This is a genomic window from Paenibacillus sp. HWE-109 (assembly GCF_022163125.1).
Lineage (GTDB): Bacteria > Bacillota > Bacilli > Paenibacillales > NBRC-103111 > Paenibacillus_E.
This window is the reverse complement of the sequence record NZ_CP091881.1, coordinates 5,821,471-5,879,141: the sequence shown is the minus strand read 5'-3', so window position 1 is coordinate 5,879,141 and position 57,671 is coordinate 5,821,471. Positions and strand designations below refer to the sequence as shown.

The window sequence follows — 57,671 nt, the reverse complement described above, 5'->3', positions numbered from 1 at the left end:
AAGTTTGGGGCTTGTTGTCAGCGTTTTTTTGTAAGCCTGAAAAACCCAAGGAGCAAGGGTCGGATGAAGGAAGGAGCCCAACTCCAGTACAAGCGTCTCGATTGTTGGGCAACGCTTCTCCAGGCTGACGGCGAGCGCGTAGGCCGCTTGCGTATGGCCGGCTCCGAATCCTTCCGAGAGGATGAGCACTCTTTTTTTAGTGTGCAGCGTCGTCATAATTGGTTACCCCCACATGGCTACAGTCACTAGCGAAGCTGTCGAGCCGATTAAACAGCCAACGATACAATCTGAAGGATAATGCAGCCCAAGATAAATACGGGAAAGGCTGACGGTAAGTGCGAGCGGAATAAGGACAAGACCAAGTGCCGGCATAGCTGCGACAAAAGGAAAGATAATGGAAAAAATAGCTGTTGTATGGCCGGAAGGAAAGGAATGATCCGTCAGTGGATTTTTACCTATAATGGTTTGGGGATGAACGAGATAAGGACGCAGTCGCGGATATTTCTTCTTAATGATAGCGACCGGAATATGGCTGACCGTTAAAGCGATTAAAGCCTGAAGTCCTGCAACTCGTAGGGCGCCATGACCGAACAAGGCACAACACAAGGAGATAACAATTGTAGCTGTGGCTCCGCCAAGATGTGTTATTTTTGAAAAGAAATGATCAAGAAAGAAGTGTTGGATACGTTGATTCACAAAGTGGAACGCGCGTGTTTCATGATGCTGAAGCCAGTTCACGACTCTGCTCATGAGTAGTAGCCTCCTTCGTAACTTGAGATACCTGCTTATGTATATTGTAGAGAACGTTTATTAAAAGAAGATTAACTCCATAATAAATTTTAAGAAACACGATTTTACGTTCCTATGATCTTTCACTAACAATCCCATGCTAGCATGAAGCGAATAAGGAATTTCATGTTAAAAGGTAAAGGGGCTGATTAGAATGAGAGTTGCCTTGTTTACAGACACTTTCTTGCCGGATATCAATGGGGTTGCGAAGACGCTTGGCAGATGGACACGGTTTTTGGAGTCAAAGGGAATCGCTTGTCAGGTGTTTGCGCCTACCAGTGTGACAGAAGACGACAGCGATATTTTTCGTGTGGAACGGTTTTACAGTATTCCCTTTTTATTGTACCCCGAATGTCGCTTAGCTATCCCGAACCCTGTGCAGCTTCGCAAGTCGCTCCATGCCTTTCAGCCTACCCTCATTCACTGTGCAACCCCTTTCAATTTGGGACTTTTCGGCCTTCATCATGCCCGCAAACATAGGACTCCGCTAGTCGCCTCCTACCATACTCATTTTGACCAATACTTGAATCATTATAAAATCCCTTGGGTGGAGCCTACGCTGTGGAAATACATGCAGTGGTTTCATCAAAGCTGTCAGAGGGTTTATGTGCCCTCACAGTCAACTTTAGATCATTTGCACGCCAAAGGGTTGCGTCAGTTAGAAATTTGGAGCCGCGGTGTCGATACAGAACGATTTCAGCCGATTGTCGATCGGAAGTCAGTACTTGAGGCTTATGGCGTCGATCCGGCCAAATTCGTTATGCTGTATGTCGGACGAATAGCCCCGGAAAAAAGTATTGAAGTCGCGCTGGACAGTTACATGGCGCTTCCGCAAGCGATTCAAGAGGACACTCATCTGATTATCGCCGGTGACGGACCCTCTGCCGGAATGCTGCGCGAATGCTATGAAGGTAATCCGGGAGTTACGTTTACGGGTTTCGTTCAGGGAGCAAATCTCGCTGAGCTTTATGCGGCTGCGGACGTGTTTCTTTTTCCCTCGGCAACCGAAACGTTCGGTAATGTTGTACTTGAAGCTATGGCCTGTGGGACAACTGTGATTGGAGCAGCGGCAGGCGGGGTAATGGATAATATTCAGCACGACGTAACGGGACTGCTGTGTCCGCCCGGTGACGTTGCTGCTTTTATGCAAGCCGTCATCAGGTTGCATGCATCACACGAGACGCGCTGCAGGCTGGCCTTGGCAGGCAGGGAGTATGCTTTGCGGCAGTCCTGGGATCAGATATTTCATAAGCTGCTTGCCAGCTATGAAGAAATTAGTGATGCCAACGCGGCGAATGCGCTGCTCAGTTCTGAAGCCCGAATGATTCGTTAATGGCGATCAACAGCAAAAGTTGTCAGGCATACTTCAGGTGAATTATAATAAACCCCGTACCATACAAGTGGGGTGCTTCGTCTAAATGGTGAACTTTTTGTACACAATAAAATGAAAAACGATGAAAACAGGACATTAACGATCTGATTTCAAGCACATCCTATAAAGTTTGTGTGCGTTCCCCTTAAAACTCAAGGAACTGGCGTAATTTCGGTTATTGCAGACTTTGACAAACAGGGGGAAAGAGAGGAAAATCAAGAACGGTTAATTCACCTGTACATAAACTGCGCATACGCGTATAAAAAGATAGCTTGTGTGCATAAACAAAAAAGGGGGACTTTGCTTCATGCTTGACAATATTATGCTTACCTTTCAAATTGGCTTGGCTTTGGTTGGTGCGTATCAGTTGTTTTTAACTTTTTTCGGATGGTATCGTCCGAGGAACAAACAGACTTTTGCTCCACAGAAATCGTTTGCTGTCTTAGTGGCCGCTCATAATGAGGAGCAGGTTGTAGGTGCATTGATCGAGAATCTCAAAACGCTCGACTATCCCAAAGAGCTGTATGATATCTTCGTGATTTGTGACAACTGCACAGACAACACAGCGGATATCGCGCGCAGTCACGGTGTGTACGCCATGGAACGCCATAATCCAAATCTGCGAGGAAAAGGGTATGCGATCGAATGGATGCTCAAGGAGCTTTGGAAGCGTGAGCGTCAGTATGATGCTGTTGTGATGTTCGATGCCGACAACCTTTCCAGTTCGGATTACCTGATTCACATGAATAATGATCTTTGCTCGGGTTCCCGCGTTATTCAAGCTTACCTGGACAGCAAGAATCCGAATGATTCTTGGGTTACAGGTTCCTATGCGATCTCCTACTATTTCGCTAACCGCTTCTGGCAAATGCCCCGCACGAACTTAGGGCTTGCTAATTACCTGGGCGGCACTGGCATGTGTTTCGAGTCCAAACTGTTGAAACAGATTGGTTGGGGCGCTACGAGCCTTGTAGAAGATCTGGAGTTCTCGATGCGTTGTATCAAGCTGGGCATTCGCCCAACGTATAACTACGAAGCCATCGTTTATGATGAGAAGCCGCTCACGTTTAAAGTATCCGCCAAACAGCGCTTGCGCTGGATGCAAGGACACTTTGATGTGGCCAAGCGCTATTTCTTCCCATTGTTATGGCAAGGGATCAAAGAGGGCAGCTGGACCAAAATTGATGCGGCTATTTATTCCGCTAACGTATACAACTTCTTTTTCGGCGCGATTATCACTGTGCTGCTATGGATTAAATCCGTGACGCCAGGTTGGTCAGAAACACCGATGCTTGCTGATGTCAATCCTGTATTCTTCAATTCGGTAAGCTTAGCGATATATGTGCTGCTGCCAATTTCCATGTATATTGAGAAAGCTCCAGGGAAAGTTTATAAATACTTAATTTTATATCCTGTGTTTATGCTTTCTTGGTGGCCAATTACGTTCTATGCGTTCTTCACGCAAAACAACAAACAATGGAGCCATACCGAGCATACACGCGTCATTCGTCTGGATGAAATGAAAAGTAAACAAGTGAGTTGACTTTCCTTGAACGAAATGATATTATATTTCAAGTAAAAGCAGAAGCGCCCGCTTCTCACCTGACCGACACTGTTGGCTGGTTTGAATGAATCATCATGTATGTTAAATAGGTCATGAACCTGTTATTGATGAAGATGTGGGCCCATGCGCCCGCATCTTTTTATTTTATGGATAGAGCGCTACATACTTTATGGAGGTGGAACACTATTAGCAAAGACCATATGATTAATGATGAGATTCGTGTGAAGGAAGTACGCCTGATCGGGGCGGACGGAGAACAACTCGGTATTACACCGATTCGCGAAGCTCTTCAAATTGCACTGGACGCGAACCTTGACTTGGTAAATGTGGCACCGACGGCTAAGCCGCCTGTCTGCCGCATTATGGATTACGGTAAATTCCGTTATGAAACGCAGAAGAAAGAAAAAGAAGCTCGTAAGAACCAGAAGATCGTGGATATCAAAGAAATTCGCCTAAGCGCGACAATCGATGAGCATGACTTCCAAACGAAGCTTCGCAATGCGGTTAAGTTTCTTGGCGAAGGCGATAAAGTAAAAGCTAGCGTTCGATTCCGTGGTCGCGAAATTGCCCACTCGGAAATCGGTCGCAGAGTGCTTGAGCGTCTTGCTACAGAAACTGCTGATATCTCCTCGCAGGAGCGCGCTCCAAAGCTTGAAGGAAGAAGCATGATCATGATTTTAACGCCGAAAGTTACGACCTAGGCGGTATACTAAATTAGGAGGAACAACACCATGCCGAAAATGAAAACACACAGCAGCCTGAAAGGCCGTTTCAAAATCACTGGCACAGGCAAAGTGATGAGATACAAACAAGGTAAGAACCACTTGCTTTCCGGTAAATCTTCACGTCAAAAACGCGTTTTGTCTACGAACCCAACCATGGCTCCTGGCGATGTACGTCGTTTGCAACAACAGCTGTCCCTTATCAAAGGTTAATTTTACTAGCTAAAATTCGAACATTATTTATATATCCCAGGAGGTAATCAACCATGGCAAGAGTCAAGGGCGGATTTATTCGCGCTCACCGTCGCAAAAAGATTTTGAAATTAGCAAAAGGTTATTTCGGTTCCAAACATCGCTTATTTAAAACAGCTAAAGAACAAGTAATGAAGTCTTTAGTGTATGCATACCGTGACCGTCGTCAAACGAAACGTAACTTCCGCAGACTGTGGATTACACGTATCAATGCTGGCGCTCGTCAAAACGGCCTTAGCTACAGCAAATTGATGCACGGCCTGAAATTGGCTGGTATCGAAGTAAACCGCAAAATCTTGGCTGATTTGGCTGTGAATGATTCCAAAGCGTTCAACGATTTGGCAACAGCTGCAAAAGCAAAAGTAAACGCGTAAGCATCGCTTCGCGTCCAAGAAGCTTGTCCTCCTCGGAGGGCAGGCTTCTTTTTTTTGAATGAACTGCTGGCATGCGCGATAAAAACTTTTCTAAAAGGTAATTTACAATTCGAATAAACGATGCTATTATGATGAAAGATTCAAAATACAAAATAAAGTATATTCAGAAATCAGCAGCGCAGCAGCATGTTTTTGAAAAGAATCCTGTAGTGGTTTCATTTTTTTTGATTCAATATACATTTTAATGTACATTGAATCATTGCTTGAAGGGCAGAATTTGTTTTGAGTGCCCAGGAGGTACCCACCTGCCTCGCGCGGGAGAAGGGGACGTGGAGTTAAGTAACTACAAGCCGCTATTTCAGCCACAAGTGTCAGTATTGAGGTTGAGGAAACCTCAAGCCAGTTATTCCAGCCAGAAGCATCAGTTTGCATGACTTAAGGGAACTACAGTTCGCTATTCTAGTCAAAAGTGCCATTATCGCAAGTTTGAGGGAACTACAGTACGCTATTTTGCTGTTTGAACACAAATTCAGTGCTTTTCGTGGAAATAAGGCCCTGTAGTTCCGCTATGACCCTCGCGTCCCTGCTAATTGCCTAAATAGCGCCCTGTAGTTCCCTAAACAGGAGTTTTCGCTTTGAAGAGGCTAGCCTCTTAGGGGGTGAGAGCGCTTTACAACAGGAATGGGCAAGCTGCAAGGAAAGGAATCGAAGCAAAATCAGTTTTCATACTATGATCAATGGGGAGTTGTTAGGTAGATGAAAAAGCAAGCATTGTTAGCCACGGTAGCATTGGTAGCATTGGCAGGATGTACAGGGAAGAATGCAGAGAGTACGGCTTCAAGTCCATCAAATCCATCAAGTCCTGCTGTGTCGCCTAAGAATGAAGCCGAAAAAGTTGCGAAAGCGGAGTCTTTTACAATGGTGCTGCGCCATATTAACATTCGCGAAACGGCTAAGCCAACTTTGAAGCTGCTTGAGGAAGTTGTGAAGAAGACTGAACAAGATGTGCCGGGCTTGAAGTTCACTTTGGATGGTGTCGAAGATACCGTCAACCGGAATGTGAAGTTGAAAGCTGAGATGGCGAGTGGCTCGCAGCCGCCGATATTCAATTTGTTTGGCGGTGCGGATACTCAGAACTATGCGAAAGCGGGCCGTTTGTTGGCACTGAATGATATTATGGCTGAAGTCGGAATCAAGGATTCCTTCTTCGATCTCCGTGAATTTACAGTTGATGGGAAAATTTACGGATTACCTGAAACCGGATACATAGAAGGATTTTTTTATAACAAAAAGTTGTTTGAGGAAACCGGTATCCAAGTTCCCAAAACATGGGATGATTTGATGACGGCCATGGAAAAGCTGAGAGCCAAAGGCATCACACCTCTGGCAATGGGAGCAGGAGCAGGTGATGCTTGGGTTGCTAATATGCTCGTTAACAGTATGTTTGTAGCTCTTGGCGGCCCTGAATTGCAGGATGGCTTTGCGAAAGGAACGACCAAATGGACAGATCCAGCGGTAGTGGAAACGTTCAAACGTATTGATGATATGAAGAAGAAAAAGTATATTGATCCGAATGTATTGGGGTTAGGATTTGCCGAGGGTCAGGCGAACTTCTACACAGGAAAAGCGGCTATGTTGTTTGATGGCAGCTGGGCCGTAAACGCGATTGTTGGCGAGAAGTCCACAGTCAAGGATTCAACTGGATTTTTCCGATTCCCGGATACAGGCGGCAAAGGTGACGGCTATCTGAATGGTGGCTGGTCGAACGGTTACGGTTTCTCAGCTGCGTTGAAGGATAATGAGAAGAAAGCCGTTAAGACGTTCATCAAAAACTTCTATAGCTTGGATAACCAAAAACGGACATTGGTTGAAACGAACCAAATTCCAGCTATGAAGGGTGTCAAAGATGTTCAGGGCGCTAATGAACTTATTAAATCTATCGGTGAACAGCAAGGTTCGGCCAAAGGAGCATATCCCGCTTTTGACGCACTAGTGCAGCCCAATGTGAAGATCACGCTGGAGACAACCATTCAAGAACTTTTAGGCGGACAAATCAAACCGGAAGCAGCGGCAGAGCGTATGCAAAAAACGCAAGAAAGTGCTAATGCGGCTGGGAAATAAAACAGTTCTGAACCTGACGCAGGAGTGGTAGAAATGATCAAAATATACAGAAATTTCACAGCATATTTCATCTTTGTGATTCCGGCGCTGCTGTTGTACATCACCTTTTATTTAACGCCGTTGTTTAATTCGCTGCATTATTCCGTAACAAGCTGGAACGGTATTAATGAGCCAGTTTTTAATGGATTCGACAACTTTGCGAAGGCGTTGACGGATGAGAAGTTTTGGGTGGCTTTTAAAAACAATCTTTACTTTGTGGCCTTCTCCGTGTTCGTACAGATCCCATTAATTATTGTGATATCCATTATGGTGAGCAGCGTGAAACGCTTCTTGGGCTTTTACAAGCTCACCGTTTTTTTACCAAGCATTTTATCGACGGCTTCGGTGGCGATTATCTGGAAATTCATTTTTGCTCCGGAAGCCGGCTTGCTGAATCAATTGCTCAAGGGAATCGGTCTTGAATCCTGGACGCATATTTGGTTGGGGGACAAATCAGTGGCTTTCTTGGCTGTTCTCGTCACGAATGCCTGGCAATGGACAGGATTTTATATTGTACTCGTGCTTGCTGGCATTTTCGCGATACCCAAAGAAATCATGGAAGCTGGAGAAATTGACGGCGCTGTGGGTTGGCGCAAAGCATGGTCGCTCACGATACCGCTCATTCGACCCGTTATCGGCGTAACGCTGTTGCTGTCGGTAACAGGAGCGATGAAAGCGCTGGATACGGTTCTCATTATGACGAAAGGCGGTCCGTTCGGCTCCACGGAGCTGATGGCAACCTACATGTATAAGCAAGCGTACAGCTTGAGCGATTTCGGATATGCAAACGCGATTTCAATTGTGATTACGATATTTACAGCACTACTGTCCCTGTTCCTAACCTTCTTCAACAATAAGTCGAAGGAGGTATCCTACTGATGCCCACAAAGACCAAACCGAAACGTCGTATTCTGTCTCATGTCGTGCTTGGTGTATATGTCTTAACGGTCCTGTATCCTCTGTGGTTTGTTCTTGTTGCTTCAATGAAAAACAATACGGAGCTGTTCAATGATCCATGGGGGCTGCCGCATCAGCTGGATTTCACAAACTATATTCACGTGCTGTCCAACTCGCCTATATGGAAGAATTTCATGAATAGCGCCATAGTGGGACTGGTTGCTACGTTCAGTACCATTCTGCTGTCAACAGCAATCGCTTATGCGGTGACGAGAATGAAGTTTAAGGTATTAAATAAGCTGGTGTATGGCTTGCTTCTTATATCTTTGCTAATTCCCCCTGCTTCGCTGCTGATTCCGCTCTATATCATGATCAAGGACTTCGGCTTGTACAATTCGCACTTGGCACTCATTCTTCCGTATACTTCTTTCGGCATACCGCTTTCTGTTTTTATTATCAGTGCTTTTCTGAAATCGATCCCGCTGGAGCTGGAGGAAGCCGGAGTGATGGATGGGCTGAGTACGTATGGCATTCTGGGGAGAATTATCATCCCGCTTACGATGCCTACATTGGTTACCGTCTTTATTCTGAATTTTATTAACAATTGGAATGAATACATTTTGGCCAGCTTGTTTTTATCCAGTCAAGAGCTCCGCACCATGCCAGTGGCAATCGTCGCTTTTGCTGACAAGTATAATTTTAATTATGGGGCGATGACGGCTTCTATTGTGCTTAGCGTTGTTCCGGTTATGATCATGTATGCTTTTTTCCAAAGAAGTATTATCGAAGGCGTCACAGCAGGAAGCGTGAAGGGCTAAGCGGCAATCCTTGCAATAGTCCTTTACACCGTTATTTGCGCTCTTGTATAATAAATTCACTGTCCAATATACAAAATTATGTACTTTATGATTGGGCAAGAATTGGAGCTAGATAACGAATGAAAGATAAATTATATCAGAAAAGCGGCATGGTCATCATGCATTTGGCCCGAGTGTTCATGACGAAGAAGAAAGGCGACCGTATCGAAACGGTGTCTGAATATGAGAAAGAGCTCGGTTTTGCCAGAGGAACCATTCAGAATGCGCTATCCGTACTGAAAACGGAGGGTGCTGTAACGTTGGAAAGCAGAGGGCATATCGGTACCTATGTGGTGGATATCGATTACAAAATGGTGTGGATGTTCACAGGCATCGACTTCATTATGGGCGCTATGCCGCTGCCATATTCCAAATTGTATGAAGGATTTGCCACCGGCTTATACAAATCTGCTGAAAGTCATAGCGTAGATTTGAACATGGCTTATGTTAGAGGAGCAACAGTGCGGATTCAAATGCTGCTGAAAGGCGCCTATGATTTCGTCGTGGTGTCCCGATTGGCTGCCAAACAAGCGATTGCAGATGGGCTTGAACTGGAGATTGGACTTCAATTTGCCGAGAGGACGTATTTGTCTGAGCATGTTATTTTGTTCGCTGACAGCACGAAGACGAAGATCGAGGACGGCATGACAATTGGGCTGGATCCCAAATCGATCGATCAGTCTGTCATTACGAAGGCGCTGTGCGAAGGCAAGCAAGTGAAGCTAGTGGAGATGCCTTACAACCAGATTGTTCACAGCATTCAATCACAAACCATCGACGCGGGTGTATGGAACCTTGATGAAATTAAGGAAAAGGAATACAACATTCCCTTTCAGCGGATCACGGATAATGCGGCTTTCACTGAGGCGTCAGCCGCCGTTATTTTGACTTCCAAAAATAACAAAGGGATCAACAATATCCTGAAAGAAATGATCCAATCCGACATTGTACTCGATTACCAGCGCAAAGTCGTTAGCTATGAGATTGACCCGAGCTATTGATATTAAGAAGAGGGGGAACAGGCAAGATGCTGAATGAGCGGATTGAATTGATTTATGCTTCGAAACAAGTGGACCTTGATACCTATGAGCAAACGCCGGGTTTGCTGCGCAAGGTCGAAGCCTTTCTGGATATCCAACTTGATGAGGAGAACGCAGGATCGTTCACCTCTCATCTGATGAAAGCTATTGATCGGATTAAGAGGAACGGAGCTGTTCAGGAGTGCTCGCCGGCTCTTCTGCAGCAAGCTGCCGCGAAGACGCCTATTTACGACTTCTCACTTGAGTTGCTGTCACCGTTTAATGTGCATGGGACCTCCCTGGATGCTGAGGCTGCGTTTATTGCGTCCTATTTGCTGGCGATGACCGAAGAGGAGGAAATGTGAATGTTGCGAATTGTTATTGCGGGATTACAAAAAGATCGGATTGAAAGATGCGTGAAAGAAGCAGGCGCAGAGCAGGTAGAAGTGGCGATTATGACAGATATGGAAGCGGCCAAAAAAGTGAAAAATGGCCAAGCTGACTATTATATTGGCGCATGCAATTCAGGCGGAGGGGCAGCTCTCTCCATTGCCATCGGCTTGCTGGGATTCAGTCGGTGCGCTACGGTTGCCAAAAGCGGAGGCAAGCCTGATCCGCAGAAGATCGAAGCGCTCGTTCATCAGGGCACAGTGGCTTTCGGCATCGCTGAGGAAAGCATTGAAACGGCTGTTCCTCTAATCATCGGCAGCTTGTTGAAGAAGCATGGATAAGGTTGACTGGAGCAGCTTGGATTTCTTGCAGCGTTTATCCATCACGCAGATGGTAGTTGTTATTTGTTTAACCTCACTTACGGCGCTGGCTGCACATCTAGGCAAGGCCGTATTTCATGACGGCATCCGTCCCATCCTTCCAGAAGTTCAAGAAGGACGAATGAACCGGCGTGAACTGGCTTCTATCGCGTATGGGTTGAGTTTTGGATTTATGGTTTCCGTTGGCCTTTCATTCGCCTTCTCCTTCCAGATGCTGAATCCGTGGTTGTTATTCCTGCCTACGGATATTCTGGGAGTGCTCGCAGCGCGATGGTGGATCGCTCTTGGCTTGGGAGCTGTATGGGGCGGAATTGCCTTGTTTGGGCTTGCGGGTATATTGTCGCTTCTCTCCATGCTGCCCGTAGATATCCTGGGGCCGCTTGGTGAGCTGAATGCGCCATTCATGGTCGCCGTCGCTGCTTTTCCGCTTCTTGCTATCCTGTATCAGTTCGGATGGAGACGCGCATTGCTTAGCGCAGGTGTCGTAATTCTTATACGGCAGACACTTCTTCTCTATACCAATAGTGGGATTTTCGTGCAGGTTTCCGTTTCAACGATCGTATCTGTCCTTTTTCTTATAGGTTTTGCCGTTTATAAAGAAATCGCCGCCAGAAGGTCTGGGCGGCAAGATATGTCTGTGCTCGCAGATGAGATATCCGACAAAGCAGCATCCGAGGAACAAGCCAGCTTCAACCAACAGGTGAAACGAATATCCAGAGGGTTGCCCCTGCTCATGGCTATCGGCTGTTGTATAGCGATTGCCTGCAATATGGGGGTGTTTACCGGCTCGGATGCAGCTATCCCTTATTTGCAAAGCGCTTGGAAAGATGAGGGAGCCACGCGCATGGGTTTGCTGCAAAGCGCAGCTGTTGTGGATGTGAGTCGATTGCTTAGCTTCATGCCTATGGTCGTGACCACAGCATTGGCAACTGGCGTTTATGGAGTTGCAGGGTTGATGCTGGTGTTCCCAGTCGGATATTTATCCCCCAATCCACTGATTGCCGGTTTGCTGGGCGCATTGACGATTTATTTGGAAATTCTGGCCCTGCGCAAGGTTAGTTCGTGGCTGCATCGGCATCCAGGGGTGCGCGAAACTTCCGATTATTTCCGCTCTGCGATGAATACGATGATGGAAATCGGGCTGTTGATCGGAGGGGGCATGGCTGTAATCCGAATGGGTTCCAGTGCTCCCGGCCTCGGATTGACGCTGTATATATTAGTGTATGTGGCAAATGAAAGCTTAGGGCGCCCAGTCATGCGACTTGCAATTGGGCCGGTAGCGGCGATCGTGAGCGGGCTGCTCTTGAATGTCCTCTACGCTGTCCACTTGCTCTGAGAGATCAAACAACTAAGGAGGATTACCATTGAAGCTGCATACGGTTAGGGGGCTTATGGATGCTTCAGCGATAGGCAGCACCATGATTCACGAGCATCTCGTGTTCGATTTAACGGGTGTAAGGCAGGATACGGATTCGAGGCTGCAAAGCACGGATGTGATAGAAGAAATAGCGGAACTTAAGGCTGCGGGGTGCAGCCTGGTTGTGGAAGTATCCAATATTGGCATGGGGCGCAATCCCCTTGAGATGCTTGAGATTGCAGAGCGAACGGGGATCGCGATTGTGGCTTCTACCGGGTTCTATAAGGAGTGTTTTTATCCTCCTTTTGTATTTGAAAGCAGCTCAGAAAGCTTGGCCGAGATCTTCGTTCAGGATATCGAAGAGGGGATGGACGGCACGTCGATCAAGGCTGGGCTGATAGCTGAGATTGGAAGCAGCTTGAATGAAATTACAGCAGCGGAGGAGAAGGTATTCCGGGCTGCTATTCTCGCTCACCGGACGACAGGGGCATCGATCAGCACGCATTGCGAAATCGGTACGATGGGCAAGCAGCAGTTGGCGTTGTTCGATCAGTACGGAGCAGATTTGAGCAGAATCTCTTTTGGACATCAGGACTTAAATTTGGATATGGATGAGCAGATGATGCTCGTCAAGAGCGGGGCGTTCATACAATTCGATACCGTGGGCAAGCTCAGTTACCGCTCGGATGAGGATCGCGCTGTGAATTTGGTGCGGCTGCTGGAAGCGGGCTTCGAAGACAAGCTGATGCTATCATGCGATATTACGAGGAAATCGCATTTGCGCCATTATGGCGGGCATGGCTATCATCATTTGTTTGAGAGTTTCCTTCCTTTGCTAGAAAAATATGGAGTTACCGATCCTATGCTGTTTAAGATGCTCGTTGAGAATCCGCGTAAATTTTTAGCATTTTAGGCTGACGGTACTCCGATGTCAACGACATAAGGAGATCGCTATGTTCTTGGAAAAAACGGTGGAGAGAAACGCCGCATTGATTCAATTTGCGATCGAGCTGCATCAATCAGGGAGTATTATGCCGGATACATATGTCATTGACTTGGATGCAGTATCGAGCAATGCGAGCGTGATGCTGAAGGAAGCGAATCAGCATCAAATCAAGCTTTTTTTTATGACGAAACAGATTGGAAGAAATCCCATTGTCTCTAAGGAACTTGTTCGCCTTGGCTTCGAAGGAGCCGTCGCTGTTGACTTCAGGGAAGCGGAGACGCTGCATGACTACGGGATACCGCTTGCTCATGTGGGGCATTTGGTGCAGACGCCATCACGCATGATTGAGCGTGTTGTCCGCATGAAACCGTCCTGGATGACGGTCTACTCCGTGGAGAAAGCGAGAGAGATTGACGAGGCTTGCCGCCGGATAGGCTGCACGCAGAATGTCTTGCTGCGGGTTATCGACCGCAATGATGTTCTATATCCCGGGCAGTATGGCGGAATTTGGTTGGAAGATTTGCCGCGCAGCATGGAACAATTACTGGAATTGCGCAATATCCGCGTAAGCGGTTTAACGTCATTTCCTTGCTTCCTGTTCGACGCGAAAGCGGGAGATTTTATGCCAACAGTGAATGTGCAAACGATGCAAGCAGCCAAACAGCTGCTTCTGGATCGTTACGGCTTGAAGCTGGAGCAAATGAATATGCCTTCTGCGACTTGTACGCATAGTATTGAGAAGATCGGCGCTCATGGCGGAACTCACGGGGAGCCAGGTCATGGGCTGCTTGGTACAACGCCGATGCATGCTGTCGCCAACCTGGCCGAATACCCGGCCATCGTCTATGTGAGTGAAATCTCTCATCAATTGGATGATAAAAGCTACTGTTATGGGGGCGGGTACTACCAACGAACAATGATCAAGGAAGCGATTGTTGCGGACGCATCCGGGAATTTGCAGCGGGGGGCCGTGCATCCTCCTTCGCTGGATTCGATCGACTACCATTTTGAACTGGATGGAAATTATGATATCGGACAGTCCGTCGTCATGGCTTTTCGCACGCAGATTTTTGTAACAAGAAGCGTTGTGGCTGTTGTAGAAGGGCTGTCGAAGAACCGTCCGAGATTAATTGGTTTGTACGATAGCCAAGGCAGGCCTTTCAAGAGGTTAGGCTAATGGGGAGATTTGTCGTTGTTGTATTGGACAGTTTCGGGATAGGCGCGATGGCGGATGTCGAAGCAGTGCGGCCGCAAGACATAGGCGCGAACACCTGCAAGCATATTATAAAGGCCGTTCCTGACTTGCATCTGCCTAATCTTGCCCAGCTAGGTTTAATGAATGCGCTTGGTGAAGAGGTCGGCGCGATGGGGTACTCCGCAGATGCCGTATTTGGGACAGCTGATTTAATGCATATGGGGGCGGATTCTTTCTATGGGCATCAGGAGCTCATGGGGACGAGGCCGCAACAACCGCTTCTTCAGCCGTTCGCGGAAGTCATAGAGCGCGTGTACGCTGCTTTGTCCAAGGCAGGCTATGCCGTGAGGTACGCTGGTGATAAAGCGCGAATATTAATTGTGAACGATAGTGTGGCCGTTGGCGATAATCTCGAGACAGACCCAGGTCAAGTTTACAACGTATCCGGTTGCCTGGATGTCGTTCCTTTCGAGGATGTCGTGGCGATTGGGCAAGTCGTCCGCAGTGTTGTTCAAGTGGCTCGGGTTATTGCCTTGGGAGGCGAAGCCGTTAGTTTCGAGCAGTTGATGGAGGCTCACGTGGCCAAACTCGACGGCGTACACGCGGGCATAGATACCCCAAAATCAGGATTATATGCTCGCGGCTATCGGGTCATCCATCTGGGATACGGAGTCGATGCTTCGGTACAAATACCGAATATACTAGGGCGTGAGGGCATTGAGGTATCCTTGATTGGCAAAGTCGGAGATATTGTGGATAACCGCTACGGCAGCATCTTTCCCGGTGTGGAAACAGCTTATTTGTTCATCAGGCTGCTTGATGAAGTGGAGAGGATTCAACACGGGTTTATTTGCCTCAACATTCAGGAGACAGACTTAGCCGGACATGCCCAGCATACACAGGGTTATGCGGATTGCTTGCGCGTGTGCGACGCCTATATTGGCGAATTGATGGAACGAATGAAAGATGATGATATCTTGATTGTGACGGCTGATCACGGCAATGATCCGACCATTGGCCACAGCCAGCATACGCGTGAACAAGTTCCCGTCCTTGCCTACCGGCAAGGGGTTCGGGGAATTAAGCTGGGCCATATGCCTACGCTGTCTGATATAGGCGCGACGGTTGCTGATTATTTTAGCGCAGAGCCGCCAGAAAACGGTCAATCGTTTCTATCCAAACTTAAAAAACTAAAAAGCGTATCTTCATAGGGAGTGCTAGCCGATATGGAAAAACAGTTTACAGTGATGAATCACGCAGGCATACATGCGAGACCGGCTAACGCCATCATGGAGAAAGCCGTCTCCTATACATGTCGGATAACGATTCAGAAGGACGCCAAGATAGCGAATGCCAAAAGCATGGTGAGCCTCTTGAAGCTGGGCGCCAAAATGGGAGATACAGTAACGGTCATTACGGAGGGCGAGGATGAAATCGAAGCTATGTCTGCTATTGGAGAAATCGTGCAAAGCCATGTTGATTAGCGGCGATAGCTCGCCAGTACAAGGAGGAAGCCGATGAGCGAGTGGAAAGGCATCGCCGCCTCCGCGGGGTATGCGCTTGGACCAGCCTACGTGCTGCCGCAGAACGAGTATGAGGTAAGCCGGCGCCAATTGGCAGCGAATGAAATTGCAGAGGAAACGCTGAGGTTTGAGGGGAAAGTCGAACAGGCAATTCGTGAGATTGGCGGTTTGCAAGCGAAGGCTGCCTCTGAGACCAAGCAAGAGCAAGCCGCAATCTTCGCGACCCATCTCTCCCTTCTGCGAGATCCGGAATTCGTCGGAGAGATTATTCGGCGGATTGGCTTTGAAGCGATCAATGCCGAGGCTGCTTTGAGCGACGTAACGGATGAATTGATCACTGTGTTCGGATCGATGGATAACGAGTATTTGAAAGAACGCTGCTCGGATGTAAGGGATGTAAGCGCAAGATTAGAGTCTTACCTGCAAGGAGCCGAACATGGCCTTCTGATGGCATTCTCAGAGCCGGTCATTATGATCGGGAATGATTTGGTTCCTTCGCTGACCGCCAAGCTAGACCCCAGTCAAGTCATAGGGTTTGCGATAGAAACAGGAGGGAAAACCTCGCATTCCGCGATCATTGCCCGTTCACTCGGCATTCCGGCGGTGGTTGGTTTAAGTGGAATCGCTACTTCGATCCAGACAGGCGACTATATCATTATAGATGGTCATCAGGGGATCGTCCTTGTGAATCCGCCGGAAGAGTCGCTGTATATGTACCGAAAGTTGATGCAAGCTGAGGCAGTTGGACGATCAAGATATGATGCCTACCTGGGACTAGCGACCGTTACAGCAGACGGACATTTCCTTGAACTTGCGATAAATATAGCCCATCCGCGTGATGCTGCAGCAGCGAAGAAAGCAGGTGCCGAGGGGATTGGGCTGTATCGAACTGAGTTCTTGTTCATGGACAGGAAGGAGATGCCGGATGAAGAGGAGCAGTATCATGCCTACAAGTCGGCCGTCCTGGCGGTAGGCGAACAATATCCGGTCGTTATTCGAACGCTTGATGTCGGCGGGGACAAAGAGATTTCTTATTTGCAGCAAGCAAAAGAAGCCAATCCGTTCCTTGGCTATCGCGCGATTCGTCTGTGTCTCGGCAATGGCAACACGGAGATGTTTAAAATTCAGCTGCGCGCCATTCTGCGGGCCAGCGCTTATGGCAATGTCAAGCTGATGTATCCGATGATCGCTACTCTTCAGGAGCTTCGCGCAGCCAATAGGCTGCTCGCTGAAGCAAAAGAGGAACTCGATCACAGAGGCGAGCGTTATGACACAGACATCCAAGTGGGGATGATGATTGAAGTGCCGGCAGCGGCAATAATTGCCGATCAATTGGCCAAAGAGGCGGATTTTTTCAGCATCGGCACGAATGATCTTGTGCAGTATACGATGGCTGCGGATCGGATGAACGAGCAGGTGGCCCACTTGACGCAGCCCTTTCATCCAGCCGTTCTCCGTTTGATCGACCAGGTCATTCGCGCAGCTCATAGCCAAGGCAAATGGGTTGGCATGTGCGGGGAAATGGCAGGTCAACTTGCCGCTATACCAATCTTGATCGGCATGGGACTTGACGAATTCAGCATGGGTCCTGCCGATGTGCTGCCAGCAAGGGAATTGATCGCGAGATTAAACCGGGGTGAGATGGCGCAGCTGGCGCAGCAGGTGCTGCAGATGGAATCTGCGGAGGAAATCGAGTGCTATGTGAAGGAATGCGTGGGACTCGGAAATATTTCTTGAGCAGTTTCTTCATCAGACTATTGACTATTGCTCGGGGGATGCATATAATAATCTCTAAATCATATTACTTATGACTAACGAATCGGCTATGAAGAGGAAGAAGTAATAAGGGCACTTATGCGCAGAGAGCGTTGGACTTGCTGAAACCATCGCCTTAATCCCTTACGTACGAAGTCACCTCGGAGCTGTTTTCCTGAAACCTGCAGAAACCTGCACGTATTAGGGAGAATCGGAAGAGCACACGTTATCGTGCTGAGGGTAGTGTTCATTCATGAACATACCTGCTAAGGCTATGGACTGTGAAGTGCGTAGCAAATTTGGGTGGTACCACGGAAGCTTGAACCCCTTTCGTCCCGTTAACACGTTTACTGCGTGTACGGGATGAACAGGGGTTTTTCTTATTTTCAAGAAGCTTGATGATTGACAAGAACTGACTTTTCGAGAGGAGGATCACAATGAATGTTCAAACTGAACCAAAACGCTCAAAAGAAGAACTGATTGAAAAGCTGACGCAACCAGACCTGATTACAGGTTCTGAGATTTTGCTGAGAAGCTTATTGCTGGAGGGTGTGGACTGCGTCTTTGGATATCCTGGCGGCGCTGTATTGTACATCTATGATGCTATGCACGGTTTTGACGATTTTAATCACTTGTTGACGAGGCATGAACAAGGCGCCATTCACGCAGCCGATGGATATGCTCGTTCCACTGGCAAAGTTGGCGTATGTATCGCAACTTCCGGACCGGGGGCAACGAACCTAGTCACAGGAATTGCTACAGCATATATGGATTCCGTTCCGTTAGTCGTTATTACAGGGAACGTTGCTACAAATTTCATTGGTACGGATGCTTTCCAAGAGGCGGATATTACCGGGATTACAATGCCGATCACCAAACACAGCTACTTGGTTAGAGATGTCAATGACCTGCCGCGTATCATTCACGAAGCGTTCCATATTGCCAACTCAGGTCGTAAGGGTCCGGTTCTCATTGACATACCAAAGGATGTCTCCGCTCATAAAACGATATTTAAACCAGTGACGGATGTTAGCATCCGCGGCTATAACCCTACGGTACAGCCGAATAAATTGCAAGTAGACAAACTGATCAAGGCTATTGAAGAGGCAGAACGTCCAGTGATTATCGCTGGCGGCGGTGTTGTTTACTCCGATGCTTCCAAGGAATTGATCGAGTTCGTCAACAAAACGCGTATTCCCGTTGCGACTACATTGCTTGGATTGAGCGGCTTCCCTAGCGCGCACGAGCTATGGCTCGGCATGCCAGGCATGCACGGAACGTATACAGCGAATACGGCGATTCAAAATGCGGATCTGCTCATTTCCATCGGTTCCCGGTTTGATGATCGGGTAACGATGAATTTAAACGGGTTTGCGCCAAAAGTAAAAGTGATCGCCCATATCGATGTGGATCCGGCGGAAATCGGCAAGAACGTGAAAACGGACATCCCTTGTGTTGGCGACGTTAAGGCAGTTCTAGCCTACGCGAATACCAAAGCAAGGCCTGCTAAGAACGAAGCTTGGATCGCTGAACTTCAGGATAACAAAGTGAAGTTCCCGCTCAAATACGGCGATACCGAAACGGAATTGAAACCGCAATTCGTTGTCGAAATGATTAGTGAGACAACAAACGGAGAAGCGATCATCACGACAGACGTTGGACAGCACCAAATGTGGGCTGCACAATTCTATCGCTTCAAGAATCCGCGCTCCTTGGTTACTTCCGGCGGACTTGGCACGATGGGCTTCGGATTCCCGTCCGCGATCGGTGCCCAGATGGGGAACCCGGACAAACTCGTTGTCTCCATTAACGGCGACGGCGGCGTGCAGATGTGTGCGCAAGAGCTTGCGATCTGTGCGATTAACAACATTCCGGTGAAGGTTGTTATTATTAACAACCAAGTGCTGGGCATGGTTCGTCAATGGCAAGAAATCATCTACGAGAACCGTTACAGCCATATTGATCTGGCTGGCAGCCCGGATTTCGTGAAGCTGGCAGAAGCTTACGGCGTAAAAGGCTTGCGGGCCACGACGAAAGAAGAAGCGAGAAGAGCATGGCAGGAGGCACTCGATACACCGGGTCCTGTCGTTATTGATTTCGTCGTACCAAAAGGAGAGAACGTGTTCCCAATGGTTAAAGCGGGCGATACAATTAGTGACATGCTAATGGGGGATTCGGAATGACGACAACTAAACATACAGTTTCCGTACTCGTAAACAATCAGCCAGGTGTTCTGCAGCGTGTATCCGGTTTGTTCGGACGCCGTGGCTTTAATATCGAAAGCATCACCGTAGGGGAGTCCGAAGAACTCGGACTTTCCCGGATGGTGATCGTAACAACGGGGGATGACAATACGCTGGAGCAAATCTCCAAGCAATTGTACAAGCTGATTGACGTCATTAAAGTCGTTGATCTGAGCGCGAACCCGATGGTAGCCAGAGAACTCGCACTTATCAAAGTAAATGCAGAGCCAATTATGCGTCCGGAAATCCTCGGAATCGTAGAAACGTTCCGCGCGGCGGTTGTCGATATTGGACCAGCTTCAATTATCGTGCAAGTTGTCGGAGATTCAGATAAAATAGATGCTATGGTTGAATTGCTTCGTCCATACGGCATTCGTGAGCTTTCCCGTACAGGGGCTACAGCCATGATACGCGGTTCAGTAAGATAATAGATTCATACAACGTTGAAAAGTAGGTTAGCCTCCTTGAGTGGGGCTTTCAGCGGCGTACTCTTTAGCGCTTTAAAAGGATGATCGCTGGCGATGTCGGCGCTCGCATGCTTCAGAGGGTAAATCGTTGAAACACCCACTCAAGGGGTAGACAATTACGGATTCATCATATCAAAGGAGGATTTATTCGAATGGCAGTTACTACTTATTATGAAAAAGATGCAGACTTAGCGGTACTTAAAGGCAAAACGATTGCAGTGGTTGGTTATGGTTCCCAAGGGCACGCACAAGCACAAAACTTGCGTGACAGTGGATTGAACGTTATTATCGGACTTCGTGAAGGCCGTTCTTGGAACGCTGCGAAAAACGATGGTTTTGAAGTTGTTTCTGTTGAAGAAGCAGCACGTCGCGCTGACGTGATCCAAATCTTGATGCCGGATGAGACGCAAGCCCGCGTATACCGTGAGTCCATTCAACCGAACATGAAACAAGGCGCAGCGATCATGTTCTCCCACGGTTTCAACATCCATTTCGGACAAATCGTAGCTCCTGAAGGTACAGATGTATTCCTGGTAGCTCCGAAATCCCCAGGTCACATGGTACGTCGTACGTACGTTGAAGGCTTTGGCGTTCCTGGCTTGATCGCAATCGAAAAAGACGCTACTGGCAACGCAAAAGCAATCGGTCTTGCTTATGCCAAAGGTATCGGCTGTACACGCGCAGGGGTTATCGAAACTTCCTTCCGTGAAGAAACAGAAACTGATTTGTTCGGTGAGCAAGCCGTTCTTTGCGGTGGTGCTTCTGAACTGGTTAAAGCAGGTTTCGAAACATTGGTTGAAGCTGGTTATGCACCAGAAATGGCTTACTTCGAGTGTCTGCACGAACTGAAATTGATCGTTGACATGATGTATGAAGGCGGACTTGCTTCCATGCGCAGCTCTATCTCCAACACAGCTGAGTACGGTGACTATGTAACTGGACCTCGCATCATCACAGCTGAAACGAAAAAAGCGATGAAAGCTGTTCTTACAGATATTCAACAAGGTAAATTCGCTCGCGACTTCATCTTGGAAAACCAATCCAACTTTGCGTTCATGAACGCAACTCGCCGCAATGAAGCAGAGCACCCAATCGAAGTGGTTGGTAAAGAACTGCGCGAAATGATGCACTGGATCAAAAAATAATTCGTCATTCTGACGAATGCCATAGCTTTACCATTCCACAGGGAGTGATTGAGGAGAATTTCCCAATCACTCCCTGTGAATACTATACAGACGAGTAAACAACCATCTTTAGGAGGTGACTATGGGTGCGCAAAATCTACATCTTTGATACAACGCTCAGAGACGGAGAGCAATCGCCAGGTGTGAACCTGAATACGCAGGAGAAGGTCGAAATCGCGCTGCAGCTGGAGAAGCTGGGCGTCGATCGTATGGAAGCGGGCTTCCCGGCGGCATCGCCTGGTGACTTGGCCGGTGTAAATGCCGTAGCCAGAGCCATCAAGAATGCTTCTGTCATCGGTTTGTCCCGTTCGAGGGAGAATGATATCGAGGCTGTTCGCGAAGCGCTGAAGGGCGCTGTGGACCCTTGTATTCATCTATTCCTGGCGACGTCGCCGATTCACCGCCAGCATAAGCTGCGGATGGAGAAGCACCAAGTGTTGGAAGCCGCGGAAGCTGCCATCAAATATGCGAAGAAATATTTCAGCAAAATTGAGTTTTCCCTTGAGGATGCAGGTCGTACAGAACTTGATTTCATCGTTGAAGTGACGGCGATGGCTGTGAAGGCCGGAGCGTCCGTCGTTAATATTCCGGATACCGTTGGCTTTATGACGCCATATGATTACGGGAACATCTTCAAAGTCGTCAAGGAGCAAGTGCCTGGCGTCGAGAAGATTCAGCTCAGCGCGCACTGCCATGACGATCTCGGCATGGCTACAGCCAACGCGCTGGCAGCGGTTCTGAACGGTGCCGATCAAATCGAAGGCACCATCAACGGCATCGGCGAGCGCGCAGGCAACACCTCGATCGAGGAAGTTGTTATGGCGCTCGAAACGCGCCAAGATTTCTACCAAGCGAAAACCTCGCTTGTGTTGAAAGAGATTTACCGCACCAGCCGCTTGGTCAGCAAGCTGACCGGCATGGTGGTGCCAGGCAACAAGGCGATCGTCGGCGCTAACGCGTTCGCGCATGAGTCCGGCATCCACCAGGATGGGATGCTCAAAGAGAAAACGACCTACGAGATTATTTCCCCAGAGACCATCGGTGTCAAGGAAAGCAAGCTCGTGATGGGCAAACACTCCGGACGCCACGCGTTCCGCGAGAAGTTGATCGACCTCGGCTACGAGCTCGGAGACGAGCAAGTGAACGCGGCCTTCGCCAAATTCAAGGATTTGGCGGATCGCAAGAAGCAAGTCGAAGACGAGGACATTCGCGCGTTGATCGAAGAGAAGCTGATCGAGACGCCGGAAGTATTCGCACTAGGCACGCTTCAAGTGGCGTATGGCAATCAAATGACGCCAACGGCAACCGTTCACGTGCGCTTGGAAGATGGCAGTGAAGTCGCAGAAAGCGCAGTCGGCAACGGCTCGGTAGATGCGATTTACAATGCGATTGACAAAGCGACGAAGGAAGAGGTGGAACTGGACGACTACTCCATCAAATCCGTTTCCCACGGGAAAGATGCGCTCGGCGAAGTTCACGTTGTTTTGAAACAAAACGATGTGTCCGTTCAAGGCCGCGGCATCTCGACAGATATCCTCGAAGCCAGCGCCAAAGCTTATTTGGACGCTGTGAACAGGCTGATCGAGAAACGTAAAACCCCAACCAGCAACAGAAGCAACGTTACGTTGATATAATCAACAGGATAAGCACCTCGCCTCCATGCAAGAGGAGGGGTGCTTTCTACAAATGTGAAAGGATGCGTCCAGATATGAAATATCGATTTTCGAAATCGTTGGAAGGCTTCTCATCCTCAGCGGTCAGAGAAATTCTCAAGCTGACACAAGGCAGTTCGATTATTTCTTTTGCCGGCGGATTGCCTGCTGAAGAGTTTTTTCCCTTGGATGCCGTTAGCGATGCGTTCAAACGCGTCATTAAGGGTGGCAAATCGGCGCTGCAATATGGCTTGACCGAAGGTTACAAACCGCTGCGTGAATCCTTATGCAAGCGGATGGCAGCCAAAAATATGCACGTGACGCCGGATGAAATGCTGCTTACAACAGGCTCGCAGCAAGCCATTGATTTGCTTACTCGCGTGTATATTGATGAAGGCGATATCATTTTGGTCGAAAGACCGACGTATTTGGCTGCGATTCAAGTATTTCAGGCCAAAGGGGCTAAGATTTATTCCGTAGACAGCGACAATGACGGGATGATTCTCGAAGATCTCGCGGCAAAAATTGCTGAGCATAACCCGAAACTGGTCTATGTCATTCCGACGTTCTCCAACCCGGCTGGCCGTGCATGGAGTCTGGAACGCCGTCAAGGCTTGCTGGATATTTGCCGCGGCGCGGATGTGCTGATTCTGGAAGATGATCCCTACGGCGAAATTCAGTTTGATGAAACGCAAAACTATCCAACGATTTTCTCGCTAGGCGGCAAAGCTGAAGGCGGGAATGTCGTGTATACGAGCACTTTCTCCAAAACGGTGGCGCCTGCTTTCCGCTCAGGATGGGTGATCGGGGACGAGAACATCATTCGCCAAATTGCCCGCTTTAAGCAATCGGCTGATCTTCATTCCAGCACGATCGATCAGCAGACGCTGTACCATTTGCTTGAGCATTTCGATCTTGACGCTCATATCTCCCTTATACGCGAGCAGTATTATGATCGGATGAAATTCATGAGCGGCTTGCTGGCCGAGCTGAATTTGCCTGGTCTGAAATGGGAAGAACCGAAAGGCGGCATGTTCATCTGGGTGGAACTTCCAACAAACATGCGCGCGGAGGAGCTGCTCAAAATCGCGGTCAAGGAAGGCGTAGCCTTTGTTCCGGGTGCTACCTTCTTTGCTGAAAATCCGCAGCACAACACCTTGCGCTTGAACTACACGCATACGGATCGGGAAACAACGATCCTCGGCATGCAGAAGTTAGCGAAAGCGATGGAGTCTTTTCTGCAGAATGCCTAAGCCATCCTTTCATGAGGCTCACTTCGGGAAATAAGGCAGCGGAAAGTGCTTGTTTCTCCGGAGTAGGCCTATCTCACACGCCCTCCCCCTATTGTGCAAATAAGAGTCTTCAACAGCTCCTATTTGCACAAAAAGAGGGTTTTTTTCATGTATAGGAGTCCTTAAGGACTCTTATCTCCGGTGAAACACGCAGAAACTCCCTAACACGATGCAGTAAGAGTCTCAAACAGCTCTTATTTGCGCGAAAAGTGGCATTCATACACGAATAGAAGTCCTTGGAGGCTCTTATCGGGAGGAAAAGCCTAGAAGGCAAAACCAACCGTTCGATCAAGGTGTGAAAACAGGATAGGCTCCTGTTAATGCTTATAGGCGATACCTATAAAAGCAATAGCTTTTATATCTAATGAAGAAGGTTATCTTATGTTACAATGAGAGCATCATATGCGATAGTAGATGCGTACTAACAGTTTTACTAAATTAAGGAGTGAATAACAGTCATGGCAGATGTAAAAAAAATTGCGATCATTGCTGGAGACGGTATTGGTCCTGAAGTTGTAGCAGAAGCAGAAAAAGTGTTGAAACGTACCGAAGCATTATTCGGTTATCAATTTGAAACCGAACATGCTTTGTTCGGTGGTATTGCAATCGATGAGAAAGGCACACCGCTTCCGCAAGAAACATTGGAAGTGTGTCAATCCGCAGACGCTGTTCTGCTTGGAGCTGTTGGTGGTCCGAAATGGGACAACAACTCCAAAGAGCTTCGTCCCGAAACAGGCCTTCTCGGCATTCGCAAAGCGCTTGGCTTGTTCTCCAACATTCGTCCGGCATTCATTTTCGATTGCTTGAAAGAAGCGTCCACGTTGAAACCAGAAGTGCTGGAAGGCACTGACTTGATCGTTGTGCGTGAGTTGACAGGCGGGATCTACTTCGGTGAGAAATTCCGTCGTGAGACAGCTAACGGTCAAGAAGCGGTTGATACTTGTGCTTATAATGTAACTGAAATTGAGCGTATCGCGCGTCAAGCGTTTGAAATTGCTCAAACGCGTCGTAAGAAGCTTGCTTCCGTAGACAAAGCGAACGTTCTGGAAACTTCCCGTCTATGGCGCGAAACGGTTAACCGGATTGCGGTTGACTATCCGGATGTTGAACTTGAGCACGTGCTTGTAGACAACTGTGCGATGCAATTGCTGCGTCGTCCGTCCAGCTTCGATGTTATCGTAACGGAAAACATGTTTGGCGACATCCTAAGCGATGAAGCTGCTATGTTGACTGGTTCCATCGGGATGTTGGCTTCCGCTTCGCTTGGCGAAGGCAGTTTCGGCTTGTACGAGCCGGTACATGGCTCTGCGCCTGATATTGCTGGTCAAGGGATCTCCAACCCAATTGCAACAATCTTGTCGGTCGCTCTGATGTTCCGTTTGACATTTGGTTACCATGAAGCAGCGGATTCCATTGAGCGCGCAGTGAAAGAAGTGCTGGATGCGGGTCACCGTACAGGCGATATCGCTGTTGATAAGAGCACGGCTATCGGTACATTGGCAATGGGCCAATTGATCGTTGACGCTATGCGTAAATAGTAAAATAAGCTTGCTTGCCGAGGCATCTGATGCTTCGGAGAGCGAGCTTTTTTTTGTGGAAGTTTGACAGATACATCGCCGCTTGGCCGCCCACAGCCTTGTAAAACAACTTACTACTATTAATGACATGTATTGTTATATATTACCTCGAATCACGCGGCCACAAACAAGATTTAAGGCAGAAAATGGCTGCCTTAGCGGCGCTCTAATTCAAACAACTGCGTAATCCCCCTGCCAATCCAAACCGGTGGGGGGGATTATTTGTGTGCAGCCGATCGAATGATTATTCCAATTTTTATCAGTAATGCAAATAAAACCATTCGAATAGGCTCTATCCGATACAAGCAAAGGCTTGTATAATGATGATGACATCATGCGAAAAAAGCCTATTGCAATCTATAAAAGGGTTTTGATGTGTCATTACTTTGCATCCTTGTCTGTGGCAGGATTCCTGACACTAATCGAAACTCATTTTAAGCAAAGAATGGGGTGAACATCATATATCGAATCATAATCGTGGACGATGAAATTGAGGTAAGAGAAGGGATCAAAGAGAGCATCGAGTGGGAACGGCACGGTTTTGAATGTATCGGAGACTATAGGAATGGCAAAGAAGCTTTGGAAGCGATTGCAGACCTTAGGCCGGATTTGGTTTTGTCGGATATTTGCATGCCGTTCATGGATGGGATGGAGCTAACCAGGCAAATTCAATTGAAATATCCGTATATCAAGGTGATTATTCTCACGGGCCATGATGAGTTTGACTACGCCCAGCAAGCGCTGCGTTTGAAAGTTCACGATTTTGTTATCAAACCGATTACGGCAAATGAAATTCGCAGTCTGCTGGATAGAGTGAAGGCAGAAATGGACAAGGAAGCGGAAAGCCGCGAAAACCTCTCCCATTTGAAAATGCAGCTGCATCAAAGCCTGCCTTTGTTGAGAGAACGATTTTTGGAACAGCTGATGAGCGGTACCCTAAGTGAAAGAAAGATTCTGGAGCGGTTTCACTATTTCGGGCTTCCGTTAATCGAACCGCCTTATCTTGTTGTCGCCATTGACATTGATAATTTGGACGAAATCAAGAAGGAAAGATGGCAGAACGATCCGGAGCTTTTCCGATCTGCTGCCTACAATATTGTGCAGGAAGTAGTGGAAAGCAAAGAAGCCATTGTTTTCCGCACGAGGGAAGAGAGAATGGTCGTTCTCTTCTATGGAGAATCAGGAAACGAACTCGATGAAGCTGCGCTCAACTTGTCTGAGGTCATGCGCTTCTGCATGGAGAAATATTTGAAATGTACGGTTACGGTTGGCGTCGGCACGATGTGCAGAACTTTGCACGAGCTCCCACTCTCTTACAAAGGGGCGATCTCGGCGCTGGATTACAGGTTCATGCTCGGCAACAACAGAGTCATCTCTATTCAGGATATGGAGGGCGGCAACAGGCCTGTTCAGCAACTGGATATGGAATGGAACCGAAAGTTCTCTACCGTGATCAAGACGGGAACGTTCGGGGAAACGCAAGCGTTGATCGAACAATTAATCAGTTGTCTTAAGGCTTCTTTAATGCCCATGGGCGGCTGTTATTTACAAATTCAATCGATCATTATTTCCATAATGAACACGATTCATGAGTTCGAAGGCAATCACAGCAAGCATTTCAAAGGATATGACATCGCTCAAAAAGAGATCAATCAGTTCAAAACGTTGGAGGAAATTGAGGAGTGGCTCAAAACGATTTGTAAAGAAGCGATTTTATTTGTGGCGGAGCAGCGAAACGATCAAACGAAAATGCAAGTTCTGAGTGTGATCGATTACATCGAAAAGCATTATGTGAACGAGAACCTTTCCGTCGATGAACTTTGCCGCCATGTCCATTTGAGCAAAAGCTACTTTAGTTCTGTGTTTAAGCAGAATAAGGAACAAACGATTATGGAGTACGTAACGCGCGTGCGGATCGATAAAGCCAAAGATTTGCTAAATCAGACGTCTTTGAAATCCTATGAAGTGGCGTTAAAAGTTGGCTACAGCGACCCTCAATATTTCAGTGTGTTATTTAAAAAGCATACGGGAACGACACCTACGGAATACCGAGATAAGTTGTTGAAGGAGAAATAAAGATGAGAAAAGGACGGAATGTCGGATCATTTCTATTCAAATTCAGAAGCATTCAATCCAGTATTTCTGTCGTCTTCTCGTGTCTGATTCTGTTTCTGATCGTGATTACAAGTTACATCTCTTATCGTTTGTCCGCTGATGCGGTAGAAATGAATTCCAAACATTATATCTCTGAAATCGTCAAACAAGTGAATATTAATCTTCAATCCTATATCACCAATATGGAAGATATTTCTCTGCTCGCATCCACGAACAAGGACGTGAAATATTATATTACGGGTACGAGCTTTATTAGCGATGAAGAGCGCAGGCCGTATGAGAAACGTATATCCGATTTATTTCAATCTATTTTGATTACCCGCAAAGATATTGCCTCGATCATGGTATTTGGCTACAACAAAAGATTTGTCTCAGACCGTAGAATTACAAGCCTGAACTTGAACGCCAACTTCGAAGAACAGCCTTGGTACAGAAACGCGAAGGCGGAGGGAGGAAGATCCGTCATTTCCGCTCCGCACGTCCAGAACATGATTCAGAACGAGTACCGGTGGGTTGTTTCACTAAGCCGTGAGCTGAAAAGCGCAGACGGCATTACGGGAGATGGTATTTTCCTCGTTGATCTAAATCTGAGTGTTATAAACCAAATTTGCAATCAGATTAACCTCGGCAAAAGAGGCTATGTTTTCATCGTCGATAAGGATGGCAGCATCGTGTATCATCCGCAGCAGAAGCTGATCAACAGTAATCTGAAAACGGAGATGATCGATCAGGTCAAACAATCCGGGAGCGGCAGTTTCACGACAGGGGAAGGCAACAAAAAAAGGATGTATACAATCCAGGAGACGCATTTCGGCTGGAAAATCGTCGGGGTCGCCTATGCCAATGAACTCATTGCCAACCAATATCAGATTAATGTCTCTTATTTCTTGTGGACCATCTTAGCTCTAGTCATCGCGTTATGCCTCTCATTTATTCTTTCTCGTCACCTTTCACAACCGATCAAACTGCTGCAAAGAAACATGAAACAAGTGGAAAAAGGAGATTTCACGATTCGTTCGGACTTTCAAAGCAAGAATGAAATCGGGCAATTAAGCCACACGTTCACGATTATGGTTGGCCGCATTCGAGATTTGATGAATCAAATTATTCAAAATGAAGAAAGCAAGCGCAAGAGCGAGATGAAGCTGCTGGAAGCGCAAATCAATCCTCATTTTTTGTATAACACGCTCGATTCCATCATCTGGATGGCGGAGCGTAAAAAGCATGATGAGGTTGTGCTGATGACCTCCTCTCTGGCCAAGCTGTTTCGTGCCATTATTCATAAAAATGATGAAACTGTTCCCGTTCGGGTAGAGATTGAGCATATTACCAACTATCTCCAGATTCAAACGATGCGATATAAGGATAAGCTTGATTTTCGGATCGACGTAGATACTGGGATTCTGGATGTGCATATTCCCAAAATTATTTTGCAGCCTATTGTCGAGAATGCGATTTATCATGGGATTAAAAACAGCCTGGAGCCTGGACAGGTAACCATAACAGGGACAGAAGCTGGGGATACGATTGTCTTTGTCGTCGCTGATAATGGCGTCGGCATGGAGCAGGAGCAGATGGAGCAAATCTTGAAGTCGAGAGATGGCGTTGTCAAGGGAATTGGCGTCAGCAATGTGAATGAACGTATCCAACTATTCGGAAATGAGTTCGGTCTGTCTTATAAGAGCGAAAAGTGGGTAGGCACGGAAGTCAGGATTGTTCTCCCCAAATGCCTCCAGAAAGGAGCCGATCATGCACCTTAAAAAGCCGGTTATCTGGGCAGTGCTGCTCGCGATTACGGTTGGTTTCGTCGTAGTTATCGGCATGGAGATGCTGCGGATCACGAATCCTAAGAAACTGGAGATTGCAATTGTGTTGAAAACGAATAATATTCGCTCGGATTACTGGCAAATGGTTCGTTCAGGCGCAGAAGAGGCTGCCAAGGAGTACGCAGTGAACCTCGACATTAGGGGGCCGTTATCAGAAAGCGATACGGCTGCGCAAATTCGCAGCGTGGATGAAGCACTGGCGAAGAAACCGGACGCGATCATTCTCGCTGCAAGTGACTACGATGCCCTATCATCCGCCGCCGAGAAAATAACCAAATCCGGCACGAAGCTTATCTTGATCGATTCACCGGTTCGCTCTCATCCGGAGGCAAGCCTGATTATGACTGACAATACCGAAGCGGGGAGGCAAGCCGGCCTGATCTTGGCGGAAGGGCAGAATGACTCCTTATTTCGCGTAATGACGCTTAGCAGCGGCAAGGAGTCGCTCACAGAGAAAGAACGTCAGGACGGATGCCAAGCAGCGTTTGCCGCTTTTCCCGGCGTTGCCTATGCAGGAAATTTCGAGCTTGCAGGAACAGAGGATGAGGTTTATGAACAGGTCAAAAATCTATTGGCTATGTATCCAGACATCCAAGGGATTGCCGCTATGAATGAAACGGCGACCTTAGGAGCTGCGAGGGCAGTTAAAGAAATGAAACGCGGGAACCGCACCAAGATTGTCGGCTTCGACAGTTCCATTTATCAAATCAAGCTTTTGGAAGAAGGTATTTTAAAGGCTGAAATCGTGAAAAAACCATTCAATCTCGGCTATGTAGCTGTTGAAACGGCAGTTCAAGCTTCCTCGGGTATCAAAGTGGACCCCAAGATTAATATCGAATCCCGTGCCATCACCAGAGAAAATATGTATACGCAAGAAAATCAGGAGCTTCTCTTCCCAATGGTAGAAAAGTAGTCATTTGACTAGAGGGGGTCAAACCATGAGCCAATTCGATCAAAGAAAAAGGGGTTTGTTGATCATACTTTTGCAGCTTACGGCTGTGTTATTCACGGGATGTACCCGGGAGGACGGTCTTGGATCGGCTTCCGCCAATCCCGATGCTAAAGCATCGATTACCTTCGTAGCCGCAGAGTATAGCTCGTCTACCAAGCCCTATTTTGAGAAACTGGTGAAAGATTTCGAGACGAAGTACCCGAACATCACGGTCGAACTGCAGGTCATTAACTGGGATATTCTGGATAGTGCCTACAATACCATGATTAGCCGCAACGAGCCCCCGGATTTGCTGCTCACGAACATTTATGCGCATTTTGCCAAGGACGGGCTGCTCAACAGTATGGATGATATCATGTCGAAAGAGCTGAAGGACGATATTTACCCTTACTTGATGGAGAGCAGTAAAATGGAGGGCACGCAATACACGGTTCCTTATGTCGCTACGATCCGGCAATTGTACTATAACAAAGATATTTTCAATGAAGTTGGGATTACACAGCCACCGAAAGATTGGAAATCCTTAGAGGAAGACGCGCGTAAAATTAAGGAAACTAAACAAGTTGACGGCTTTGGCGTTGATTTGACGGATAACGAAATCTGGGCTTATCTCTCCTATTTCTTTTACGGTGCTGGCGGGGGCTGGATGAAAAATGGCGAGTGGGCGATCAATTCTCCTGAAAATGTGGAAGGCATCACGTTTCTGAAAGATTTGTATGAAAAAGGGTTAACGGATGCGGAGCCAACCGTGACGACGCGCGACGAGAAGCAGCGCATCCTTGGCAACGGCAAGCTGGGCATGCTGATTTCCGGCAATTATTTTGAGACGGTCGTTCCGCAGGAGTACCCGGGACTGAAATGGGGGAAAGGGCCAATCCCGGTCAAAGTGGGTCAGACACCTTTGGTACTAGGCGTGCAGGACGTTCTGATGTCGTTCAAAACCAATCATACGAATAAGGAGGCTTTATCCAAATTCCTCGATTTTATGTATGAAGATGCGCGTTACGAAGAGTTTGTCCTCCGGGAAGGGTTTCTTCCAACCATTCGAACGGTAGGCAGCAAACTTGCGAAGGATGATCCGTCTATGAAGCAAAATTTGGACGCGATTAAAACTGCAAAGTTTTACCCCATTCAGGATCCAGCTTGGTCGGCTGTTCTTAATGCAACCAGAAATATGGGGCAAACTGTGCTGCTCGGTCAGACAAGTCCGAAACAGGCGCTGGACCGGCTGCAGCAAATTGCTTTGAACAAAAGTCATTGAGTTGTGCATGAGAACAAGTCTAGGAAATGATTCCAGGCTTGTTTTGTTTTTTTATACAATACGCGTCCAAAGACAATACATTTTTAACTATTTACAGTTTTTTTATCAATGGTTGCGAACCATGAAAATCACTATGATTAAGGTGTAAGAAAGGATCAACATAACGCTGGGGAGGTCATTTCGAATGAGAACATCCAAAAAAGTAGTGGCATGGGGTATGGTATTGTCGACAGTTATGTTAACACTGAGTGGTTGCGGAAGCAATAATGGGAGTACGACGCCTCCGACAACGAAGCCTGTTGAAAGCGCTAAATCGACGGAGAGCGCAAAGGCAGGGGGAACGAAGCTTGCCGGAGATTTCGAAATCCAATATTTTGTTGGTGGATACGGAGATATGTGGTGGAAACAAGCGATTGCTGATTTCCAAAAGCAGAATCCTGATCTCAAAATTAAAGAGTCCGCCGGAGCAAAAATTAATGATCAAATGAAACCACGCTGGCTGCAAGGCAATCCGCCTGATTTTGTATACATTGACGGAGCCGGCTCCAACACAAGGCAAATGGTTACGGACGACCAATTGATGGATATTACGGATTGGTTAAAAGACGCCAAAAATATCGATGGGAAGAAAATTCTCGATCTGCTGATCGCTCCGCCTGAGGAGTACAAGCCAGGAAAAGCATATGCTGTTCCGTTAGTTTTCGGATCCTGGGGCACGTTCTACGATAAAGCGTTATTCAAAAGCAAAGGGTGGGAAGCGCCTGTAGATTTCCAAAGCTTCATGGCTTTAGGGGAGAAAATTAAAGCGGATGGCAAGATGAGCGATTACATCCATACAGGAGTTTATCCCTATTACATTAATGGAGCCTTGCTCGATCCAACCATCATCGCGATGAACAACTATGATACTTCCATTTCCAAGAAAATCAATACGCTCGAGAAAGGTGTTTGGAAGAGCGATCCGGTGATGAAAGCACTGGACAAAATTGTGCAAATCAGAGACAAGGGGCTTATCGATAAAGCGTCTCCGGCGCTAAACCACACAGATTCCCAATCCCAATGGCTGCAGCATAAAGCGGCGTTCATCCCTACCGGCATTTGGGTGGAAAGCGAGATGGCGAAGGACATTCCGGCTGGATTCGAATTCGGCTTCTTGCCTTCTATCGGTCAGGATAAAGGCGGCAAGTTTGTAGCAAATCCTTACACATCCACTGTGGGTATTGCCAAGAAAGCCAAAAACCCAGAAGCAGCTAAAGCGTTTATGCAATTTATTTTCACTGAAAAACAAAGCAAACTATGGGCGGAGCTTTCCAAAGCCCCTTCGAACATTAAGGCTGATCTGGAAGGAACGAATGCACCGGCTCTGACGAAAGAAGCAGCTAAATTCTACAACTCGCCGAATACGGTTGTCGCGCCTGAAATCGTCATTCCAGAGGAGCTTGTCACAGCAAGAAACAACGCGACGATCGCGCTTACCAAAGGCGAAATTACACCGCAGCAGTGGGCGGATCGCATGGAAGAAGCGACGGACAAAATTCGCGCTAAAGAAAAGAAATAATTCCGTAAATGTGTTGAACGATAGTGAGGGAATGAAAGATTCCCTTGCTATCGCTCCGACATTTGGATTGGGGGAAGTTATGAAAGCGAGACAGACAGACACAACTACCATGTACGATCGGAATAAGAGTATGAGAACCGGTACTGCAAAGATGAAGCGGAACCTATTCATTCTTTCCTTTATCCTGCCAACCTTGCTTTTGTATCTTGTTTTTACCGTGTATCCCCTGTTTAAAGGTATTTATCTTAGTTTGTTTGATTGGTCGGGCGGTTCTGAAACGTATAACTTTATCGGTCTTGGCAATTTCAAGGACCTGCTGCATGACGATATTATTTTAAAAACAATTCGCAACGACTACATTCTGGTTATCGGCAAAGTCATTGGTTTTATGCTCTTATCGATGTTCCTTGCATTGGCGTTAACCCGTTTCAATATGAAAGGCTCAAGCTTTTATCGAATCATTTTCTTTCTGCCTAATGTGCTTTCCGTTGTCGTGGTCGGTGTGCTCTGGCGCTATGTGTATAATCCGAATCTCGGATTTTTGAATTCTTTCATCTCTTTATTTACTGAGAAAAAGTTCGATTTTGCCTGGTTAGGCGACAAATGGTCGATCTTCGCGCTCTTGCCGCCTGCGATTTGGGCGGGGGTAGGATTCACGATCATTCTGCTGGTTGCCGGGATTCTAAGCATCCCCTCGTCGTTATACGAATCGGCGGACATTGACGGCGCGTCACAGTGGCATCAATTTTGGCAAATTACCCTTCCCTTGTCGTGGGAGCAGATCCAGACTTCGGTTCTCTGGATTGTCATGACAACACTCAATGGATCATTCGTCATCGTCACGATCATGACCTTTGAAGGAGGAGTGGATAATGCGACACAGGTCATGGGCTCCTATCTGTATTTGAATGCCTTCAAGTTCGGCCAATTCAGTTATGCGTCTGCGATTGGCGTTCTCATTCTGGTGCTTTCTTTGATCACGACAGCAACGCTGCAAAGGCTGATGAAGAAAGAAACCATCGAATTAACGTAGAGGGGTAATGAGTATGAGTCAAGCAACGCTTCATCCCGTATTTCGTTTATTTTTCAAAGTGTGCTTAATCGCCTGGTCCGTATGTATTCTTTATCCGCTGATCTGGACAGTTCTAAGTTCACTAAAGGATAATCAGCAGTTTTTTCTAGGCAAGCCGTGGGATCTGCCCAAGCTTCCCTTGCTCTGGTCCAACTTTACGTTTGTGTGGGAAAAATATCATTTCGGGTCCAACTTTGCGAACTCACTCGTTGTGACTGTGGTCAGCACGGCTGCCGCAGTGCTTTTATCGGCTACGACAGCCTATGTCATTGCGAGGTTTACGTTCAAAGGAAATGGCTTGCTGTATTATTCGTACCTTTCTTACATGATGATTCCCACATTTCTGGGCATTATTCCTTTATTTTTTCTGCTGAACGATCTGCATCTTACGAACAACTTGTTTGGGTTAACCTTGGTTTACACGGTAACGGCAGTGCCGTTCGCTGTGTTCGTATTAGTCAGTTTTTTTAAAACTTTGCCTGGCGAATTGGAAGAAGCAGCTTCAATAGACGGCGCTTCCCACTATGGCATCTTCTTTCGGGTGATGCTTCCTCTGGCCAAGCCGGGATTAATTTCTGTCGCTATTATTACTGTGCTCAATACATGGAATGAATATGTTTTTGCGCTGGTGCTGATTAGCGACCCTACGAAATATACGATACCGGTTGCGATTGCGGTTATGCAGGGCGAAATGCAGTACAGGACAGAATGGGGACCGCTATTCGCTGCGCTGATTATTTCGATGGGTCCGCCGATCTTATTTTACGTCATTTTTCAAAAGCAAATTACAGGAGGCATTACGGCAGGGGCTCTAAAAGGTTAACAAGAAAAGGATAAAATGGAGGAATTCAGCATGAGATATTCTTTTATGAAAAGAAAATCAGTTATGGCTCTATTGGTAATTTCCTTAATCGCTTCTCTGTTTCAACTGCCATCCGTAACCTATGCAGCGAACGCAGCTCCGAGTGTGGTACCCAGCTTACGGGAATGGACGGGGGGAGCAGGCGCTTTTCAATTAAAAGATACATCACGAATTGTTGTTGATTCTTCATACAGTGCTGAGCTTGCGGAAACGGCTGCGGACTTCAAAGAAGATGTTGCGCTGGTTGCCGGCAAAGCACTTACCATCGTTCAGGCCAATGCAGCAAACGCGGGTGATATTTTCTTGACGCTGAATACCGATGACACGAGCATCGGCAATGAAGGCTACGTGCTGGATACGGCAGCGGTGCTCTCGATCAAAGGGCATTCGACCGCTGGCGTATTTTACGGCACTCGGACTGTGATGCAAATCTTGCAGCAGGACCCGGCCCACTCCTTTGTGCCTAAGGGAACTGCCAAGGACTATCCGCAATTTGCTAGGCGCGGAGTGATGCTGGATGTCGGGCGCAGATATTATTCGATGGATTATCTCGAAGATACGATCAAACGTCTGGCGTGGAATAAGTTGAATACGTTTCAAATTCATTTCAGCGATTGGAACGGGTTTCGCTTGCAAAGCGACACCTATCCGGGTCTTGCTTCGACCAAATCGTACAGTAAAGCGGATATCGTACGGTTGAACGAAATCGCCGACCGCTATCATGTGATGATCATCCCTGAATTGGAGATGCCGGGCCACTCGGCGATTCTAAATAAATACAATCCGGCGATGAAATTCAGTTGTTCCTCCATGGATAAAGATACAACCGGTTGGGACATTCCACAATTTACGGTCGATTACACAAAAACCGAAACACGCAACTTTATTAAAGGTTTGCTTGATGAATTTGTTCCCTTGTTTAAAGGACCTTACTTCCATATCGGCTCCGATGAAATTCAGGGAGAATCGAATATGAACAATTGTTCGGAGCTTGTGGCTTATAAAAACAGCAAAGGCTTTCCAAAGGTCGGAGACAGCTTTATCGAGTTCATTAATGAAATGAGCCAGCATGTCAAGCAGCTTGGAAAAACGCCGATGAACTGGAACGGATTCGAAGACTATCATCCAAGCATCGCGCTAAATACGGATAATGTGATTACCGTTTGGAGCGATGAAGACAGTTCATCCAAGCAGGCAATTGCATTTGCCAACGAAGGATATAAAGTATATGCCTCCCCGGGAGATGTACTTTATGTAACGGCAGGAAAAGGTCTTAAGCCGGACACAACCTACGTGTATGAAAGCTGGAATCCTTCCGTGCATGCCAATATAATGGGCTACTTCATTTCTATCTGGTCTGATTACTGGGAACAAGTGAAGACACCGGATGGAAGAACCGGGTATGAAAGCGGAAGCTCGTTTAAAGGCGTAGAAGTTGGCGATGGCGAATACGTGGAGCCGGAATCCAAATTCGAAGACGCCGTCAGAAAACCGCGTCAAGTGCTTTCGGAAAGAATGTGGGGAGGCCCTCGCTCCGCCAGCGCTTCGGATTTCTTTAACCGGGTGAGTTTAATCGGAGACGAACCGTCGGTCAGCAATCCTGCGCCTGCCGATCCGTTAGGAATAACGCTTATCAAAAATAGTCAGCAAGGAACAGATATCAATCGCGTTCATTACTCCACAATCGGTACAAGCGGAAGCAACGGCTGGATTGTTTCGGGAGATAGTTACACAAGTTTGACCAACGCTTACTTCGAAATCAAATTCGTCGGCACGCAAGTCAAGCTGGTTGGCGGGAAAGCTCCGGGACACGGTATTGCGGCCGTATCACTGGATGGCGGCGCCGAGGTGGATGCGGATCTATATGCTTCATCTCGCCAAAATACGACGGCTTGGTATACATCGCCTGTCTTGCCGTATGGTGAGCATACCATCAAGGCCAGAGTAACGGGAAGAAAGAACAGTTCTGCCAGCGGCTCTTTTCTTTCCCTGGAAAGCGTGGAAGTCTTGAACCGCACTGTTGTTGAGAACACGGTAACCGGAACGGACAATCATCAATTTAATTACACGGGTACATGGAATGTCGGAGCAGAAAGCACCAGCGTAGCAACGAATGATGCTTACGAGATGAAGTTTACAGGCAAGCAAATCATTCTAATCGGGACGAAAGCGCCTGGTGCAGGAATTGCAGGCATTACGATCGATGGCGGGGCCGAGAAGTTGATTGATTTGTACGCTGCTTCTTCCCAAAGCGGTGCTAACTTGTTCGTTTCCCCGATTCTAAGTTCCGGCACGCATACGATCAAAGTCAGAGTTACGGGAACCAAAAACAGCCAAGCGTCAGGTACGGCCATTGGTGTTGATCGGGCGGAAATCGTCCTTGCCCAGCAGATTAACGTCACCGGCGTACAGGTGGATAAGGACGCGCTGCAATTAAGAGTCGGAGAAACTGGCGAGATTGAAGCTATTGTTGCCCCGATCAATGCAACGAACAAGAACGTGACGTGGACAAGCAGCGACGAAAGCGTAGCAACGGTCGCAGACAGCGGCAACGGCAAAGCTGTCGTAACGGCGCTCAAAGCGGGCAGCGCAACGATCACGGCTGCTACGGCAGAAGGCAACTTTACGGCTGTGAGCCAAGTAACGGTCGACAATAATGCTCCGGCAGCCCCTGGAACTTCGCTTAGCGCTGCTGCTGGCACGGTCCAGGCAGGCGGTCAACTGACCGTTCGCTTAGGAGTCAGTAACGTGACTTACAATGTATATGGTCAGGATTTTAAACTGAGCTATGATCCGAGCCTGTTGGAATTTGTCTCGGCGACGTCCTTGAAAGAAGGCGTCAGCATCGTCCAAACCAAGGATCAAGCAGGTACGCTCCGTCTTATCTTGGCAAGCGAAGGTGCGGCTCATCCGGTTACGGGGACGGCCGATATAGCGCAAGTAGTTTTCAAGGCAAAGAACGTGCAGCAAGCGGCAACGGGGTCAATCACAGTTGCAGCAGCTATTCTTGCCGATGCACAAGGCATTGAAACAAGCGCGACCGCTTCGTCGATCAGCGTGCAAGTGACACCGATACCTGTCGGCGTTCCGGGCGATCTCAATCACGACAACAAAGTCAGCATCGGCGATCTTGGATTCGCTGCAGCTCACTATGGTGAAACTTCCGCCAGTCCGAATTGGGATCAAGTGAAATCCGCCGATTTGAACAATGACAACATCATTGACATTCTCGATCTTGCGGCATTAGCGAACAGAATGATAGAGTAATCGCCGGAAATAAGGAAGGGGAGGGGCAATGATTGCTCAGCCCCTTTTTCCCGCATAAGAGAGGATGGTTTAGGATGAAACGTAAAATCATTTATATCGCATGTGCATGCCAGCTTTACTGTTCTTTCGCTTTGCTGTCTCCTGCTTATGGGGAGGAAGCATCCCAATTCCTGTTGAAAACCTCGGATACCGAATCGACGGGAGAATTTACCGTAACTTTGCAAGGGAAAAATGTGAAGGATTTATATGCTTACGAGGCCAAATTCAGCTTTGATGCCAGCAAGCTGGATGTTGTCAAAGCTGTTTCCAAAATAGAAGGATTTTCCGTTTCACCCATAGTGAAGAATAATGAGGTGACCTTTGCGCATACGAAAATGGGCAAAGTAGAAGGTGAAAAGGGAAATCTCGATATTGGCTCCATCACCTTTAAGGCTAAAAAAGCAGGATCAACAACGGTGAAGTGGACCTCCATGAAAGTTGTCGATCATAATTTACAAAATCAATCGATTTCGCTCAATGAAGCTGCGGACTTCACCAAAATTTTCAGTGATCTTGCCAGCCATTGGGCCAAATCTGATATTATGCAGTTGGTAAACAAAAACATCGTGGAAGGTATGGATGACGATCATTTCGCGCCGGATACGAATGTGACAAGAGCACAGTTCGCAACCTTGCTGGCTAAAGCCTTGAATTTAAAAAGTAGTTCTGTACAGAACCCCTTCTCTGACGTCGCAGCAGGTGCATGGTATGAAGATACAGTGAAGAAAGCGTATATGGCTGGGCTTGTCAATGGCATTGCTGATGGAGAGTTTGCGCCGGAGAAGAACATTACGCGTGAAGAAATGACAGCGATGCTGCTGCGAGCGAAAGGGCATGCCACAGGAATGAAAGTGGAAGATATGACCGCGGGCGCAGCGATCCGATTCAGCGATGAGGGCGCAGTCAGTGACTGGGCCAAAAAGGTAGTTGCCCTTGCTGTGGACTCCGGCTTGATGAATGGCCGTACCGCCGAAGAGTTTGCTCCGCAGGAGCAAGCGACCAGGGCAGAATCCGTGGTCGTGCTAAAGAGACTGTTAGCTGGATTAGGCGTGAAATAGGGTTTTGAAATACCGCGGAGTTGCTCCAGCTGCCTCGCGCGGACGTAAGGGAACTATGGTGCGCTATTCTAGCCAAAAGTGTCAGTATTGCGAGGTTGAGCATTCCTGTAGATGCTAATATTTTGGTTTTGCAAAAAACAAGCACCCTCTGTACATTAAGATCATGTCACCGGCCAGTGACTAACATGATCTAATAACAGGAGAGTGCTCACTATGAAGTTTAAACAAAGACATTCGGAAAATCAACGGATCGAACGAATTACCACGAATCATCTTATCGTTGGTGTAGATATTGCCAAAGAAAAACACGTTGCTCGGGCTGTCAACTTCCGTGGGATCGAAATCGGACGACCTATTTCGTTTGAAAACGGAAGAGAGGGTTTCGAAAAATTATTTCGCTGGATTCAAAATTTACTAGCCCAAAAAAATCTCACTTCGTTCCTCATTGGACTCGAACCAACGGGGCACTACTGGTTTAATCTTACTGACTGGCTAACGCAAAACAACCATGAAGTCGTTCTGGTCAATCCCTTAACCACGTATAGAAACAAAGAGAATCGAGACAACAGTCAGTCCAAAAACGACTTCAAAGATGCTTTGGTTATCGCAGATGCGGTCTGTCGGGGATTTTACTTTCCTTATTATCAGCATGGGGACGTTTACCAGCGCATACGTATGGTCATGAATGACCGGGAATACTGGGTGAACCAGCAAACAAGCCTAAAAAACCGCATCTTCCGCTTACTTGACATCCACTTTCCCGAGTACTGCCGTGTTTTTGAGGACTGGACAACCGTCCGTTCCCTGGCCTCACTCAAGATCTTTCCGTTGCCGGCAGACGTAAGACTATTAACGCCGCTGGAGATGGTATCTTTATGGAGAGAAAAAGGCGGAATGAAGCGAGCTGGGGGTAGAACCGGCATGGAGATTGCTACCAGACTCATCGCAGCAGCCCGCAATTCCGTCGGCAGTAAAGTAGGGTACGTGGAAGCGCGAAATGATCTGAAAAGGCTTCTTGAGGACTATGAGCGCTTGGCTGAACGACTGCGAGAGTTCGAACAAGAGCTGGAAGGGCTGCTTGAACCACTACCGGAGGTCCCCTTACTACGGAGTCTGAAGGGTTTGAGCACGTTGATGATCTCGGCATTGTTGGCAGGGTGCGGGGACCTAAGCAAGTATGCGCACGGTCAACAAATCCTCTCGCAAGCCGGGATGAACCTCGTGAATCAGAGTTCAGGCAAGCATCAAGGTAAAGTGACCCTTTCAAAACGTGGAAGGCCCCAATTGCGAAAATATTTGTATTTAGCGGTACTCACACTTGTCAACAATCATCCGAGTTTTCAGCAGTGGCATATCCACAATGTACAGGTCATGAAGATGAAAAAGCACCGCTCTATTTTTAAATTAATCGGTAAATTAGCACGTATAATCATCGGTATGGTAAAACGGCAAGAAGAATTCAAATCGGACATGGAGCAGCAGCAAGCTGCTTAGTTTATCCTGGTCATTGTTTATTGTGCTCCGCTGGAGTGTCAGAAAGTTGAAGGAAGCAACGCTTTTTAACTAGGGGCGTATGTTGGCCCATTCGTAGGATCACGCATGACGAAAAGCACGGAAGTACCGAGTAGTAGTTCCCAAAGGGCACAGACCCGTTACTAGAGCATCTCGGCCTCCACCTCTTGGACAGGTATAACGAAGGAATGTAAGGGCTGCGACCCGTTGAGTCATGGGAGGGTAAACCACCAAGAGACCGTGGAATCAAACGTGCATATATGGGAAAATGAGGAATTAATAGCACATCCTCTATTCCCGTATGCCCTCTTGATGATTTTAGAGAAACAGCTCCCTTATCTTCTAGAGAACCCTGCTTCAAGAATGTTGTATTCCTACGAATGGGCGAGTATATGTAAGAAAAACGCTAAGAACAGAGGGAGGGAACTACAGTGCGCTATTTAGCTGTTTCAAGGGAATTTCAACGATTTTTGTGGAAATAAGACCCTGTAGTTCCGCTATGACACTCGCATGCCAACTTTTTGCCTAATTAGCGTCCTATAGTTCCCTTACATGCGATCAAATATAAGATTTGCTAGGCGTCTCCAGATTGATTTCCTGGTTAAAATAATTATTATCTAGTATAAGATCTAATTATTGACTTTCATCTAGTCGAATGTTACCATTTTATACGAATAAGATAGATTTGAGGAGGAATTATACATGGCAGAGCGTTTAGTTGGTAAACAAGCTCCTGATTTTACAATGGAGACAGCTACAGGCGACGGTAAAGAATTTGGTAAAGCTTCTTTGTCCGATTACAAAGGAAAATGGTTAGTTCTTTTCTTCTACCCATTGGATTTCACATTCGTATGTCCAACTGAAATTACTGCACTTAGTCATGCAGCTGCTCAATTCAAAGAATTGGACACTGAAATTCTAGGTGTTTCCATCGACAGCATCCATACACACAAAGCATGGATCAACACACCAATCAACGACAACGGTCTTGGCAAATTGGAATTCCCTCTTGCTGCTGACATCACGAAATCCGTAGCACGTGACTACGGCGTTCTGATCGAAGAAGAAGGTATCGCGCTTCGTGGTCTTTTCATCATCGATCCAGAAGGCGAACTGAAATACGAAGTTGTTAACCACAACGACGTAGGCCGCAGCGTAGAAGAAACACTTCGTGTGCTTCAAGCGCTTCAATCCGGCGGATTGTGCCCAATGAACTGGAAACCAGGCGACAAAAACTTGGTTGTCAAATAAGGTTTAGACAATAGAGAGAAAGCTCCTCAGGTTGGCATGCGAATGCTGCCGAGGAGCTTTTCTTCATGAAGGAGGACAGATATGTCAGTACCTGTGAATTTGAAGTATACAAGAGATCATTTCTGGATTCGGCAAGAAGGGGATAGGGCTGTTATTGGGTTAACCGAGAATGGTCTCGAGCAACTAGGGATGATTCTTTACATCGAATTGCCGGAGCGGGATGCAATAGTCATGCAAAACGAGTTCATAGGCTCGCTAGAGACTGTGGATAACGAGCATGATCTGAATTCTCCCCTATCAGGGAAAATAACCGCAGTGAATATCCTGCTAGAGCGTGCCTCACAACTGCTGAACGAATCTCCCTATGACAAAGGATGGCTATTCGCTATTCAGTGGAGTCAGGCATCAGAGCTGGAACGGCTCTGGGATGCGAATTCCTATCAGGCTGAAAACCCTGCCGATTACTAACGTTATTTCTTCAAGCCGGCGATATAGTCGTTCATTTGCTTGGCGTACTCATCGCCGCCATTCTTGTACCAACCACTTTGAAGCTCTGTGAATTTGTCGACTGGTTCTTTACCCATAATGATTTTCATAATGGTTTGATCCCATGTTTTTTTGTAGTCCTGATAGTTTGGTTTTTTAGCAGCCTCAGGCACATAACCAAGATCTTTGGATACAACCGCTGTTTCAACTGCCGTTTTCAACCATGGTTTAATTTTGTCTACGACGGCTTGTGGTGTACCGACTTTAATAAAGAAGGATTCATCGTAAGCGCGTCTCATCGTGTTCGTACGAACATAATCTTTTGGCAGAGGTGTAATGCCTACCTTTTGACCGTCTTTCACTGTGTAGTCATTTCCTTCATAACCATCTTTAACGATTGTCCACGTATCATCAGTGATCCATGAGTTCAGAAACTGTGCTGCTTTTAGTGGGTTTTTGGACGTTTTGGTAATAGCCCAGAATCCCCAAGCTCCCGTGGCACCTGTTGCTCCCGCGTTAAGTATTTTGCCGTCTGCTCCTTTTACCCAAATGTAGGTAAGATCCGCACTTGGTGTTTGCTTTTGGATTTCTGGTAAATGCCACGTATAGTGACCTGCAAATCCTGGGTATACACCTGTCATACCGCGCCAGAAACGTTCTCTGCTCTTCGTATCGTCATTCGTAGCTGAATCCGGATCGAACACGCCTTCTTTATAAAGTTTAGCCGTAAATGCTAAAGCATCTTTATAACGTGTAGTGCTAGTATCAAATTTGGAATCCATGTATTTATAAGTGCCATTTTTGCTTTCTTGCCAACCTAACGCACCAAATGGGCCAGTCAGAACAGGTTCAAACACTTTTGTTTGTACGTTAACATATCCAGCATATCCGTACGTATCATTTTTACCGTTTTTGTCAGGATCGTTAAACGTGAATTTTTTCAAAATATCTTCAAACTGCTCAATGGTCACTTGACCGTCTGCCGGTACCGTAACGCCTACGTTTTGCAACCAATCATTTCTAACCCAGAATCCGTCATTGCGAAGAATGGAAGTTCTTGGGATACCGTAAATGTCACCATCATTTTTAACTTTAAGTGAATCAAGTGCAGTTGGATACGTATACTTTTTAAGCTCAGGAAATTTATCAATATACGCATTGACAGGTAAGAGAATCCCGTCTTTCACTGCGTTTTGGAAGCTAACATCTGTAGTACCCGGGAAAAATACTAAGTCTGGATAGGTACCGGAGGCTAGCATCAACTGCAGTCTTTCTGCATACCCCGTTATTGGCGGAATATCGAACTGAACCTTCACATTATTTTTCTCTTCCAAAGATTTAACGAATTTTTGATCCGCTTCCGATAGCGTCGGTGAATCGTAGTTGCCCATAATTTTAAGAGAGACCGGCTCCTTGGCCTCGTTCGTTGGAGCAGCCGAAGGCGTAGTGCTGCCTGTACTGCTTCCACAACCTGCAACTAGCAAACTTATCGCTGTTAGACTAACTAAACTGGTCAATACCCCTCTTTTTTGACGACTCATGTTCTCATCTCCTATAAATAGTTTAATTCAGAATTGTGTATGATCAATGGAAAAATATCCAGAATCACCTTAGCCTTTGACAGATCCAAGCAGCATGCCTTTTACAAAATATTTTTGCAAGAACGGATACACGAATAGGATGGGTATCATGACAAGCATTAACGTTGCATATTGCAGCGTTTCAGATGTTACGGAGTTAGCTCCAAGCTCTGCCGCATTGGCATTCAAAGCCATCATACTCGCTGCTTCAATCACTTCTCTCAGGTAGAGCATCAGAGGCCATTTCGAATCCGATTGAATATACAGAACGGCATTAAAAAAGTTGTTCCAGTATCCCACGGCTCCAAATAAAGCTAACGTAGCAAGAATTGGTTTAGAAAGCGGGACGATAATGCGCAGCAAAATGTAAGGATAGGATGCACCATCTATGCTTGCGGCTTCCTCCAGCTCTTCCGGCAGCGATTCAATGAAACTCTTCATCAAAATGAGATTGAATCCCGAAAATAACGATGGCAATATGAGTGCAGCCAAGGTATCCAGAAGACCTAAGGAACGCATTAAGTAATAATTAGGTATGATTCCACCGTTAAACAACATCGTGAAAATGATCGCAACGATAATAAAACTTCTGCCCTTGAGAATTTTTTTGGACAACGGATATCCCATCAACACATATAAGGCTAAACTTCCAAATACGCCTACCGTCGTAACAATAACAGTGTTCAAGTAGCTGCTCCACAAGATAGGACGAGACATAATTTCCTTGTAGGACGACAAGCTAAAATCATGCGGCCAGAGCATTAACGGATGACTGATATAGGCATCATAAGAGCTGAGCGATACGCTGGCAACGTTCAGAAAAGGATACAGCATAGCAAGCGTTATAAGTGTGAGCAGCGTGTAGTTGATTAAATCGATTACTTCCATTTTTTTTGTCATCTTGATTCACCTACCAGATGTTTTGACCGAACAATTTGGCGATTCGATTCGCTCCGAGTACTAATACAAATCCGACGGCTGCTTTAAACAAACCGACCGCAGCAGAGAAAGATAGTCTTCCATCAATTAACCCGATTCGATACGTATATGTTTCCAGCACATCCGCAACCTCGTAAGTAGAAGGATTGTATAGAAGAAATACTTGTTCAAAGCCATTATCCAGAATATGCCCCAGTTGAAGGACGAGGAGAATAACGACGGTGGGGAGTAGGCCAGGCAAAGTAATATGGACAATTTGCTTGATCCGACTTGCCCCATCCATTCTGGCAGCTTCGTACAGAGACGTATCGATGCCCGTCATGGCGGCTAGATAAATGATGGTTCCCCACCCGATTCCTTTCCATACTTCCGCTGATACGATAATGCTTCGGAAATACTGAGGTTCAAGCAAAAATGGAATCGGTTTGTAGCCAAACGCCGTGATGATATGATTAACAGCACCAGTGGAAGGCGACAGGAAATTAATGATCATGCCAGCCAAGACTACCCAAGAAATGAAGTGAGGCAAATACAGAATCGTTTGGGACACGCGCTTGAAGGCCATATGTCTGACTTCGTTCAGCATGATCGCCAGCATAATTGGGGCCGGAAAACCGCAAATTAACTGATAACTGCTCAGTATTAACGTATTGCGAAGCACGACATAGAAATCTTTGGACTGAAATAAATACTGGAAATTTTCCAATCCTACCCATTCACTGTTCCATATTCCCTTCACGAGACTGAAATCCTGAAAAGCAATAACAATCCCGATAATCGGGATATACTTGAAGATGAGTAGATACGCGCAGCCCGGAATTAAAAAGATATACAACCATTTATGCTTGGCGAAGTGCCGCCTGCTTTCATTCTTTCTTGCCATCGTTGAGACAGCTGCCTGCTGTTCGTGTTCCAACGAAATTCTCATGAGGTGTCTTCCTTTCTCCATTTTGAATATCCTAAGTTTACATGGGTGGCAGATTGTGTGATATGAATAATCAATCGATTTCTTGAAGTATTCGACGGAAAGGCAGCGTGAAAAAAAGTAAAAGCCCTGCCACCAATCGACAGGACCATGCGTAATTAATCTACTCTGATTGCGTAATCACATTTTTCAATGAACGTTTGTACTCATTCGGACTCACGCCCGTCATTTTCTTGAAAATATTGGAGAAATAAGAGTAATGCTGAAACCCGACTTTTTCAGACAATTCATAGTTTCGGAATTTCCCTTCCGCTAAGTATTTTTTGGCCAATTCAATCCGTTGTTCCAGCACATAGTCAATGACCGACATCCCCACTTCTTTTTTGAAAATATGGCTGAAATGCGAGGTGCTGAATCCCGACTCCGCCGATATAGCATCCACCGTGAGTTCCTCCCCAAGATGCTGACGAATATACTGAATGGCACGAGCGATTTCAGGACGAACGGCAATGGCCTCGCCAGCGACTCGATCCCGTTTCTGCAACCAAGCCAGCAGGAGCTTCGTCGCCTCGCCAAGATAAGCAGCCCGCTTAAAGTCAGGCCATTCAGACAAATAAGCAGCCTTGTTCAAACTGGCCTGCAACGAGATAAACCAGTTGATCACATCTGTGGGACATGGATTCATTTCAATCAGGTAGGATTGAATCTTATCCACCGTTTTCACATGGAACTCATAGGGCCTAACTTCTTCCAAAGGCATCGTCATCGTTTGTAAAATAGCCCATTGATCACTGCTCATTTGGCGAAAAGGACGAAGGCCATAGGTGACAATTGTTCGGGGTTTCTCCTGATAAAATCGATAAATAAACAAACCTTCTGTCTGTTTGAACATCGTGCGAATTTGACTAGGGCGGTAGAACCCTTCGCTTGCGGCCAGCTTCACCGAGATATCCAAGTATTTCTCCAATTGCGGCTGAATCGCCTGTTCCAGGCGTAAACAGATCTCCATGCAGCTCTCTTTATCCAACTGCTTTTCATTCGTGCAAACGATCAATGCGAGTCTTCCGAACTCAAGGGGGAAAATCTCAATCTTCACAGGCAATAGCTCCAGCAAGGATTCACGAATAATCTCCAGCATGCTGAATTCAATGAGCATGCGATCGTTGTTGGAATAAAGGCTGTACACGCCTGCCAAACGATCCACTTCAAGGGTTAGTAGAAGGAAGGAGGGAAATTTCAATTGTGCGCCAATATCATTAGCGCGCTGGATAATTTCATCATCACTCACATACAAACCCGTAAGCAGCTGCTGAAAAAAATGCTTCCTGAGCGGATAACTGTTGCTTTGAATGGTCTTGCGACTTTGGGAAGCCGATAAAATTTGGGAATCTTTCTCCGATTCCTTTGAAGCCTTGTCCAAGGCTGCTTTGGTTTCCGTCAGATTGATCGGCGATTTGAGAATATATCCGACTGCTCCATTCTGCATCGCTTGGTTAATATAGCTAAACTCCCGGTGCGCGGTCAGGATCACGCATTTGGTTTGGGGGAAACGGTTGTTCATATGCTTGAGCAGCGTCAAGCCGTCCATCACAGGCATGGTAATGTCAATCAACGCAATGTCGGGATCAAGCGCTTCAACAGCCGCCTGCGCCTCCACGCCATTCGTGGCTTCGCCTACAATCGTATATCCCCATTCCTCCCAGGGGAAAGCCTCTTTGATATGCTGCCTTGCCATGAATTCATCATCAATCAATAAAAGACGTTTCACCGGGATCTATCCTTTCTTTCGGAAGCTTTATCCAAACCTTCGTGCCGATATGAGGTTGACTGTCGATCGTAAGTTGATAGGCATCGCCGAACATAAGCTGGAATCGTTCATGAACATTGAGAATACCGATATGCTCCACATTTTCAAAAACCGTCCCTTTGCGCCGCAGCTTCTCCGTAAGGGCGTGCAGAGCTTCAGCATCCATGCCAATGCCGTTATCTTCAATTAATATTTCCCAATAATCATGATCTACCATAGTGGCGATGTAGACGGTCCCCCCTGCAAGCTTGGGAACAATCCCGTGAAAAATGGCATTCTCGACAAGCGGCTGAAGAATGAACTTGGGCAGCTTATATTCCAGGGAAAGCGGGTCCATATCGAATTGGAATTCACATTTATTCGGGTAACGAATTTTCATTAATTCCAAATAATTCTCAATCGTAATCAACTCTTCGCGAACTTTAACCGGATCGGGGGAATTATCAAGAGCATAATGCAGTTGATTGGATAACGCGGAAATCAAGCTGTCCATCGTTTCCATATCGCCCCGCCGTCCAAGCATGGAGATCGTGTTCAATGTATTATACAGAAAATGCGGTTTGATTTGGGCATGCAAGGCGCGGAAGTCGGAAAGCTTCTTTTGCTCCTCGCTATGCTTTAAATCCACGATCAACTGGGCCATTTTTTTGGTCATGAGGTTGAAATGCACAGCCAGGTAGCCGATCTCATCTTCCGTTTTGATCGTGATATAGGTATCTAATTCCCCTTCGCCGACCCTTTGAACAAATTTGGTCATTTTCTTGATAGGACCAGAAATGATTACGGTTAACAACAGTGACAAGCCGAGGGACAGCAGAATACAAATAATCGTAAGCTGCCAAGTAAAGGCGACCGATTGTTTCAGAGGTTCCAACAGCTCACGCTTATTCATGACCATCACAAGCTGCCACTCAACAATGGTATTGTATCCTCTGGTTACAATGATGCTGTCCTTGTCTGCAGAACCAGCAATCTCCATCTGTCCCCAATCGGAATGCAGGATGGAAGGATCAAATCCGGTGAGATTGTATTGTTTGTCTACATAGTCGAAATGAACATAAGGAGCTTTGCCCATAACCGGATGGAGCTTCTTGTCCAGGATAATGAGATTTTCCATGACATCTTGCGTTTCTTCCGGAAATAACGTGTAATACAGCCTGTCTAAGCTAATATCTGCGAGCAGAAAGCCGGAACGGCCATTCGTTAGGGTAGTCGGGAAGACATACGTGATCGTATATCCCGATACATTGGAATGGTAGGGTCCTACCCAAGAAGGTTCTGCATGGGTAGTGTCCGACAAGATCTGCAGGATGACCGGGTCGCCGAATACATCCCAGCTATGGGTAGATGTACTGGCGAGCACTTCCCCTCCGGAGATGAAATGAACGTTGCTGAGATTAGGCGTTAGATAAAGGAGGCTAGCCGACATCCACTTCTCCAACTGCTTGTAATCACCATTTTGCAGCCTGCTGTCATTCACAATCGAACTCATGGTTGTGCGTATATTTTGCAAATTCGAATCCAAATACCGGTTTGACTTCTGAACGGCTTGCCGGGCATAGCTCATTTGCGATTTCACTAGAATTTCGGAAGAATGCCTATTGAACGAAAATGCCATCAAAAGAGTAAGCAGTTCGAAACAAACAAACGTAAGCAGAAAAACTTTTGGCGTGATCCTTAATTTTCTTAGCATTGCTCGTGGTCGACTCATTGCGGATGAGCTCCTTCATGGAGGTTATGTAGTTGATTATATCTACGTAGATGAGAAAAAACAGTCACTATCATGCTAAATATAGCAAATTTCGATGATTCCGCCATATAACTCAAATTATCGTGTGATTTTTCATGTTTTTTTTACTTCTAACGCCTTATACTATTTTAAAATTCAGATTGAGGTGGGGAAAAGGATGATGACTCTAGACACAATTTATGTAAAAGACTTCCAAATCCAAGATGATGCAGCAGCCATTCGGGCAGCGCTCCAAAGGGCAGTGGAGACGAACGCAGACTTCGTTGTATTTGAGCCCCGCCGCTATATCCTGCAGAGTGAGATCACATTCAGGACAGATGGCTTTGAACATGATGCCGGAAGTTCCAAGCAAGACAGCAAGATGTGCCATATCGTTATCCAAGGAGCACGAAGCTTGACCTTGCTAGGCGCTGTCGACGAACAAGGCAACCCCGCGACAGTGCTTGTCGGTTCTAACAATGGACAAGTTCACAGCTACCTCCCGGCCATTCTATGGTGTGAGGATTGCGATCAGCTGACGGTGCAAAATATAGCTTTTACCCGCGAGCCGGAATTCGCATCGGCCGGAGTCGTGCTGCGTAAAGACGACACTCACATTTGGGTAGAAGTGTTCGAGGGCAACCCTTGCTCGGACCGTATGGGCTGCTATTGTATGAACCGTTTTGATCCAGAAACAGGAGCTCTGACAGGCGAGAGTGTTACGTATGGAGGCGGCGCTGGGGCACTTTGGGAACTAGTCGGACCTAATCAACTAATGTTACAAAGCGCCGATGTCGCTTCCAAAGTGCATGTCGGTGAACATCTGTCTTGGCATCAAGGCGCGCAAACGGATTTTCAAACTTATTTTGCAAGATGCAATCAATTGAAATTGTTGAATTTAAGGACATTTAATGCCAACGGATTCTGTATGCTAACCGAATCTTGCAAGGGAATCCATGCCGATCGTATCGTCTTTCAGCCGGATGGGAACCGTTTATTCACGGCGCCCCGCGATGCCTGGAAATTGTTCAAATGCAGCGGAGATATCTTGATTAACGAGATGATCATTGAAGGCGTGCGGATGGATGGACAGAACATGCATAGTACCTGGCTGGAGCTTAGCCGGATCGAAAGCAGGCAGGAGGCGGTCTTTTTCTGCAAGCACACATTTGCCAGTCTGGAAACTGGCAGTGTCGTCGAGTTATGGCAGGAGGAGGACATTTATCCCTTGACGATCGCAAAGTGGCAGCATGAAGGAAAGGGAGAGCGAGGACACTACTATCGCATTTGGTTCGAGCAAGTTCTGCCTGACACAGCGCAAACGGGAATGCTGGGAACAGCATCCTGTTGGGAGCTGGATCGCTACATCTGCAAAGATTCGCAATTTACGAATATTGCCGGAGCGGGTCATCTAGTCAGATACGACCACCTGCTCATTCTCAATTGCAAATATAAGAATATAATGAATCCCGGTATCTTGTTAGGCGCTGAGCTGCCTGTCCACTCGGAAGGCGGACACGCGACGGATATTGTGATCAAAGATTGCGAATTTGACAATTGCGGATTTTTCCCGAGGTACGGCGCATCCGGTTGTATCGGTATCAAATCTGCGGGCTTCAGCGGCAAATTCAATACAGATATCATCCTTATGAACAATAGTATGAAGAATTCGGAAATTGGCGTTCACGCCATCGATGCGCATCACGTTTATCTCATAGGCAATACGTTTGAAGGCGTTGAGATCCCTTTACAACAGGATGAGGAAGTCAATGGAACGATTCTATCTATGAACCAACAGGGATTGCGTGACTGAGCGAACTTATTTTCATCGAATATCGCATAAATTCGATAAATAGTGCATTTTTCCACCCTGAGTAGTGCGATATACTGAACTCACTTCTTAGCTCATCTGTCGACAATGAAGAAGAAGCGGTGTCACTACTTCCAAACAGAAAGGTGGATTTATTAATGAAAAAATTGCTAGCATTCGGCTTGGGGACCTTGGCGGCGATTGCAATCTCAGCAGCGGCAGCAGACGAAGCAAAAGCGGCTCCCCCTGCAGGCTACAATCTGGTATGGCAAGATGAATTTAACGGAACTAGCTTGGACGAGCAAGAATGGAATTATCGACAAAATCAGTATACGGACGAAAATAACGTGACGGTCTCCGGAGGCGCCATTCATCTGAACATGACTCGGTCCGTTTCCGGCTATCGCGGCGCTGGGGTTACAACCAAGCGCACCTTCGGTTACGGTTATTATGAACTTAATGCCAAGTGGACCAATCCAGGCGCAGGCTTCCATCCTTCCGCTTGGACTCAAATCTGGGACGCACAATTACCCAAGACGAACAGTCTTTCCAAATTCACAGAAATCGACTTCTTCGAGCATTATAAGAACGGCCAAATTACCGCAGGGTACTTAAACTGGAATACGGAATTGGCAGCATCGGGCGGGGGAGACGCCAAATTATTTGCTTCTAACCGCGGAGTGTACACAGGAGACTACTCCAACGAGTATCATACTTATGGTGTTGATTACGGTCCTGGGCGCATGGCCTTTTACAAAGATAACGTACTAGTGAGGGAATTTATTTATCCGCTTCGTACAGAAGCAACACTAGATAAGGCGGCATCGACATTCAATTCGCCAATGGTATTCTACTTGTCAACGATTCCGCAAAATGCTGACCCAGCCCAACCTCCAGGCCATTTGTACGGTACGTACGATGTCGATTATTTTAGATACTATACGACAACTGGCACGGCACCAATTACATCGCCAGTGTCGCCCTCGCCTCACAATCCAATTCGAACAGATGATTTTGAAAGCGGAAACATTACGAATTGGAACTTAAAGTCGGGCAGTTGGAGCATCGCATCCGATGGCAGCAGCAACCGACTCCACACCTCCACATCAAGCGGAGTTTCTATGGCTGTGTATAATGATCAACCGTATTCTTCCGCCAGTTGGTCCGACAGCGCAGTGCAAGCAAATTTCAAGTTGAATGGAACAACAGGAATTACCGGCTTGGTAGCGCGCTATGAAGAGGTCGTACCTCCTAATCCTACGGATCCAGCCAATTACTACTATCTCAGAATAAATGCAACGAACCAAATGTTTGAGCTGGCCAAAGTAGCCCCATCTGCGACTACGGTTCTTGCGTCCTCTCCTGAAACGTTTGTTTCTGGAACCGATTACAATTTGAAATTGTACTTAAATGGTTCGACGTTGAAAGGGTACTTGAATGGTGTGGAACGATTATCGGTGACGGACGATCAGTTTACACTCGGTGCCGCAGGGTTCAGAGCCTATAATCAAATCGTAAGCGTGGATAATTTCCTGTCTTCACGAATCATGTACAGCGATGACCTGGAGTCCGGTAATGCTGACAAATGGACAACAGCAACTGGCACATGGTCTGTCGCAACGGATGGAAGCTATGTATTGAAAAATACTTCGATCGCCGGTGAAGCCCGCGCTTTCGCAAACAGTGCATCCTACAACAATGCTTTCATCTCGGCCAACATCAAGCTGCTTACGAACACAGGGTACGCCAGCGTGACAGGTCGCTATACGGACAGCAATAACTTCTACATGCTGCGGTTGGATAAAGTTGCCAACAAACTAGCTATTAGCAAAAAGAGCAATGGCGTCGTAACGGATTTAGCCTCTTATCCGATGAGCATTAATACGAACGAATGGTACCGTATGGAGCTTTCAATTGTAGGCAATCAATTGAGAGGATACTTGAATGGCGAAGAGAAACTCAGCGCTGCGGAAAATGCTCCGCTTGCTCCAGGCAAGGTTGGCGTTCGTGCATACACAGCCAGCTTCGAAGTAGATAACCTATACGTAGAAGCAAGATAAGCATTTCCTATGATCGAAGAGCTGCCCTCAAGTAGGTTTATCTACTTAGAGGGCAGCTTTTTTTTAATCGCCAAAAAGTATAAGTTTTGATTGGATTTATGGGGCTCTACCTTTTTAGTTTTTTGGTGGCAAAGAGATACGTCCCATAGTGTTGTAAGGAATCCAAAAATTCCGAGATTGTGGAGACCCGGAAAAGGGTTTAAGCTGCTCATATGTGAAGGGTGCCGCGAACTTAAGGTGGTGCCCTATGGATGTATAAACAAGCTATTTGGCAGAATGAGATCCTCTAGCTTTGCAATTACGTGGATATAAGGGAACGTCAAGCCGCGATACTAGCAAAATGTGACATGATAGCGAGTCTGAGGGAACTACAGTGCGCTATATTTCTGAAAACTGCCATATTCCACGCCAGAGGGAACTGAGATCCGCTATTTCACCATTTCTCGGTTGGAATCAGCAGGTTCCGCTGAAATAGCGGATCTCAGTTCCCTTTCATGCTGCGTTCACCCCAGTTTCCGCCAGTTAGCGGATCATAGTTCCTTTTCATACGACGCTCTTTGTCATTACAAAGCCCAAAGGGAACTAAGATCCGCTAGATTGCTGAAAACCGCTATGAGGACGCTCATCTCTTAGGGCGGCAAAGCCGCTTTTCTCACAGAGCGCGCATAGCCAAGTTAAGCATAACTAATCTAGCATCTTGCAAATAAATACATAATCGGACATGTTTTGCATGAAAATAGCATATTTGTGAGTTTTTTGTGAGAAGGGATTGTTATATTAGTAAACATATCCATATAACCAAGGATAAAAAAATAGAATAAGGTGAGAGATATGGCGCAATTATTGAAGCGCGTGTTGATCTTCGGACTGTTACTGGTTTGGGCATTTGCCGGATTGAAGGCAGAACCTGTGCAGGCAGCGACCGAGTGGAAGGATGTAGGCAGTATTAACGAAGGAGGAATCATATCTGGAAGTACTATCGCTTCATACAACGGCAGTCTTTATACCGCCTATATCCAGAAGGAAAACAATACCCCAAGGGTGAAAGTAAAGAAATTTAACGGGACTACCTGGGAGCCGGTAGGTAGCGAATACATTTCAGATGATACTCATAGCCACATCTATGCAGTCAAAATGAGCATTAGTAAAGGGAACATCTATGTTGCCTATACGGCTAAAACGAATCAAATGGATAAGTTATACGTGAAAATGTATGACGGAAGCTCTTGGTCTTTGGCAGGAAATACCTCATTCCAAATAGGCACGGTAATGAATATGTTCTCTCTTTATGCTGACGATGGCGTTCCTTATATTTCTATTTCGAGTGGGAAAGTAACTGTTATGAAATTGGAGGAAGGGACTTGGAAGATGCTCGGCAACGCACAACTCGGCGAGCAAACGCAAGCTAACGACCTATATGTCTACCAGGGAATACCTTATGTGGTTTACCAGGACATAAACCCTAAGTCCATTGTAGTGGAAAAGCTGAACGGTAATACATGGGAGAGAGTGGGAGGCAGATATGCCCAGGTTCAATTACCATCGAGCAACCCATTTTTTATTGATTTCGTTCAAAATCCGAAAATTTACATCGAAGACGGAACGCCTTACGTTGCCTACAACCATCAAAATTCTTCAAACAACCAGTATGTTAACGTACGTAAATACAACGGAAGCGAATGGGTAAGCGTAGGTGCAGCCAATTTCTCGGAAGTGTTCCCCATGAACATCAACTTCGTAAAGGCGAAGGATTCGTTATATGTATCCTATTTCAAGATTGAAATGCAGGGCGCAGAATACGTTTTAAAAACATTCGTCCATCAGTATGTAAATGGGAACTGGACGATTATCGGCAACAATGGGACGTTTCCCAATAACGGTGGTGAGCTCCCCCTTTATGGAAACAACAGCGCGATTTATGCCGCATACAGTCCTTATGACCCTGCCAATCCGAACTCAGCTAAATTAGTGCTCAAGGCAGTTCCGTTTGGACTGCAAGTAAGCACCTTTGCACCGTCCGCGAACGCAACTAACGTTCCACTGAAGACGGGACTGAATCTCACCTTCAGCGAGAATGTTACCGCAGTGAACGGGAAAAACATCGTGATCCGCAAATCGTCAGATAACAGCGAAGTGGAGAGAATTGCGGTTAATGATGCGCAGAAGGTGACCATTTTGGGAAATACGGTTAAAATTCAGCCCAAACCACTGGGGAGTGGTACCCACTATGATGTATTTATTGAGGCAGGGGCGTTTCAGAATCAGGAGGGCAGTACTTATGAGGGGATATCTTCCCCCGGCGTATGGAGCTTTAAGACTCTTGTTATGGGGGATTTGAACGGGGACGGTAAGGTTATGCCCGCAGATATACTTATTGTCAATCAATATTTATTGGGAAAAATCTCTTTGACAGCTGAGCAACTTGAAGTAGCCGATATGAACGGCGATGGGATCGTGAATACGGCAGACACGGCGATCATGTTGAACATTTACCTAGGAAGGCAGTGAAAGAAATGGATAAACGTCGATATGGAACCAGACGATGGTTGCACCAAATGCTCGTTTTTATCGTAGTCTTGTGTATGACGACTTCATTCGGACCGATGGACGACGCCGAGGCTGCAGGAGTGACGGGAGTGAAAGTTGAAGCAGTAGGGGCGTCAGGCGAACCTGGAAGCACGGTAAGTCTGGCAGTCAACATGGAGCCAGGAACAACACCTAGCGACGAATTTATTCTAGGATACAACATGGAATTGTCGTACAACGCCCAGGTTTTTGAGATTGTTCAAGGGAATTCAGCGGTAAAAGATGAAGCGCCGTCCTTGCTTTTTAGCGCAGATACATCCGAGGCTGGAAAGATTAAGGTTTCGGCAACGGCTTTAACCGAGTTAGGATTTCTTAGTTCCAAACAAAAAATATTCACGGTTCAACTAAAAATTAAAGATAACGCAATACCTGGTGATTCCTATGTAAACTTCACCTCCGCGCAATATACAGTGGATAATGAGGATTTCTATGCGATTCCTGGTCTCACCGCCGGCAAGGTCAGCATTAAGCCGCTTGCGCCCGGCACGGTAAGCATTGCAATCGGCAATGTCAGCGGAGCACCCGGTGAAACGGTCGATGTGCCTATATCCGTAAACGAAGCTTCGAAAGGAGTCGGCTCTTACGGAATGGAAATCGGTTATGATACAGCCGCACTGGAAGTGACCCAAATAACCGGCCAATCCGGCAACAGCTTCGATTCTGTATACGATAATACGTCTGGCTCGCTCAAAGCTGCTTGGGCGGATCAAAAGGGTGGCGATGCCGCCATAACGGCAGGCCAAACCATGTTTACGATCTCCTTTCGTATTAAGGATGGGGCGATGTCCGGGACTAAAGCCTTAACCTTAAAGGGAAACAATCCGGAGCAATTTACCGTGACCGACGCATCGGCGAAAGAAATGACCAAAACGCTGCAATCCGGTAAAGTTGAAGTTGCGTTCCATTTGAAGGCGGCTGCGGGAGACGGCACAGCTCTCTTGAACTGGAACAGTGTAACAGGAGCCACCTACTACAATCTTTATATGGGTACAGCAAGCAGCGTTTACGA

General features: G+C 46.8%; 46 protein-coding genes (2 of these 46 only partly in view). 39 read left to right on the top strand and 7 right to left on the bottom strand.

Annotated features, from left to right (window positions below; genetic code table 11):
• Positions 1 to 216, bottom strand: partial view of an MGDG synthase family glycosyltransferase gene (locus LOZ80_RS24910; RefSeq protein ID WP_238167204.1) — the 5' end (the start) only. The gene continues 912 nt to the left of window position 1, outside the view; 216 of the gene's 1,128 nt are visible here — the first part of the coding sequence; its start codon is at positions 214 to 216; the stop codon falls past the left edge of the window.
• A gap of 6 nt (positions 217 to 222) precedes the next feature.
• Positions 223 to 750: a phosphatase PAP2 family protein gene (locus LOZ80_RS24905; protein WP_238167203.1), complete on the bottom strand. Its 528-nt coding sequence runs from the start codon at positions 748 to 750 to the stop codon at positions 223 to 225.
• A gap of 193 nt (positions 751 to 943) precedes the next feature.
• Between LOZ80_RS24905 and LOZ80_RS24900 the strand changes: the two genes are divergently transcribed.
• The 35 genes from LOZ80_RS24900 (at position 944) to LOZ80_RS24730 (ending at position 43,208) form a co-directional block, all read left to right on the top strand.
• Positions 944 to 2,122, top strand: a complete 1,179-nt coding sequence (locus tag LOZ80_RS24900; RefSeq protein WP_238167202.1) for a glycosyltransferase family 4 protein — start codon at positions 944 to 946, stop codon at positions 2,120 to 2,122.
• Between the two features lie 346 nt (positions 2,123 to 2,468).
• Positions 2,469 to 3,704 carry a glycosyltransferase family 2 protein gene (locus tag LOZ80_RS24895; protein ID WP_238167201.1) on the top strand — a complete coding sequence of 412 codons (1,236 nt, stop codon included), beginning with the start codon at positions 2,469 to 2,471 and terminating at the stop codon, positions 3,702 to 3,704.
• A gap of 221 nt (positions 3,705 to 3,925) precedes the next feature.
• Positions 3,926 to 4,426, top strand: coding sequence for a translation initiation factor IF-3 (gene infC, locus LOZ80_RS24890; RefSeq protein ID WP_047681158.1), 501 nt, complete (start codon positions 3,926 to 3,928; stop codon positions 4,424 to 4,426).
• Between the two features lie 30 nt (positions 4,427 to 4,456).
• Positions 4,457 to 4,660 (top strand): 50S ribosomal protein L35, encoded by a 204-nt coding sequence (gene rpmI, locus LOZ80_RS24885; RefSeq protein WP_189009721.1) that lies wholly within the window; start codon positions 4,457 to 4,459, stop codon positions 4,658 to 4,660.
• 53 nt (positions 4,661 to 4,713) lie between these two features.
• Positions 4,714 to 5,073, top strand: a complete 360-nt coding sequence (rplT, locus tag LOZ80_RS24880; RefSeq protein WP_028553998.1) for a 50S ribosomal protein L20 — start codon at positions 4,714 to 4,716, stop codon at positions 5,071 to 5,073.
• Between the two features lie 756 nt (positions 5,074 to 5,829).
• Positions 5,830 to 7,194 (top strand): extracellular solute-binding protein, encoded by a 1,365-nt coding sequence (locus tag LOZ80_RS24875; RefSeq protein ID WP_238167200.1) that lies wholly within the window; start codon positions 5,830 to 5,832, stop codon positions 7,192 to 7,194.
• Between the two features lie 33 nt (positions 7,195 to 7,227).
• A complete protein-coding gene (locus tag LOZ80_RS24870; RefSeq protein WP_238167199.1) occupies positions 7,228 to 8,112 on the top strand; it encodes a carbohydrate ABC transporter permease in 885 nt (294 codons plus the stop codon).
• Positions 8,112 to 8,948, top strand: a complete 837-nt coding sequence (locus tag LOZ80_RS24865) for a carbohydrate ABC transporter permease (RefSeq protein WP_238167198.1) — start codon at positions 8,112 to 8,114, stop codon at positions 8,946 to 8,948. The genes LOZ80_RS24870 and LOZ80_RS24865 overlap by 1 nt, the downstream gene beginning before the upstream one ends.
• A gap of 119 nt (positions 8,949 to 9,067) precedes the next feature.
• On the top strand, positions 9,068 to 9,988 hold the full coding sequence (yhfZ, locus tag LOZ80_RS24860) for a GntR family transcriptional regulator YhfZ (RefSeq protein WP_238167197.1): 921 nt from the start codon (positions 9,068 to 9,070) through the stop codon (positions 9,986 to 9,988).
• Between the two features lie 26 nt (positions 9,989 to 10,014).
• Positions 10,015 to 10,371 (top strand): PRD domain-containing protein, encoded by a 357-nt coding sequence (locus tag LOZ80_RS24855; RefSeq protein WP_238167196.1) that lies wholly within the window; start codon positions 10,015 to 10,017, stop codon positions 10,369 to 10,371.
• Positions 10,372 to 10,737, top strand: coding sequence for a DUF2620 domain-containing protein (locus tag LOZ80_RS24850; protein ID WP_238167195.1), 366 nt, complete (start codon positions 10,372 to 10,374; stop codon positions 10,735 to 10,737).
• Positions 10,730 to 12,112 carry a YhfT family protein gene (locus LOZ80_RS24845; protein ID WP_238167194.1) on the top strand — a complete coding sequence of 461 codons (1,383 nt, stop codon included), beginning with the start codon at positions 10,730 to 10,732 and terminating at the stop codon, positions 12,110 to 12,112. Before LOZ80_RS24850 ends, LOZ80_RS24845 begins: the two co-directional genes overlap by 8 nt.
• Positions 12,113 to 12,140: 28 nt before the next feature.
• The gene (locus LOZ80_RS24840; RefSeq protein WP_238167193.1) at positions 12,141 to 13,046 is read left to right on the top strand and encodes a phosphotriesterase family protein; all 906 of its coding nucleotides are present in this window, start codon (positions 12,141 to 12,143) and stop codon (positions 13,044 to 13,046) included.
• Positions 13,047 to 13,086: 40 nt separating this feature from the next.
• Complete coding sequence (locus LOZ80_RS24835; protein ID WP_238167192.1) at positions 13,087 to 14,256, top strand: YhfX family PLP-dependent enzyme; 1,170 nt, start codon at positions 13,087 to 13,089, stop codon at positions 14,254 to 14,256.
• Positions 14,256 to 15,485, top strand: coding sequence for a phosphopentomutase (locus tag LOZ80_RS24830; RefSeq protein ID WP_238167191.1), 1,230 nt, complete (start codon positions 14,256 to 14,258; stop codon positions 15,483 to 15,485). Before LOZ80_RS24835 ends, LOZ80_RS24830 begins: the two co-directional genes overlap by 1 nt.
• Before the next feature lie 15 nt (positions 15,486 to 15,500).
• Positions 15,501 to 15,758, top strand: coding sequence for an HPr family phosphocarrier protein (locus LOZ80_RS24825; RefSeq protein ID WP_238167190.1), 258 nt, complete (start codon positions 15,501 to 15,503; stop codon positions 15,756 to 15,758).
• A 33-nt stretch (positions 15,759 to 15,791) separates the two neighbouring features.
• A complete protein-coding gene (gene ptsP, locus LOZ80_RS24820) occupies positions 15,792 to 17,534 on the top strand; it encodes a phosphoenolpyruvate--protein phosphotransferase (protein ID WP_238167189.1) in 1,743 nt (580 codons plus the stop codon).
• 455 nt (positions 17,535 to 17,989) lie between these two features.
• On the top strand, positions 17,990 to 19,735 hold the full coding sequence (gene ilvB / locus LOZ80_RS24815; protein WP_238167188.1) for a biosynthetic-type acetolactate synthase large subunit: 1,746 nt from the start codon (positions 17,990 to 17,992) through the stop codon (positions 19,733 to 19,735).
• A complete protein-coding gene (gene ilvN / locus LOZ80_RS24810) occupies positions 19,732 to 20,223 on the top strand; it encodes an acetolactate synthase small subunit (protein ID WP_079414042.1) in 492 nt (163 codons plus the stop codon). The genes ilvB and ilvN overlap by 4 nt, the downstream gene beginning before the upstream one ends.
• A gap of 191 nt (positions 20,224 to 20,414) precedes the next feature.
• A complete protein-coding gene (gene ilvC, locus LOZ80_RS24805) occupies positions 20,415 to 21,407 on the top strand; it encodes a ketol-acid reductoisomerase (RefSeq protein ID WP_079414041.1) in 993 nt (330 codons plus the stop codon).
• A gap of 125 nt (positions 21,408 to 21,532) precedes the next feature.
• Positions 21,533 to 23,080 carry a 2-isopropylmalate synthase gene (locus LOZ80_RS24800; protein WP_238167187.1) on the top strand — a complete coding sequence of 516 codons (1,548 nt, stop codon included), beginning with the start codon at positions 21,533 to 21,535 and terminating at the stop codon, positions 23,078 to 23,080.
• Positions 23,081 to 23,154: 74 nt separating this feature from the next.
• Positions 23,155 to 24,351: an aminotransferase-like domain-containing protein gene (locus LOZ80_RS24795; RefSeq protein ID WP_238167186.1), complete on the top strand. Its 1,197-nt coding sequence runs from the start codon at positions 23,155 to 23,157 to the stop codon at positions 24,349 to 24,351.
• 497 nt (positions 24,352 to 24,848) lie between these two features.
• Positions 24,849 to 25,928: a 3-isopropylmalate dehydrogenase gene (gene leuB, locus LOZ80_RS24790; protein WP_189009706.1), complete on the top strand. Its 1,080-nt coding sequence runs from the start codon at positions 24,849 to 24,851 to the stop codon at positions 25,926 to 25,928.
• A gap of 489 nt (positions 25,929 to 26,417) precedes the next feature.
• Positions 26,418 to 28,043, top strand: coding sequence for a response regulator (locus tag LOZ80_RS24785; RefSeq protein WP_238167185.1), 1,626 nt, complete (start codon positions 26,418 to 26,420; stop codon positions 28,041 to 28,043).
• 2 nt (positions 28,044 to 28,045) lie between these two features.
• Complete coding sequence (locus LOZ80_RS24780) at positions 28,046 to 29,842, top strand: cache domain-containing sensor histidine kinase (protein WP_238167184.1); 1,797 nt, start codon at positions 28,046 to 28,048, stop codon at positions 29,840 to 29,842.
• Entirely contained in the window at positions 29,832 to 30,821 is a 990-nt protein-coding gene (locus tag LOZ80_RS24775) for a substrate-binding domain-containing protein (RefSeq protein ID WP_238167183.1), read from the top strand. The genes LOZ80_RS24780 and LOZ80_RS24775 overlap by 11 nt, the downstream gene beginning before the upstream one ends.
• 25 nt (positions 30,822 to 30,846) lie before the next feature.
• The gene (locus LOZ80_RS24770) at positions 30,847 to 32,121 is read left to right on the top strand and encodes an extracellular solute-binding protein (protein WP_238167182.1); all 1,275 of its coding nucleotides are present in this window, start codon (positions 30,847 to 30,849) and stop codon (positions 32,119 to 32,121) included.
• Between the two features lie 184 nt (positions 32,122 to 32,305).
• Positions 32,306 to 33,679: an ABC transporter substrate-binding protein gene (locus tag LOZ80_RS24765; protein WP_238167181.1), complete on the top strand. Its 1,374-nt coding sequence runs from the start codon at positions 32,306 to 32,308 to the stop codon at positions 33,677 to 33,679.
• 130 nt (positions 33,680 to 33,809) lie between these two features.
• Positions 33,810 to 34,712, top strand: coding sequence for a carbohydrate ABC transporter permease (locus tag LOZ80_RS24760; protein WP_238173109.1), 903 nt, complete (start codon positions 33,810 to 33,812; stop codon positions 34,710 to 34,712).
• Positions 34,713 to 34,725: 13 nt separating this feature from the next.
• The gene (locus LOZ80_RS24755; RefSeq protein ID WP_238167180.1) at positions 34,726 to 35,574 is read left to right on the top strand and encodes a carbohydrate ABC transporter permease; all 849 of its coding nucleotides are present in this window, start codon (positions 34,726 to 34,728) and stop codon (positions 35,572 to 35,574) included.
• Between the two features lie 30 nt (positions 35,575 to 35,604).
• Positions 35,605 to 38,880, top strand: coding sequence for a family 20 glycosylhydrolase (locus tag LOZ80_RS24750; protein ID WP_238167179.1), 3,276 nt, complete (start codon positions 35,605 to 35,607; stop codon positions 38,878 to 38,880).
• Between the two features lie 74 nt (positions 38,881 to 38,954).
• Positions 38,955 to 39,977 carry an S-layer homology domain-containing protein gene (locus LOZ80_RS24745; RefSeq protein WP_238167178.1) on the top strand — a complete coding sequence of 341 codons (1,023 nt, stop codon included), beginning with the start codon at positions 38,955 to 38,957 and terminating at the stop codon, positions 39,975 to 39,977.
• Between the two features lie 213 nt (positions 39,978 to 40,190).
• Complete coding sequence (locus tag LOZ80_RS24740; RefSeq protein ID WP_238167177.1) at positions 40,191 to 41,471, top strand: IS110 family RNA-guided transposase; 1,281 nt, start codon at positions 40,191 to 40,193, stop codon at positions 41,469 to 41,471.
• A gap of 720 nt (positions 41,472 to 42,191) precedes the next feature.
• On the top strand, positions 42,192 to 42,740 hold the full coding sequence (locus tag LOZ80_RS24735; RefSeq protein ID WP_079414036.1) for a peroxiredoxin: 549 nt from the start codon (positions 42,192 to 42,194) through the stop codon (positions 42,738 to 42,740).
• Between the two features lie 81 nt (positions 42,741 to 42,821).
• On the top strand, positions 42,822 to 43,208 hold the full coding sequence (locus tag LOZ80_RS24730; RefSeq protein ID WP_238167176.1) for a glycine cleavage system protein H: 387 nt from the start codon (positions 42,822 to 42,824) through the stop codon (positions 43,206 to 43,208).
• A 2-nt stretch (positions 43,209 to 43,210) separates the two neighbouring features.
• Here LOZ80_RS24730 and LOZ80_RS24725 read toward each other — a convergent pair whose 3' ends face one another.
• The 5 genes from LOZ80_RS24725 to LOZ80_RS24705 form a co-directional block, all read right to left on the bottom strand.
• A complete protein-coding gene (locus LOZ80_RS24725; RefSeq protein WP_238167175.1) occupies positions 43,211 to 44,767 on the bottom strand; it encodes an extracellular solute-binding protein in 1,557 nt (518 codons plus the stop codon).
• Positions 44,768 to 44,836: 69 nt separating this feature from the next.
• A complete protein-coding gene (locus LOZ80_RS24720) occupies positions 44,837 to 45,706 on the bottom strand; it encodes a carbohydrate ABC transporter permease (protein WP_238167174.1) in 870 nt (289 codons plus the stop codon).
• A 10-nt stretch (positions 45,707 to 45,716) separates the two neighbouring features.
• Entirely contained in the window at positions 45,717 to 46,673 is a 957-nt protein-coding gene (locus tag LOZ80_RS24715; protein WP_238167173.1) for an ABC transporter permease, read from the bottom strand.
• 160 nt (positions 46,674 to 46,833) lie between these two features.
• Positions 46,834 to 48,438, bottom strand: a complete 1,605-nt coding sequence (locus LOZ80_RS24710) for a response regulator (RefSeq protein ID WP_238167172.1) — start codon at positions 48,436 to 48,438, stop codon at positions 46,834 to 46,836.
• Positions 48,416 to 50,188, bottom strand: coding sequence for a sensor histidine kinase (locus tag LOZ80_RS24705; RefSeq protein WP_238167171.1), 1,773 nt, complete (start codon positions 50,186 to 50,188; stop codon positions 48,416 to 48,418). The genes LOZ80_RS24710 and LOZ80_RS24705 overlap by 23 nt, the downstream gene beginning before the upstream one ends.
• A gap of 196 nt (positions 50,189 to 50,384) precedes the next feature.
• Here LOZ80_RS24705 and LOZ80_RS24700 point away from each other — a divergent pair, with 196 nt between their 5' ends.
• The 4 genes from LOZ80_RS24700 to LOZ80_RS24685 form a co-directional block, all read left to right on the top strand.
• The gene (locus LOZ80_RS24700; RefSeq protein ID WP_238167170.1) at positions 50,385 to 52,019 is read left to right on the top strand and encodes a hypothetical protein; all 1,635 of its coding nucleotides are present in this window, start codon (positions 50,385 to 50,387) and stop codon (positions 52,017 to 52,019) included.
• A gap of 155 nt (positions 52,020 to 52,174) precedes the next feature.
• Entirely contained in the window at positions 52,175 to 54,076 is a 1,902-nt protein-coding gene (locus LOZ80_RS24695; RefSeq protein WP_238167169.1) for a family 16 glycosylhydrolase, read from the top strand.
• An 831-nt stretch (positions 54,077 to 54,907) separates the two neighbouring features.
• The gene (locus LOZ80_RS24690; protein WP_238167168.1) at positions 54,908 to 56,584 is read left to right on the top strand and encodes a dockerin type I domain-containing protein; all 1,677 of its coding nucleotides are present in this window, start codon (positions 54,908 to 54,910) and stop codon (positions 56,582 to 56,584) included.
• 5 nt (positions 56,585 to 56,589) lie between these two features.
• On the top strand, positions 56,590 to 57,671 hold the beginning of the coding sequence (locus LOZ80_RS24685) for an S-layer homology domain-containing protein (RefSeq protein ID WP_238167167.1). 2,077 nt of this gene lie beyond the right edge of the window; only the first 1,082 of its 3,159 coding nucleotides appear in the window; it begins with the start codon at positions 56,590 to 56,592; its stop codon lies beyond the right edge, outside the window.

Excerpts from the sequence above, each read along its gene's own strand:
- LOZ80_RS24725 (WP_238167175.1), bottom strand. The coding sequence starts at position 44,767 with ATGAGTCGTCAAAAAAGAGGGGTATTGACCAGTTTAGTTAGTCTAACA.
- LOZ80_RS24905 (WP_238167203.1), bottom strand. The coding sequence starts at position 750 with ATGAGCAGAGTCGTGAACTGGCTTCAGCATCATGAAACACGCGCGTTC.
- LOZ80_RS24865 (WP_238167198.1), top strand. The coding sequence starts at position 8,112 with ATGCCCACAAAGACCAAACCGAAACGTCGTATTCTGTCTCATGTCGTG.
- LOZ80_RS24690 (WP_238167168.1), top strand. The coding sequence starts at position 54,908 with ATGGCGCAATTATTGAAGCGCGTGTTGATCTTCGGACTGTTACTGGTT.
- ilvB (WP_238167188.1), top strand. The coding sequence starts at position 17,990 with ATGAATGTTCAAACTGAACCAAAACGCTCAAAAGAAGAACTGATTGAA.
- ptsP (WP_238167189.1), top strand. The coding sequence starts at position 15,792 with ATGAGCGAGTGGAAAGGCATCGCCGCCTCCGCGGGGTATGCGCTTGGA.
- LOZ80_RS24705 (WP_238167171.1), bottom strand. The coding sequence starts at position 50,188 with ATGAGTCGACCACGAGCAATGCTAAGAAAATTAAGGATCACGCCAAAA.
- LOZ80_RS24850 (WP_238167195.1), top strand. The coding sequence starts at position 10,372 with ATGTTGCGAATTGTTATTGCGGGATTACAAAAAGATCGGATTGAAAGA.
- LOZ80_RS24755 (WP_238167180.1), top strand. The coding sequence starts at position 34,726 with ATGAGTCAAGCAACGCTTCATCCCGTATTTCGTTTATTTTTCAAAGTG.
- ilvN (WP_079414042.1), top strand. The coding sequence starts at position 19,732 with ATGACGACAACTAAACATACAGTTTCCGTACTCGTAAACAATCAGCCA.
- leuB (WP_189009706.1), top strand. The coding sequence starts at position 24,849 with ATGGCAGATGTAAAAAAAATTGCGATCATTGCTGGAGACGGTATTGGT.
- LOZ80_RS24720 (WP_238167174.1), bottom strand. The coding sequence starts at position 45,706 with ATGACAAAAAAAATGGAAGTAATCGATTTAATCAACTACACGCTGCTC.
- LOZ80_RS24695 (WP_238167169.1), top strand. The coding sequence starts at position 52,175 with ATGAAAAAATTGCTAGCATTCGGCTTGGGGACCTTGGCGGCGATTGCA.
- LOZ80_RS24845 (WP_238167194.1), top strand. The coding sequence starts at position 10,730 with ATGGATAAGGTTGACTGGAGCAGCTTGGATTTCTTGCAGCGTTTATCC.
- LOZ80_RS24730 (WP_238167176.1), top strand. The coding sequence starts at position 42,822 with ATGTCAGTACCTGTGAATTTGAAGTATACAAGAGATCATTTCTGGATT.
- LOZ80_RS24895 (WP_238167201.1), top strand. The coding sequence starts at position 2,469 with ATGCTTGACAATATTATGCTTACCTTTCAAATTGGCTTGGCTTTGGTT.
- LOZ80_RS24875 (WP_238167200.1), top strand. The coding sequence starts at position 5,830 with ATGAAAAAGCAAGCATTGTTAGCCACGGTAGCATTGGTAGCATTGGCA.
- LOZ80_RS24780 (WP_238167184.1), top strand. The coding sequence starts at position 28,046 with ATGAGAAAAGGACGGAATGTCGGATCATTTCTATTCAAATTCAGAAGC.
- LOZ80_RS24765 (WP_238167181.1), top strand. The coding sequence starts at position 32,306 with ATGAGAACATCCAAAAAAGTAGTGGCATGGGGTATGGTATTGTCGACA.
- LOZ80_RS24770 (WP_238167182.1), top strand. The coding sequence starts at position 30,847 with ATGAGCCAATTCGATCAAAGAAAAAGGGGTTTGTTGATCATACTTTTG.
- LOZ80_RS24760 (WP_238173109.1), top strand. The coding sequence starts at position 33,810 with ATGAGAACCGGTACTGCAAAGATGAAGCGGAACCTATTCATTCTTTCC.
- ilvC (WP_079414041.1), top strand. The coding sequence starts at position 20,415 with ATGGCAGTTACTACTTATTATGAAAAAGATGCAGACTTAGCGGTACTT.
- LOZ80_RS24740 (WP_238167177.1), top strand. The coding sequence starts at position 40,191 with ATGAAGTTTAAACAAAGACATTCGGAAAATCAACGGATCGAACGAATT.
- LOZ80_RS24735 (WP_079414036.1), top strand. The coding sequence starts at position 42,192 with ATGGCAGAGCGTTTAGTTGGTAAACAAGCTCCTGATTTTACAATGGAG.
- LOZ80_RS24775 (WP_238167183.1), top strand. The coding sequence starts at position 29,832 with ATGCACCTTAAAAAGCCGGTTATCTGGGCAGTGCTGCTCGCGATTACG.
- LOZ80_RS24870 (WP_238167199.1), top strand. The coding sequence starts at position 7,228 with ATGATCAAAATATACAGAAATTTCACAGCATATTTCATCTTTGTGATT.
- LOZ80_RS24715 (WP_238167173.1), bottom strand. The coding sequence starts at position 46,673 with ATGAGAATTTCGTTGGAACACGAACAGCAGGCAGCTGTCTCAACGATG.
- LOZ80_RS24795 (WP_238167186.1), top strand. The coding sequence starts at position 23,155 with ATGAAATATCGATTTTCGAAATCGTTGGAAGGCTTCTCATCCTCAGCG.
- LOZ80_RS24745 (WP_238167178.1), top strand. The coding sequence starts at position 38,955 with ATGAAACGTAAAATCATTTATATCGCATGTGCATGCCAGCTTTACTGT.
- yhfZ (WP_238167197.1), top strand. The coding sequence starts at position 9,068 with ATGAAAGATAAATTATATCAGAAAAGCGGCATGGTCATCATGCATTTG.
- LOZ80_RS24700 (WP_238167170.1), top strand. The coding sequence starts at position 50,385 with ATGATGACTCTAGACACAATTTATGTAAAAGACTTCCAAATCCAAGAT.
- rplT (WP_028553998.1), top strand. The coding sequence starts at position 4,714 with ATGGCAAGAGTCAAGGGCGGATTTATTCGCGCTCACCGTCGCAAAAAG.
- LOZ80_RS24900 (WP_238167202.1), top strand. The coding sequence starts at position 944 with ATGAGAGTTGCCTTGTTTACAGACACTTTCTTGCCGGATATCAATGGG.
- LOZ80_RS24855 (WP_238167196.1), top strand. The coding sequence starts at position 10,015 with ATGCTGAATGAGCGGATTGAATTGATTTATGCTTCGAAACAAGTGGAC.
- LOZ80_RS24825 (WP_238167190.1), top strand. The coding sequence starts at position 15,501 with ATGGAAAAACAGTTTACAGTGATGAATCACGCAGGCATACATGCGAGA.
- LOZ80_RS24750 (WP_238167179.1), top strand. The coding sequence starts at position 35,605 with ATGAGATATTCTTTTATGAAAAGAAAATCAGTTATGGCTCTATTGGTA.
- LOZ80_RS24830 (WP_238167191.1), top strand. The coding sequence starts at position 14,256 with ATGGGGAGATTTGTCGTTGTTGTATTGGACAGTTTCGGGATAGGCGCG.
- rpmI (WP_189009721.1), top strand. The coding sequence starts at position 4,457 with ATGCCGAAAATGAAAACACACAGCAGCCTGAAAGGCCGTTTCAAAATC.
- LOZ80_RS24835 (WP_238167192.1), top strand. The coding sequence starts at position 13,087 with ATGTTCTTGGAAAAAACGGTGGAGAGAAACGCCGCATTGATTCAATTT.
- infC (WP_047681158.1), top strand. The coding sequence starts at position 3,926 with ATGATTAATGATGAGATTCGTGTGAAGGAAGTACGCCTGATCGGGGCG.